At 66.5% G+C, this 49,770-nt stretch carries 41 protein-coding genes and 2 pseudogenes (1 of these 43 running past the window's edge); 5 read left to right on the top strand and 38 right to left on the bottom strand.

Going from position 1 to position 49,770, the window contains the following annotated elements:
• From L880_RS31605 to L880_RS0104570, 11 genes and pseudogenes are all read right to left on the bottom strand, one after another.
• Positions 1–357, bottom strand: partial view of a sensor histidine kinase gene (locus L880_RS31605; RefSeq protein WP_051443054.1) — the 5' portion only. It extends 1,092 nt beyond the left edge of the window; 357 of the gene's 1,449 nt are visible here — the first part of the coding sequence; the start codon lies at positions 355–357; its stop codon lies off the left edge, out of view.
• Between the two features lie 175 nt (positions 358–532).
• Positions 533–1,213, bottom strand: coding sequence for a DUF2894 domain-containing protein (locus L880_RS0104525; protein WP_084461018.1), 681 nt, complete (start codon positions 1,211–1,213; stop codon positions 533–535).
• A 20-nt stretch (positions 1,214–1,233) separates the two neighbouring features.
• A complete protein-coding gene (locus L880_RS0104530; RefSeq protein WP_027474660.1) occupies positions 1,234–1,893 on the bottom strand; it encodes an OmpA family protein in 660 nt (219 codons plus the stop codon).
• Positions 1,893–4,886, bottom strand: coding sequence for a DUF802 domain-containing protein (locus L880_RS0104535; protein WP_027474661.1), 2,994 nt, complete (start codon positions 4,884–4,886; stop codon positions 1,893–1,895). Before L880_RS0104535 ends, L880_RS0104530 begins: the two co-directional genes overlap by 1 nt.
• A complete protein-coding gene (locus L880_RS34205) occupies positions 4,883–5,713 on the bottom strand; it encodes a DUF3348 family protein (RefSeq protein ID WP_051443056.1) in 831 nt (276 codons plus the stop codon). The genes L880_RS0104535 and L880_RS34205 overlap by 4 nt, the downstream gene beginning before the upstream one ends.
• Before the next feature lie 168 nt (positions 5,714–5,881).
• Positions 5,882–7,447 carry a methyl-accepting chemotaxis protein gene (locus L880_RS31615; RefSeq protein WP_043328532.1) on the bottom strand — a complete coding sequence of 522 codons (1,566 nt, stop codon included), beginning with the start codon at positions 7,445–7,447 and terminating at the stop codon, positions 5,882–5,884.
• Positions 7,448–7,643: 196 nt separating this feature from the next.
• A complete protein-coding gene (locus tag L880_RS31620; RefSeq protein WP_043328534.1) occupies positions 7,644–7,868 on the bottom strand; it encodes an HNH endonuclease in 225 nt (74 codons plus the stop codon).
• A gap of 83 nt (positions 7,869–7,951) precedes the next feature.
• Positions 7,952–9,683 (bottom strand): annotated as a pseudogene (locus L880_RS31625) (dihydroxy-acid dehydratase).
• Positions 9,684–9,801: 118 nt separating this feature from the next.
• On the bottom strand, positions 9,802–11,538 hold the full coding sequence (locus L880_RS0104560) for an ABC transporter ATP-binding protein (RefSeq protein WP_027474662.1): 1,737 nt from the start codon (positions 11,536–11,538) through the stop codon (positions 9,802–9,804).
• 38 nt (positions 11,539–11,576) lie between these two features.
• Entirely contained in the window at positions 11,577–12,404 is an 828-nt protein-coding gene (locus L880_RS0104565) for an ABC transporter permease (RefSeq protein ID WP_027474663.1), read from the bottom strand.
• A 185-nt stretch (positions 12,405–12,589) separates the two neighbouring features.
• A complete protein-coding gene (locus tag L880_RS0104570; RefSeq protein ID WP_051443058.1) occupies positions 12,590–13,588 on the bottom strand; it encodes an ABC transporter permease in 999 nt (332 codons plus the stop codon).
• A gap of 267 nt (positions 13,589–13,855) precedes the next feature.
• Here L880_RS0104570 and L880_RS0104575 point away from each other — a divergent pair, with 267 nt between their 5' ends.
• Positions 13,856–15,493 carry an ABC transporter substrate-binding protein gene (locus L880_RS0104575; protein ID WP_245614937.1) on the top strand — a complete coding sequence of 546 codons (1,638 nt, stop codon included), beginning with the start codon at positions 13,856–13,858 and terminating at the stop codon, positions 15,491–15,493.
• A 124-nt stretch (positions 15,494–15,617) separates the two neighbouring features.
• Positions 15,618–16,745, top strand: coding sequence for an FMNH2-dependent alkanesulfonate monooxygenase (gene ssuD / locus L880_RS0104580; protein WP_027474666.1), 1,128 nt, complete (start codon positions 15,618–15,620; stop codon positions 16,743–16,745).
• A 33-nt stretch (positions 16,746–16,778) separates the two neighbouring features.
• On the opposite strand, the gene L880_RS0104585 is transcribed toward ssuD, so the two are convergent.
• The 18 genes from L880_RS0104585 to L880_RS0104670 all read right to left on the bottom strand — a co-directional run bounded on the left by L880_RS0104585 (position 16,779) and on the right by L880_RS0104670 (position 30,993).
• Entirely contained in the window at positions 16,779–17,306 is a 528-nt protein-coding gene (locus tag L880_RS0104585) for a DUF6036 family nucleotidyltransferase (protein ID WP_027474667.1), read from the bottom strand.
• 3 nt (positions 17,307–17,309) lie between these two features.
• Positions 17,310–18,005: a helix-turn-helix transcriptional regulator gene (locus L880_RS31630; RefSeq protein ID WP_051443059.1), complete on the bottom strand. Its 696-nt coding sequence runs from the start codon at positions 18,003–18,005 to the stop codon at positions 17,310–17,312.
• A gap of 95 nt (positions 18,006–18,100) precedes the next feature.
• A complete protein-coding gene (locus tag L880_RS0104595; RefSeq protein WP_157462579.1) occupies positions 18,101–18,508 on the bottom strand; it encodes a hypothetical protein in 408 nt (135 codons plus the stop codon).
• 193 nt (positions 18,509–18,701) lie between these two features.
• A complete protein-coding gene (locus L880_RS0104600; RefSeq protein WP_027474669.1) occupies positions 18,702–19,586 on the bottom strand; it encodes a F0F1 ATP synthase subunit gamma in 885 nt (294 codons plus the stop codon).
• Entirely contained in the window at positions 19,583–21,124 is a 1,542-nt protein-coding gene (locus L880_RS0104605) for a F0F1 ATP synthase subunit alpha (RefSeq protein WP_027474670.1), read from the bottom strand. Before L880_RS0104605 ends, L880_RS0104600 begins: the two co-directional genes overlap by 4 nt.
• Positions 21,121–21,912, bottom strand: coding sequence for a F0F1 ATP synthase subunit B family protein (locus tag L880_RS0104610; RefSeq protein WP_027474671.1), 792 nt, complete (start codon positions 21,910–21,912; stop codon positions 21,121–21,123). The genes L880_RS0104605 and L880_RS0104610 overlap by 4 nt, the downstream gene beginning before the upstream one ends.
• Before the next feature lie 36 nt (positions 21,913–21,948).
• On the bottom strand, positions 21,949–22,200 hold the full coding sequence (locus tag L880_RS0104615) for a F0F1 ATP synthase subunit C (protein WP_027474672.1): 252 nt from the start codon (positions 22,198–22,200) through the stop codon (positions 21,949–21,951).
• Positions 22,201–22,224: 24 nt separating this feature from the next.
• Entirely contained in the window at positions 22,225–22,896 is a 672-nt protein-coding gene (locus L880_RS0104620; RefSeq protein ID WP_027474673.1) for a F0F1 ATP synthase subunit A, read from the bottom strand.
• A complete protein-coding gene (locus L880_RS0104625) occupies positions 22,893–23,189 on the bottom strand; it encodes an ATP synthase subunit I (RefSeq protein ID WP_027474674.1) in 297 nt (98 codons plus the stop codon). The genes L880_RS0104620 and L880_RS0104625 overlap by 4 nt, the downstream gene beginning before the upstream one ends.
• A 13-nt stretch (positions 23,190–23,202) precedes the next feature.
• Complete coding sequence (locus L880_RS0104630; RefSeq protein ID WP_027474675.1) at positions 23,203–23,505, bottom strand: AtpZ/AtpI family protein; 303 nt, start codon at positions 23,503–23,505, stop codon at positions 23,203–23,205.
• Entirely contained in the window at positions 23,502–23,978 is a 477-nt protein-coding gene (locus L880_RS0104635; RefSeq protein ID WP_051443060.1) for a hypothetical protein, read from the bottom strand. Before L880_RS0104635 ends, L880_RS0104630 begins: the two co-directional genes overlap by 4 nt.
• Positions 23,975–25,396, bottom strand: coding sequence for a F0F1 ATP synthase subunit beta (atpD, locus tag L880_RS0104640; protein ID WP_051443074.1), 1,422 nt, complete (start codon positions 25,394–25,396; stop codon positions 23,975–23,977). The genes L880_RS0104635 and atpD overlap by 4 nt, the downstream gene beginning before the upstream one ends.
• A 271-nt stretch (positions 25,397–25,667) precedes the next feature.
• Complete coding sequence (locus L880_RS0104645) at positions 25,668–26,498, bottom strand: hypothetical protein (RefSeq protein WP_027474678.1); 831 nt, start codon at positions 26,496–26,498, stop codon at positions 25,668–25,670.
• A 2-nt stretch (positions 26,499–26,500) separates the two neighbouring features.
• Positions 26,501–27,568, bottom strand: a complete 1,068-nt coding sequence (locus L880_RS35470; RefSeq protein ID WP_157462581.1) for a hypothetical protein — start codon at positions 27,566–27,568, stop codon at positions 26,501–26,503.
• Positions 27,569–27,947: 379 nt separating this feature from the next.
• Positions 27,948–28,544 carry a 1,2-dihydroxy-3-keto-5-methylthiopentene dioxygenase gene (locus tag L880_RS34210; RefSeq protein ID WP_051443061.1) on the bottom strand — a complete coding sequence of 199 codons (597 nt, stop codon included), beginning with the start codon at positions 28,542–28,544 and terminating at the stop codon, positions 27,948–27,950.
• Positions 28,545–28,574: 30 nt separating this feature from the next.
• The gene (locus L880_RS0104660; RefSeq protein ID WP_043328447.1) at positions 28,575–29,432 is read right to left on the bottom strand and encodes a MetQ/NlpA family ABC transporter substrate-binding protein; all 858 of its coding nucleotides are present in this window, start codon (positions 29,430–29,432) and stop codon (positions 28,575–28,577) included.
• Between the two features lie 30 nt (positions 29,433–29,462).
• Complete coding sequence (locus tag L880_RS0104665; protein WP_019576665.1) at positions 29,463–30,125, bottom strand: methionine ABC transporter permease; 663 nt, start codon at positions 30,123–30,125, stop codon at positions 29,463–29,465.
• Complete coding sequence (locus tag L880_RS0104670; protein ID WP_027474681.1) at positions 30,118–30,993, bottom strand: methionine ABC transporter ATP-binding protein; 876 nt, start codon at positions 30,991–30,993, stop codon at positions 30,118–30,120. The genes L880_RS0104665 and L880_RS0104670 overlap by 8 nt, the downstream gene beginning before the upstream one ends.
• A gap of 229 nt (positions 30,994–31,222) precedes the next feature.
• Between L880_RS0104670 and L880_RS0104675 the strand changes: the two genes are divergently transcribed.
• On the top strand, positions 31,223–32,050 hold the full coding sequence (locus L880_RS0104675) for a MetQ/NlpA family ABC transporter substrate-binding protein (RefSeq protein ID WP_051443062.1): 828 nt from the start codon (positions 31,223–31,225) through the stop codon (positions 32,048–32,050).
• 10 nt (positions 32,051–32,060) lie between these two features.
• Positions 32,061–33,305: an acyl-CoA dehydrogenase family protein gene (locus L880_RS0104680; RefSeq protein WP_211245273.1), complete on the top strand. Its 1,245-nt coding sequence runs from the start codon at positions 32,061–32,063 to the stop codon at positions 33,303–33,305.
• Between the two features lie 379 nt (positions 33,306–33,684).
• Here L880_RS0104680 and L880_RS0104685 read toward each other — a convergent pair whose 3' ends face one another.
• The 8 genes and pseudogenes from L880_RS0104685 to L880_RS0104715 form a co-directional block, all read right to left on the bottom strand.
• The gene (locus L880_RS0104685; protein ID WP_157462583.1) at positions 33,685–34,086 is read right to left on the bottom strand and encodes a hypothetical protein; all 402 of its coding nucleotides are present in this window, start codon (positions 34,084–34,086) and stop codon (positions 33,685–33,687) included.
• An 806-nt stretch (positions 34,087–34,892) separates the two neighbouring features.
• A complete protein-coding gene (locus L880_RS31640) occupies positions 34,893–35,423 on the bottom strand; it encodes a hypothetical protein (protein WP_157462585.1) in 531 nt (176 codons plus the stop codon).
• A gap of 366 nt (positions 35,424–35,789) precedes the next feature.
• The gene (locus L880_RS0104695) at positions 35,790–37,457 is read right to left on the bottom strand and encodes an ABC transporter substrate-binding protein (protein ID WP_051443064.1); all 1,668 of its coding nucleotides are present in this window, start codon (positions 37,455–37,457) and stop codon (positions 35,790–35,792) included.
• 107 nt (positions 37,458–37,564) lie between these two features.
• Positions 37,565–38,920, bottom strand: a complete 1,356-nt coding sequence (locus tag L880_RS0104700; protein ID WP_027474686.1) for an LLM class flavin-dependent oxidoreductase — start codon at positions 38,918–38,920, stop codon at positions 37,565–37,567.
• A gap of 125 nt (positions 38,921–39,045) precedes the next feature.
• Positions 39,046–40,122 carry an HD-GYP domain-containing protein gene (locus tag L880_RS36275; RefSeq protein ID WP_245614952.1) on the bottom strand — a complete coding sequence of 359 codons (1,077 nt, stop codon included), beginning with the start codon at positions 40,120–40,122 and terminating at the stop codon, positions 39,046–39,048.
• Positions 40,123–40,269: 147 nt separating this feature from the next.
• A pseudogene (locus tag L880_RS34215) lies at positions 40,270–43,683 on the bottom strand (response regulator); the annotation flags it as partial.
• Positions 43,684–43,766: 83 nt separating this feature from the next.
• The gene (locus tag L880_RS31650; protein WP_084461004.1) at positions 43,767–47,267 is read right to left on the bottom strand and encodes a response regulator; all 3,501 of its coding nucleotides are present in this window, start codon (positions 47,265–47,267) and stop codon (positions 43,767–43,769) included.
• Positions 47,267–48,412: an FIST signal transduction protein gene (locus L880_RS0104715; protein ID WP_027474687.1), complete on the bottom strand. Its 1,146-nt coding sequence runs from the start codon at positions 48,410–48,412 to the stop codon at positions 47,267–47,269. The genes L880_RS31650 and L880_RS0104715 overlap by 1 nt, the downstream gene beginning before the upstream one ends.
• Positions 48,413–48,796: 384 nt before the next feature.
• Here L880_RS0104715 and L880_RS31655 point away from each other — a divergent pair, with 384 nt between their 5' ends.
• Entirely contained in the window at positions 48,797–49,108 is a 312-nt protein-coding gene (locus L880_RS31655; protein ID WP_043328452.1) for a hypothetical protein, read from the top strand.
• A gap of 81 nt (positions 49,109–49,189) precedes the next feature.
• Here the strand turns inward: L880_RS31655 and L880_RS0104725 are convergent.
• Positions 49,190–49,770: branched-chain amino acid ABC transporter substrate-binding protein (locus L880_RS0104725; protein WP_027474688.1), on the bottom strand; the 581-nt coding region annotated here is incomplete at its 5' end.

The raw sequence follows: 49,770 nt of genomic DNA on the forward strand, positions 1-49,770 counted from the left end.
GTCGTTCTCCTCGGTCATGGCGGTCACGAAGATCACCGGGATCTCGCAGGTCGCAGGCTCGGCCCGCAAGCGGCGCAGCACCTCATAGCCATCCATGTCGGGCATCATGATGTCGAGCAGGATCAGGTCGGGCCGAGGGCCTGCCGCGGCCATCGCCAGGGCCTCGGCGCCGGACTCCGCCTCCAGCACCTGGTAGGCCGGGCTCAGCAGCCCGCGCAGCAGCAGCAGGTTGGTGCGTTGATCGTCCACCAGCAGAACCACCGGGGCAGCGGTTCGCGTTGCGGGCGCACAGTTGATCGTGGTCATCAAGGTCTCCATGGGCTGGCGCCCCAGGGCCAGCGAATGCGCAGGATCCATTGAGCCCTCCGTCCGGACCGGCCTGGCGGGCTCAAATGATCAAATCAATACGCCCTGTCAGGCACGCGTTGATCAGGCCCAGTTTATACCTTGGAAATACTTTTTTGCCACATTAAAACCGCATAAATAATTTTGAAATATCATTTATGCCGTTTTAAATTGAGACTCACCCGAGTCAGTGAGACGAACGCTTCGCTTTGCGCGCCCCCGCGCCGGGCTTGCCTTTGCCCTTGGCCGGGGCGGGCTTCTGGCTGGCCTGGTCCAGCCACAGCAAGGCGTCCACATGCGTCACGAAGCGCCTCAGGTAGTCGGGCGACAGGCCCCGCATCAGATCGAGCGAGCGCACCAGCAAGGCATGCGAATTGAGCGGGCCGGCGTTCTCAGGCTTGCGCCCCAGGGCTTCGGTGACGCGGGTTTCGGCCCGCAGGCGGGACCAGCCTTCGCGAAAACGGGTCACGCTCTTCATCTCGGGCCGGCCCGCCGGGCTGCGCACGGGGGCGGACACGGCCTCCTCGCCATCGAGCACCGGCGCGGGCGCGCTGGCCTCGCGCAGCAGGCGGTTCAGCTCGGCCAGCATCGCCGCGGCTGCGGGGCGCGCCGGGGCATGGCCGGCGTCGGGCGCGCTTGCCGCCGTCAGGGACGGGGCCCGGGCCTGCTCAAAACGGTCCAGCGCCTGCGCCAGGCGCAGCTGCAGGCGCGACTGCAAGGGCCCATAGTGGCCCGCAGCCTGTTGTGCCAGGCGCTCCAGATAGGCCAGCCCGATCGGGTCGGCCTCGGCCGCGCCGGCCTCGCGCAAGGCCTGCAGACGGGCTTGGGCCTGGGCCAGCTCATCGACGGATGCCGAAGCGGGAACCATGGGCGGCGTCATCGGCAACGTCATGAACGAGGGTCGCGGGTGTCCGCCGCCGGGGCCGACTTGGGCACCGGTGCCATCTCGACGCGCCGGTTCAGCACCCGGCCCGCCTCGCTGGCGTTCGAGGCCACCGGCTGCTCGGCGCCGAAAGCGGCGGCAAAGGTCAGCGATGAGGGCATGCCCTCGTCCACCAGTGCACGGGTGACGGTCAGGGCGCGCTGGGCCGACAGCTCCAGGTTGTCGGCAAAGCGGCGGTTGCCCTCCTGGATCGGGCGGTCGTCGGTGAAGCCGCTGACCATCAGCATCTCATCGCGCTCGGCCAGGTACACCTTGAGCGGCTGCACCAGGCTCTTGAGCAGGGCCCGGCCTTCGGGGCGCAGCTGGTCCGAATTGAACGGAAACAGCACGCTGCCGCTGATACCGATGCGCCCGTTGTTCAGCGTCACCCGCCCCGAGGCCAGGGGGCCGGCCAGGGCTTTTTCGAGCGTCATGCGGCGTTGCTCCTCGGCCTGGCGCTTCTGCACCTCGAGCTGCAGGTGGTCCACCAGGTCCATCTGCACCACCAGCACGCCCAGCAGCACCAGCACAAAAGCCCCGAGCAGGCCCGTCATCAGGTCGCCGAACACGGCCCACACCGGAGCGGTCTGCTCCAGGCCTTCGTCCATCTCCTCGAGGCGGCTCATCAGGCGCTCCCGAGCGCCGCGGCCTGGGCCTGAGCGCCCGCCTGCAGGCGCCGCAGGTCATCGACGATGCCGCGCTGCGCGCTGATGCTCAGATCGATCACCTCGCGCGCCTGGGCCACGTAGTAGGCCAGTTGCTCGTCGCTGCGCGCCATCGACTGGGTGATGGCGCTCTCGACCCGTTGCAGGCCTTCGGCCAGCTTCTCGTTGCTGCTGCTGAACAACTGCACCCCCTGGTGGAAGGCCTCGCCCAGGCTGGACAGCTCGATCGCCCCGCCGCGCAGGTGCACGGCCAGGTCTTCGGCCCGCAGGGCATGGCTGCTCAGGGTCTCGGTGAACTGCTGGCCGGCCTGGCCCAGCGTGCCCAGGGCCTGGCCCAGCAGGGCCTGCACGCTGTCGCGCTGCTCGGCCGAGGCCTGCTCCAGGCTCAGCAGCAGCTGGTTCAGGCGCTCCATCAGGCTGCTGCGCTCCTGCAGGGCCTGTTGATCGCGCTGGTCCAGGGCGCCCATCTGCTCGCGCACCTGGGCCAGCAGCGCGGTGGCGGCCTGCGGCACCTCGGCGGCGCTTTGCATCAGGCGCGCCATCGGGGCCTCCAGGGTCTGGCCCAGGGTGGCCAGCTGGCTGGCCAGGGCCGCCTGCAGATCGCCCAGGCGCTGCACTGCGGCGTCGCCGCGGCGCGCTTCGTCGTCGCGCAGGGCGCCCAGCTCCTGGCGCCACAGCGCCGCCAGTTGGTCCATGCGTTCGCCCTGCTGCTGCAGCCAGCGCTCTTCAGCGGCGCTGCGGGCCAGGCTCAATTCGTCCTGGCGGGCCACCAGGGCCGCCATGTCGGCCAGGGTGCGGCGTGCCTGCTCAGCACTGCGCTCGCCCAGCTCGCCCGCGGTCTTCTCCAGGGTCTGGCACAGCTGCTGCTGGCCGGCCAAGGCCTGCTCGCCCACGCGCTGCCACTCGGCCTGCAAGGTACCGGCCATGCTGCCCAGGGCCTGCGACCAGGCGGCCAGGCGCTGCCGGTCGGCCGCCTCCTGCTCGGCCTGGGAGCGGATCTCGGCCTCGGAGCGGGCCTGGGCCAGCGCATCGAGCCGGCTCAGCAGGCGGCTGGTCTCGGCCAGGGTCTGGCGGGCTTGCTCGGCACTGCGTTCGGCGATGGTGGCCGCCGTCTTTTCCAGGGTCTGGCTCAGGGCCTGTTGTTGCGCCAGGGCCTGTTCGCCCACACGCTGCCACTCGCCTTGCAGGCTTTGCGCCACCGAGCCCAGGGCCTGGCCCCAGGCCTCCAGCCGCTGCCGGTCGGCCGCCACCTGCTCGGCCTGGGCCTGCGCTTCGGCATCGAGGCGCGACTGGGCCAGCTGTTCAAAACGGGCCACCAATTGCTCCAGGTCGGCCCGGGTGCGGGCGGACTGCTCGGCACTGCGCTCGCCGATGGCGGCCGCCGTCTGCTCCAGCGTGTGGCTCAAGGCTTGTTGCTGCGCCAGGGCCTGTTCGCCCACACGCTGCCACTCGCCCTGCAGGCTTTGCGCCACCGAGCCCAGGGCCTGGCCCCAGGCCTCCAGCCGCTGCCGGTCGGCCGCCACCTGCTCGGCCTGCGCCTGGGCCTCGGCATCGAGCCGGGCCTGGGCCAGCTGTTCGAAGCGGGCCACCACCTGGTCCAGATCGCTGCGGATGCGGCCGGCCTGCTCGGCATGGCGCTCATCCAGGCGGATGGCGGTGGTCTCGAGGGTGCTGCAGACCGCTTGCTGCTGGGCCAGTTGCTGGGCCCCCAGTTGCCGCCACTCGGCCTGCAAGGCCTGGGTCATGCCGTCCAGGCCCTGGGCCCAGGCCTGCAGACGCTGCTGATCGGCCTGGGCCTGTTCGCCGCGCGACTGGCGCAGGGCCTCGTGCACGCCGTCGACCAGGCTCAGCGAGCGCTGCTCGAAGCCGGCCGTGAAGGCGTTCAGGCTCTGGTCCAGCCCCTGCATCAATTGGGCGCCGGTCTGGGCCTGCTGCTGCAAGGCCTGCTGCCAGTGGGCCGCCACCTGGCCCACGGTGGCACTGAACTGCGCCGACAGGCCCTCGGCCTGCTGCTGCGCCACCTCGCCCAGGCGCTGGTGCAGTTGCCCGGCCTGCTGCGCGATGTCGGCCATGGCGGCCTGCACCACGGGCTGGATGCTTTCGCCCGCCGCCCGGGCGCCGGCGCTCAGGCTGTCCTGCAGCGAGCGGCCCACGGCCTGGGCCAGATCGGTGTAGGCCGTGCCGGCCTGGCGGTGGAACTGCTCCTGGCGGGCCAGCAGTTGCTCATTCAGGCGCTCGCTGCGCTGCTCCAGCTGCTCCATCAAGGCCTCCAGGCGCTCGGCCACCACCGGCAGGGCCTGGGATTGGCCTTGCAGCGCCTTGTAGGTCTGCTCGCGCTGGTGGCCCAGCGAGAAGGGGCGCAGCACATCGGCCACGCGGCTGTCCAGCAGGCGCGACACCTGCAGGCGCTCGCGCCGGCTCAGTGCCGACAGCAGGCCCAGCATGGCCGAGGCTGCCACACCGGCCACCGAGGTGCCAAACGACAGGCCCAGGCCCTTGATGGGCGCGGCCAGGGCGCTGCGGATGGCCTGCAGATCGGTCGAGCCCTCCAGCGCGAACACGGCCCCCTTGAAGGTGATCACCATGCCCAAGAAGGTGCCCAGCATGCCCAGCATCACCAGCAAACCCACCAGGTAGGGCGTGAGGGCCAGGCCCGGCAAAGCGGCGCGTTCGCCCTCCACCCGCAGGCGCACGGCATGGCGCAGCGCCAGCGGCACCTGCTGCAGCCAGCCGGCCAGCTCGGCCGGGGCCTGGGTCAGGCCCTCCAACGCCTCTTGCAAGGCCTGCGTGGCAGCCCTGAAGCGGCGGACCTCCAAGGCCCCCAACAGGTACACCGCGGCGATCACGCCGGTCATCGACAAAGCCACCCAGCTCGACCCGACAAAACCCCAGGCCACCCAGCCCACGCTCAACAGCCCCGTGACAAAGGCCAACGCAAAAACAAACCTGTTCATTGAATTCTTTTCTCGATTTCGTTGCCGAAAGCTTCCATCAAGCCCACCACCGGCTGCAGCCGGACCTCCAACTCGGCCACCAGGGCCTCCTGCCACTCGCGGCTGAAGCCGTGCAGCCAGCCGCCCGGCCGCCATTCAGCGCCCGGCGCAGTGGCCGCATCCGGCGGCTGCGCTGCCCGGCTGGCCTCATGGGCCTGGCGCAACTGGTCGAAGCGGCGCTCCAGCAGTGGGCTCACCCGACCCAGCAGTTGCTGCCGCCGGGCGTCAATCATCTTGTCCATCGCAGCGTCCAGCGCAGCCAGCTGCTGCAGCCGCGGCGTGGAGGCGCTCAGCACCTGGCGCACATGGGCCCGCAGGGAGGCGATTTTCGTCTCCATCTGGCGCTGTTGATCGAGGTAACGCTGCTGAAATGCGGCATAAGTCCCCTCCCCGCCCGGCAAGTCGGTCTGGTCAACGTACTTGCTCATGCCCGCCGGCAGGCGCATGCCCGGCAGCGAGGCGGGCCCCTGGCCGGCCGCCGCCGACGCCACGGCCGCTGCATTCACATCGGCCAGCCCCCGCATCAGGCTGCCACGCACCCGCTCCAGCAGCTTCTTCAGGGCGGCCAGCTGGGCTTCGGTGGGCGGGGTCGCGGGGGCACCGGTCCCGTCGGCCAGGGCCTGGAGCTGCTGCTGCACACCGCGCAGGGTGATGGCGTCGAACGCGCTGAGCCACTGGCTCAGGCGCTCGGCAAAATCGCGCTCTGCCCCCCCGGAAACAGGCCCTGGCACGCCGGCACGCTCGGCCAGCAGGCGGACCAGCGCAGAGCTGGTGAAATTCGTTTGCAACTGAAAAAGTCTCGTCTTCTTGTGTGGCCTGCACCCGGCAAGCCCCTTGGGGACGCAGGCCGAACCGGGCCCTTGCCCTGCCCCGCACCCGGGCGGCAAAAAGGTGAGATTGTCTTACAGACTGCGCCCCTGCCCGCCAAGCCGGGTTCGGGCAGGCGCGAGCCCGGCTCAGACAGCGGCCAGACGGAAGCGGTCCACCGCCTCGGCCAGGTGGTGGGCCTCGTGCTGCAAGGCCTGGGCGGCGGCCGTGCTGTCCTGCACGCGGCGGGTGTTTTCACGGGTCACCTCGTCGAGTTGGCCGATGGCCCCATTGACGCTCTCGATGCCCTGGCTTTGCGAGGCGGTGGAATCGCTGATCTGCCGGATCGCCTCGGACACCTGGGCCACGCCGGCCACGATCTCGCGCATGGTCTGGCCGGCATCGGTCACCAGGCGCGAGCCGGCCTCCACCCGTTCCACACTGCCGCCGATCAGGCTCTTGATCTCGCGCGCGGCGGCGGCCGAGCGCTGGGCCAGGGTGCGCACCTCGCCCGCCACCACGGCAAAACCGCGCCCGTCCTCGCCCGCACGGGCCGCTTCGACGGCGGCATTGAGGGCCAGGATGTTGGTCTGGAAGGCGATCCCGTCGATCACACCCACGATGTCGGTGATGCGGCGGCTGGCCTGCGAGATCTGGTCCATGGTGCTGACCACCTCGCCCACCACCGCACCGCCCCGGTTGGCCACCTCGGAGGTCTGCTCGGCCAGGTGGCGCGCCGTGACGGCGGCATTGGCGGCCTGCTGCATGCCCTGGTGGATCTCGTACATCGCATCGGCCGTGGTCTTGAGCTCATCGGCCGCTTGCTCGCTGCGCTGGTGCAGGTCCTGGTTGCCGCTGGCGATCTCGCGGGTGGCGGTGGCCATCTGGCCCACTGAATGCTGGATGTCGCGCAAGGTGCCGCCCAGGCCCTGGCGCATGCGCTCCAGCGCACGAACCAGGTCACCCAGCTCGTCTCGCCGCTGCGATTGCACCGCCTGGCCGAGGTCGCCCGAGGCAATGGCCTCGGCGGTGCGCAAGCCGGCCTCGATGTCGCGCGCGATCTGGCGGCTGATGCGCAGGCTCAAGCCCAGGCCCAGGGCCACCGCCACGGCAGCACCGGCCAGGGCCAGCCAGAGCACGTTGCGGCGTTGGGTTTCATAGGCCTTGGCCTGATCGGCCGTGGCCTGGGCCACCTGGGCGCTGTAGCCCTGCAGCGATTTCAGTTGCGCTTCGACCAGGGGTTTGAGCTCGCGGTTCACGCCCAGCACCGCCCGGGCCAGCTCGCCCGCGGCCTTGGTCTGCTGCAGCCGCGCAATGGCGGCCGCCACCTGGGCGCCCTGCTGTTGGACCTGGTCCATGGCCTGTTTTTCGGCCTCACTGGCCTGGGCCCGGCCCAACTGGGCGCTGAGTTCGGCGATGGCCGCCGCACCCGCCTGCACCCGTTGGTCGAGCACGCCTTGCGACACCGGGTTGGTGTTCATCACGGCCGACAGGGCCGCATCGTTGGTGATGCGGATCTCGGCCTGCCAGCGCAGCACCAGCTGGTGGCGCTCGGCCAGGGCCTGCTGGGCCTGCAGGGCTTCGCCATCGATCCAGGTCACAGCGGCCAGGGCCAGGCCGCCCACGGTCATGCAGCCCAGGACCAGGGCGCCCATGAGGGCAGACAAGGTATGACCGAGCTTGCGGCTCGAAGAGGCGGAGGCGGAGTGGTTCATGAGGTTCGTGCAGAGCGTGATCTGAGCAAGGACGAGGTCGAGACACCTTCACCGACCCTGCGCATACTAGTTTCTGAATGTAACCAAATTGCGCAAACCGCCGCCGCACCGACCACAGCCGGCTTGACGAAGATCAAAAAGCAGCCACTCCGCCCCGACAGAGGGCCCGCAGCCGCCCGGGAGCCGGCGTGGCACCTCAAGCTGCGGCCGCTTTGGCGTGGCGTTGGCTGTTGCAATGCCCATGGCTGATGGCCAGGTTCTCCAGGTGGCTGTTGCCGCCTTCGCTCAGGGGCTGGATGTGCTCCAGCGTGGCCTGCTCATGGGGCACATGCTGGCCGCACACCCAGCACGGCACCTGGCCGTGCAGCTGGCGGGCCACAGTCTTGTAGATTTTTTCGCGGGTCAGGCCCAGTTTGCTCATGTCAGATTCCGTCGAGGCGCCGGCACCTGCCGGGCCCGGGGATCATACGAAAAGCCAGGCGGCTCCAGCCGCTGCGCCGGCCCTCAGCTTTCGTCGCGCAACCACACCACGCCGCCCGAATGGGTGACCGCCCCTTGGTGGGCCGGGCGCACGGTGGCGGCGTATTTCTCCAGCACGCCGCCCAGCGGCGGGCGCGGGTGGCGGGCGGCGGCGGCCGCGCGATGGGCCAGTTCGGCCTCGCTGAGGTCCACGCTGATGCTGCGCGCCTCGGGCCGGGCGTCGATGCGCACGATGTCGCCGTCCTGCAGCAGCCCGATCGGGCCCCCGGCCACGGCCTCGGGCCCGGCGTAGCCGATGCACAGGCCTCGTGTGGCCCCCGAAAAGCGCCCATCGGTCAGCAAAGCCACCTTGTCGCCCACGCCCTGGCCGTACAGCAGCGCGGTGATGCCCAGCATCTCGCGCATGCCGGGGCTGCCCTGCGGGCCTTCATTGCGGATCACGATCACGTCGCCCACCTGGTAGCGCAGGGCCTGCACCGCGGCCTGGGCCTCTTCCTCGCTCTCGAACACCCGCGCGGGGCCGGTGTGCACCAGGGTCTTGAGGCCTGCGGTTTTGAGCAAGGCCCCGTCGGGGCACAGATTGCCCTTGAGCACGGCCACACCGCCATCGCGGCTCAGGGCCTGGTCGATGGGCCGCACCACGCGCCCATCGGGTGCGCCGGCCGTGGCCAGTTCTTCGGCCAGGGTGCGCCCGGTGTAGGTCAGGGCCTGACCATGCAGGTAGCCGCCCGCCAGCAGCTCACGCAGGATCACCGCGGCGCCGCCGATGTAGTGCACATCGCGCGCCAGGTAGCGCCCGCCGGGGCGCAGGTCGGCGATCAGCGGGGTGCGGGCAAAGACCTCGGCCACGTCGTCCAGATGGAAGCGGATGCCGGCCTCGTGCGCGATGGCCGGGATGTGCAGGGCCGCATTGGTCGAGCCCCCGGTGGCCGAGACCACGGCACAGGCGTTCTCCAGCGCCTGGCGCGTGATCACCTCGCGCGGCAGCGGCCCGCCGCCAGTGAGCGAGGCCTGCACCGCCGCCATCAGCTGGCGCGCGGTGCGCCGCATCAGCGGTGCGCGCTCGCTGAACACCGCGGGCAGCATGCTGGAGCCGATGGGGGCCAGGCCCAGGGCCTCGCTGACCATGCCCATGGTGTTGGCCGTGAACTGACCGGCACAAGCCCCCGCCGTGGGCAGGCAGGCGTGGCTGACCTGGGCCAGTTCTTCGGTGCTGGCCGATGGTCTCGTAGGTGTCGACCACGTTCAGGTCGCGGCCGTCGGGCCCGGGCATCTGCCCCGGCAGGGCCGAGCCGCCATGCACGAACACGCCGGGCACGTTGCAGCGCACGATGCCCGTCATCAGCCCCGGCAGGTTCTTGTCGCAGGCCCCGATGGCAAAGATGCCGTCCCACTGGTGGCCGCGCACCGAGGCCTCGACGCTGTCGGCGATCAGTTCGCGCGAGACCAGCGAGAAGCGCATGCCCGAGTGGGCCATGGTGAGCCCGTCGCTCACCGACACCACGGGGCACTCGTGGGGCGTGCCGCCGGCGGCATAGATGCCGGTCTTGGCGTGCTGGGCCTGCTCGCGCAGGTTGAGGTTGCAGGGGCTCATCTCGCCGCCGGTGTGGAACACACCGATGTGGGGCCGGGCGATGTCCTCATCGTCCTGCCCCAGGGCGTACAGAAAGCTGCGCGTGGTGGCGCGGATGGTGCCTTCGACCAGAGTGGCCGAACGGTAGCGGGGCGGCTTGGCCGCAGAGTGGTCGTCGCTCATGGGGTGCAGGTCTCCTGGCCCCGTTCTGGGGGCGGCGCCCTGCGGGGTGGCTGGCACTTTAGCACCGGACCGCCCGGGCTGCAGGGCGACCAGGCGCAGCCCTCTCGCCGCGCTGCGCTCAGGCCGCGCGGCGCCGGTCCGCGTGCGGCGCGGCCTGGATCAGGCTGCGCGTGTAGGGGTGCTGCGGGTGTTCCCAGATCTCGCGGTGGTGGCCGGCCTCGACGATGCGGCCCTGGTTCATCACCATCACCCGGTCGGCGATGTGGCGCACCACCGACAGGTCGTGCGAGATGAACAGGTAGGACAGGCCGAAGTCCTGCTTCAGTTCCACCAGCAGGTTCAGGATCTGCGCCTGGATGGACACATCCAGCGCCGACACCGGCTCGTCCAGCACCACCAGGGCGGGCCGCACCACCAGGGCCCGGGCGATGCCGATGCGCTGGCGCTGGCCGCCCGAAAACTCATTGGGGTAGCGGCTGGCCGCCGAGGCCGGCAGGCCCACACGCTCCAGGATCTCGCCGATGCGGCGGCGGCGCTCATCGCGCGAGGCCACGTCGTGCACCTTGAGCACGGTGTCCAGGATGTCCTGCACGCTGCGCCGTGGGTTGAGCGAGGCATACGGGTCCTGGAACACCATCTGGATGCGGCGCCGCCAGGGCTTGAGGGCGCGCTCGGGCAGGCGGGCGATGTCGGTGCCGTCGAGCACGATGCGACCCTCGGCCGGATCGACCAGGCGCAGCAGGGTTTTGGACAAGGTGGACTTGCCGCAGCCCGATTCGCCCACCAGGCCCAGGGTCTCACCGGCGCGCAACTCGAAGGACACGCCATCCACCGCGTTCACCAGGGCGCCATCGCGCCCCTTGTAGGCGGTGCGCAGCGCCTGCACCTGCAGCAGCGGCTGGCCGGTGGGCAGCACCACGGGCTGCGGGGCCCGGGGCGCGGGCTGCACCAGCTCGAAACGGCGCTGGCCCGTGACGGGGTCGAGCGCGGTGTTGATCTCGGGCAGGCGGCGCTCGCTGCTGTGGGGCACCTGGCCGGCATGCAGCGAGGCCCCCAACAGGCCCCGGGTGTAGGCGTGGCCGGGTTGGGCAAACAGGGTGGCGGTGTCGGCCTCTTCGACCTTTTCGCCGCCGAACATCACGGCCACGCGATCGGCCCATTGCGAGACCACCCCCAGGTCGTGGGTGATCAGCAGCAGGGCCATGTCCAGCTCGCGGCGCAGGCCGTCCAGCAACTCCAGGATCTGGGCCTGGATGGTGACGTCGAGCGCGGTGGTGGGTTCGTCGGCCACCAGGAGGCGCGGGCGGCAGGCCACGGCCATGGCGATCATCACGCGCTGGCGCTGCCCGCCCGAGAGCTTGTGCGGGTGGTCGTCGATGCGGCGCTGCGGCTCGGGGATGCGCACCAAGTCCAGCAGCTCGATGGCACGGCGGCGTGCGGCCAGGGCCGACAGGCCCTCATGCAGGCGCAAGGTCTCGGCAATCTGGGCCCCTATGGTGTGCACCGGGTTGAGCGAGGTCATGGGCTCCTGGAAGATCATCGAGATCTCGCGCCCACGCAGGGCCCGCAACTCGGGCGGGCGCAGTTGCAGGATGTCGCGCCCCTCGAACAGCAGCCGCCCCGTCACCTCGGCCCCGGGGGCCAACAGGCGCAGCAGCGACAAGGCCGTGGTCGACTTGCCGCAACCCGATTCGCCCACCAGGGCCAGGGTTTCGCCGCGCTGCAGGCTGAGGTTCAGGTGGCTGACCGCACTGACCCGGCCCTGCGAGCCGCGAAACGCGATGCTCAGGTCCTGGATGTCGAGCAAGGGGGGCTCGGGCTGGGTGGCCCGCTGGGATGGAATGGAAGTGGTCATGGTCAACAAAGGGGTGGGGGTCGGGCTCAGCGTCAGGCTCAGCGGCCGCGCAGGCGCGGGTTGAAGGCGTCGTTCAGGCCGTCGCCCAGCAGGTTCAGCGCCAGCACGGTCAGCACGATGGCGGCGCCCGGCAAGGCGGTCAGGAACCAGGCGGTGCGCAGCAGTTCGCGCCCCTCGCCGATCATGCTGCCCCACGACACGGCATTCGGGTCGCCCATGCCCAGGAAGGACAGCGCCGACTCGATCAGGATGGCACTGGCCACCAGCACCGAGGTGGTGACGATCACCGGCGGCAGCGCATTGGGCAGCATCTCCTGCGCCATGATGCGCAGGTGGCTGAAGCCCTGGCTGCGCGCGGCCAGCACGAATTCGGCCTCGCGCAGGGTGCGGAACTCGGCCCGCACCAGGCGCGCGATCACAGGCCACGAGGCCAGCCCGATGGCCAGCACGATCACGCCCACCGAGGGACGGCCGATGGCCACCACCACGATCACCAACAAAAAGGTGGGCACGGTCTGCACCAGTTCGGTCAGGCGCACCAGCACATCATCGACCACGCCGCCCAGGTAGCCAGCGGTGGCGCCCACCACAATGCCGATGGCCAGGCTGAGCACGGCCGCCACCACGCCCACGGCCAGCGACACGCGGGCGCCGTGCGCGATGCCGGCCAGCACGTCGCGGCCCAGCGAGTCGCTGCCCAGGGGGTAGGCCGCGTCCTGCCCCGGCCACAGCAGGGGCTGGGCCACCATGTCGAGCGGGTCGCCCGGGAACAGCCAGGGCGCCAGCAGGGCCAGGGCCGTCATGCCCAGCAGGATGAACGCGCCCAGCACGGCGGCCGGGTTGCGCAGCAGCGCCTTCAGCGCCACGAAGCGACGCGGGCCGGGCTCTGGCGCGGCCTGGGCGGGCGCAGACGCGGCTTCAAGGGCGAGGTCAGCCGCATGGGCAGCATCAGCCACGTGAGCCGTCACGCCGGTGCTGACAGAAAGAGGAACAGAAGACACGGTGGGGGTTCTCCGGAATGAAGTTCAGGACCTGAGCAGGCAGGCGGGGATCAGCGCACGCGGATGCGCGGGTCCAGCGCCGCGTGCAGCAGATCCACCAGCAGGTTGGCCAGGATCACCAGCAGCGACGACATCAGCAAGATGCCCAGCAGCACGGTGTAGTCGCGTGCCATCACCGACTCGAAGGCCAGCCGCCCCAGGCCGGGCCAGCTGAACACGGTCTCGACCACCACGGCGCCGCCCAGCAAGGTGCCGAAATGCATGCCGGCCACGGTGGTGACGGGGATCAATGCGTTGCGCAGCACATGGCGCAGCGTGACCGCCAGCGGGTGCAGGCCCTTGGCGATGGCGGTGCGCACAAAGTCCTGCTGGCTGACCTCGAGCATGGCGGCCCGGGTCAGGCGCGAGAAGATCGCCACATAGAAGCCCGCCATGGCCAGCGCCGGCAGCACCAGGTGGCGCAAGGTGTCGAGCACGCGGTCCAGCCCGCTCAGGCCGGCACCGATGCTGCCGCTGCCCCCGGTGGGCAGCCAGCCCAGCTTGACCGAGAACAGCACGATGGCCATCAGCCCCAGCCAGAAGCCGGGGGTGGAGTACAGCAGCAGGGCCAGCACCGACAGCACCCGGTCGGGCCAGCGCCCGACGCGGCTGGCCATCACGGTGCCCAGCGCGATCCCCAGTGCCAAGGCCAGGCTGAGTGCGGCCAGCATCAGCAGCAAGGTGTTGCCCAGGCGCGCGCCGATCAGCTCGGTCACCGGCAGGTTGTAGCGCGGCGAGGTGCCCAGGCTGAAGTGGGCCAGGTGGCTGAGGTAGTTGGCCAACTGGTGCAGCACCGGCAGGTCGAGCCCGAAATGGCGGCGCAGCTGCTCCATGGTCTCGGCCGTGGCCGAGCCCGATTCGGCAGCCACCACATCGGCGGCATCGCCCGGCACCAGCTGCATCAGAAAGAAGTTCAGCACCACCACGCCCAGCACGGTCGGAATGGCCTGCCAGGCCGTGCGTCTCAGGGAGCGCGCGAGCTCGCGCCAACGCTCGTTCGACACGCTCATGGCGCGGTCTCCGGGTGGGGGGCTTGAAAGGCTTGGGGCAACATGCGGCAGCTCTCGAAAGGTCAGAAAGCTGGCGATGCTAGTCAGCCCCACCGGGCCGGACAACGAACAAATCGTTCTATGCATGCACGTTTTCCGGCAGGCCCGAGGGGTGGCGCCGCTGCACCGGAAAAGTACTTAGCAAGCGCCGAAAGATTCGTTGTCAGGCGCCCCGGCGGCAGCGGACCATTCGCCGGTCCAAGACTTTTGCACCGAGAGAACACGCGCATGTCCGCACGCAAGCAAACCAACACGCCCCTCCTTCAAACCGCCCTGAACGGCATCGCCCTCCAGCGCCGCCTGCTGTTGGCCCTGTCCACCGCCGGCCTGCTGACCCTGGGCGGCCCGGCGGCCCTGGCCCAGGCCAAGGCGGGCGGCACCCTGAACTGGGCCGTGAACCCGGTGCCCTCCTCCATCGTGCCGCTGACCACCACGGCCGGCGGCAACACCGAGATCGGCCCCAAGATCGTGGAAGGCCTGCTGACCTACGACGAAGAGCTGCGCCCCAAGCCCCTGCTGGCCACGGCCTGGACCGTCAGCAAGGACGGCCTGCAGTACAAGTTCGAGCTGCGCCGCGGCGTGAAGTGGCATGACGGCAAGGATTTCAGCTCGGCCGACGTGGCCTTCTCGATCAACACCCTGAAGCAGGTGCACCCGCGCGGCCGGGCCACCTTTGCCAACGTGACCGAGGTGCGCACCCCGGACGCCCACACCGCCGTGATCGTGCTGAGCAAGCCCTCGCCCTTCCTGCTGACCGCCCTGGCTGCGGCCGAGTCGCCCATCGTGCCCAAGCACCTGTACGAGGGCAGCGACGTGGCCGCCAGCAAGTACAACAGCGCGCCCGTGGGCACCGGCCCCTTCGTGTTCAAGGAATGGGTGCAGGGCAGCCACATCATCCTGGAGCGCAACCCCAACTACTGGGACAAGCCCAAGCCCTACCTCGACCGCGTGGTGGTGCGCTTCGTCACCGACTCGGCGGCCCGCGCCGCCGCGCTGGAATCCGGCAGCCTGGACCTGGGCGCCGGTGGTGGCGGCATTCCGATCACCGATGTGGAGCGCTTCAAGAAGCTGCCCAATGTGAATGTCGAATCGCGCAACTGGGCCTATGTGGGCGACCACCAGCAGATCTACTTCAACCTGGACACCCCGGCGCTCCAGAAGATCGAGGTGCGCCGCGCCCTGGCGCAGTCCATCGACCTGAATGCCTTCAACCGCACGGTGTGGCTGGGCCTGGGCAAGCTGTCGGCCTCGCCCATCGGCACCCTGCAAAGCCGCTACCACGACAAGAGCATCCAGCCCTACCCCTTCAACCCCAAGCAGGCCGAGGCCGACCTGGACGCCGCCGGCTACAAGCGCGATGCCCAGGGCACCCGCCTGAAGCTGCGCCTGCTGTTCAACCCCTTTGTGGACCGCCGAGCAGTCGACTTTGTGCGCCAATCGCTGGGCCGCATCGGCGTGGACGCCAACATCGAGGCCTACGACTTTGCCACCTACGTGACCAAGGCCTACACCGAGCGCGCCTTTGACATCACCTTCGAATCGCTGACCAACATCTTCGACCCCTCGGTGGGCGTGCAGCGCATCTTCTGGTCGAAGAACTTCAAGGTGGGTCTGCCGTTCTCGAACGCACCGCACTACGTGAACCCCGAGGTGGACCGCCTGCTGGAGGCTGCCGCCGTCGAGGTGGACGAGGCCAAGCGCCGCGACCTGTTTGTGGCCTTCCAGCAGCAGGTGCACAAGGACATCCCCTCGATCGAGGTGGGGGCCAACCCGAACGTGACCGTGAGCAGCAAGCGCGTGCACCAGTACGCGCCCACCGGCGAAGGCATCCGCGGCAGCTTCTCCGAGCTGTACCTGGCACCCTGATGCCCAGGTAGCCACGGCGGCCAAGGGCCGCCCTCTTCCGCTCCAAAAAATCAAGCACCCACACACCACACAGCGGCATCACCCCTTTCCATCATTTTTCAGACACAAGGAAAAAGAGAAAACCATGAGCCTCGACATCTTCTGGTTCCTGCCCACCTCGGGCGACACCCGCTACCTGGGCAAGTCCGACTTCGGCCGCCCCGCCACCAACGCCTACATGCGCCAGATCGCGGTGACGGCCGAGAACCTGGGTTATGACGGCCTGCTGATCCCCACCGGCAGCTCCTGCCTGGACCCCTGGGTCACCGCGTCCAGCCTGGTGGGCGCCACCCAGCGCATCAAGCTGCTGGTGGCATTGCGCACCTCGCTGTCGGGCCCCACCGCCTCGGCCCGCCAGGCGGCGACGCTGGACCAGGCCCTGGGTGGCCGCCTGCTGCTCAACGTGGTGCCCGGCGGCGACGCCACCGAGCTGGCCGCCGACGGCGTGTTCCTGGACCACGACGCCCGCTACGACGCGGCCGACGAGTTCCTGACCGTGTGGAAGCGCCTGCTGCAGGGTGAAACCGTGGACTTCAAGGGCCAGCACCTGCAGGTGCAAGGCGCCAAGAATCACTTCACGCCCGTCAGCCAGCCCTACCCGCCCCTGTACTTCGGGGGCTCATCGCCGGCGGCCCACGAACTGGCGGCCAAGCATGTCGACGCCTACCTGAGCTGGGGCGAGCCGCCGGCCCAGGTGGCCGAAAAGATCGCCGACGTGCGCGCCCGCGCCGCCAAGCATGGCCGCACCGTGCGCTTTGGCGTGCGCCTGCATGTGATCGTGCGCGAAACCCGGGCCGAGGCCTGGGCCGAAGCCGACCGCCTGATCAGCCGCCTGACCGATGCCGACATCACCGCCGCCCAGCAGAACTTCAACCGCATGGACTCGGTCGGCCAACGCCGCATGGCCGAACTGCACGGCGGGCAACGCGACAAGCTCGAAATCAGCCCCGATCTGTGGGCCGGCGTGGGCCTGGTGCGCGGCGGCGCCGGCACCGCCCTGGTGGGCGACCCCGAAACCGTCGCCAAGCGCCTGCAGGAGTACGCCGACCTGGGCGTGGACAGCTTTGTGCTGTCGGGCTACCCCCACCTCGAAGAGGCCATCCGCTTTGCCGAGCTGGTCTTCCCCCTGCTGCCCGGCAAGAAACCGGTCACCCTGCGCGATCAGGTGCTGACGGGTGGGGCGTTTGATGGGCGGGCTGTGGCGGCGTCGTAACAAAGACCTTGAACAGCCGACCCTGGCGCTTCCTCAGATGGAGGCCCAGCGCCTGATCCGCGAGCGCAGCGTGCGCTGCTGCGAGGCGTCCAAGGCCATGGTGCTCACCAGGGCCAGTGCGGCTGGGGCACTGACGTAACAATGGGTCAGCAAGGCGGTGCAAAACACCCTGTCTTTCTCGCGACCGGCGGTGGCTTTGGCAAGAAACAGGTCCAGCACATCGAGGCAATACCCCACCCGGCCATCGGTGTTCGGATTTTGAAGCCGATGGACGCGGCTCATCCAGTCCCGAGGCAGCACCGCTGTTTCTGGCCCCACGGCCTGAGCGTAATAACCAAAATGGTCGTGAAATTGAGAGCCTTCACCGATGGCCCCTTCAATCAGGTCGGCCAGCTCCGGCGCTGCGAGCGGGTAGATATCGGCCTCCATCGAGACGGTGAAGGTCGCTTCAGGGTCCGGTATGGATCCAAGTATCGACTGGCTGCCCAGGATCACGAACTCATACTGGTCTGTGATCTGGGCACTGGCCCGGATGATGTGCTCCAATTCTTCCCGGGTCATGCACTAACCAACGAGGGCCCCGGGTGTGGCGGAGGGCTCCAGGTGACTGCTGAGTTCAACCCCCTCTTTGAGGGATCTCATCTGCTGAAGAACCTGCTGACGACTGGCTTCCGAGAGAATCGTGACGAGTGGCGAGGCCTGCCGGAGCTGCTGGGCGCGGCGATGGCGGCCCAAGACCTTTCGCCAGGCTCCAGCGTCGAGAATCTCCAGCCATTCACGCCAAAGACCTGTGGACCTTGAATCGCCTTGAGACAGCCAACGCTCGACCGTCTGGCGCGCCTGTGCCACCAGAACAGGGTCGGCCTTGGCCTGCCTGACAGCTTCTTCATGCAAGGCCAAGCTTTGGAGATCCTGGAGTTGGTGCCTCGCAGGATCCACAGATACCCGGACCTGCACGGTAGGCGCGGCTCGCCTGGAATGCCCGGCAGCTGACCCCGCTGCGACGGGATGCAACGCATCGCCACATAGCAAAGCCAGTTCACCTGCGACACCCAAAACCGACATGACACGCAAGTAATTGCCGATCGCTGGCCCAGGATCACCGGCTTCAATGGCCCTCAGCGTGTTCCGGGAAAGGCCGGCAAGTGCCGCCATTTCGACGGTTCCCAGCCGCCGCTCCTTGCGCAAACGAGCCAAACGATCCCCCAATTGCAAAAGCAATTGACGCTCAAGAACTGCGGTCAGACAGGCATCGCTCATTTGATCAACATTTAAATCAAATGATTGATTTTTGATCATTTTATTGACCAATTCAAGCATCCGATATGGCTCCGGCTTTCTGCGGCCGCGCATTCTCAAAAGCCTTGCGACAGCTCCCCATACCGCTGCCGAACAAAAAAGCCATTGATCCGGTGCGGTGCCTCCGCCTCGACGCTCAGGTCAAGGGCCTGGATGCCGCGCTCGCAGCGCAGCAGCACGCTGGCCGACGACGGGGTGCTGCCGGGGGCCTGGGCCAGGGGGCGGCAAGGGCCCAGGCGGGTGCGCAGATCGGCCAGCAGGGCCTCCAATGACGAGGCGCTGACCTGTTCGCGGAATACCGGCGCAAAGGGGGCCATCAGCTCGGGTTGGGGCTGGTTGATGCGGCTGACCAGCTCGGTCAACCTCTGCTGCAGGTGGGCCTGCAGGCCTTGGGCCTGGGCGGGTGAAAGGCCGAAACAGCAGGCGGCCAGACCGAGGAAGGGCAAGGGTTTAAACAAACGCATGGGCATCTCCGCCTCTGATGAACGCCAAAGTCTAGCCACAGGGCCCCCAACGTCAGAGGTCACCCATCCAACCCAGGTGACCGCTGCGGGGCCAATGGCCGAGTCGATCCTCGGGCAGCCCGGGTGCGGGTCTTGTCCTCATCCCATGCCCGAAAGCAGCCCGAGCCCGCAGCGCGCAGGCCGGTGGCCACGCTCAAGCCTGGGCCCGCAGGCTGCGCAGCCCTGCTGCCAGTTCGACCACCTCGGCCGTGATGGCCTCCTGGCGCAGACGGCGTTCGTCGGCCTGCAGGGTCTCTTTCATGTGCCCGATGTTGTCTTGCGCGGCCACCATGGCCTGCAGGCGCGACAGGTTCTCGCTGGCATGGCTGTGCAGCACGGCCTGGGCCAGGCGGGCGGCCACGTACTCGCCGGCCAGGCCTTGCAGCAGCCGCTCGGGCCGCTCATGCACCACCGGGGTGGCGCGCACCGTGTCGGGCATGGCCTGCCAGTCCAGCGGCAGCAGGCGGCGGCACACCACGTGGAAATGCTGGCCCGGCCCCAGTTCGGCATAGACCATGTCGACCGCATTGGCCGGTTGGCGGTGCAGTGCCTGCAGCAGCAGGGCATGGATGCGTTCGCCGGCCGCCAGAGCGGACTCGGCATGGGCCACCAGGGGGGCACCGGCTTCAACCGGCAGGCCACGCGTGGCCGCCAGCCGCTGCGTCTGCGAACCCAGCACCAGGCAGCGAGGGTCAGTTGCTCCTTGGGCCGGCCGGGGGACGGCGGCCAGCACCTGCTCGGAAAACCCGCCATTGAAGCCCTGCTCCGCCCCAAACACCAGGCACAGGCCCTGCGCCCGAGCGGCAGCGCTGCCCGGCAGGCCGGCCCGCGCATCGGGCAGCTGGTTGGCCGGCAGCAGGCTCAGCACCTGGGCCATGGCCTGGGCCACGGTGTCGGCATAGGTGTTCACCCCGGCAATCAGGGTGCGGGCCTGTTGCGCCCGGGCCGCCGCCATGCCCCGCATGGCGTTGACCAGGCCACCAAAGCCCGTCACCGTGGCCAGGCGGGCCTGCACCTCGGCCGGGCCCGCCTGACTCATGCCGGGCCTCCGGCGGGCACGCCGGCGATGGGATGGAACCAGCGCGCGAGATCCTGACGCAGCCCCTTCAAGGCCGCCTCATCGAGGGCGCTGCGAGAGGCCAGCCGCGCCGCCAGTTCAGGCGCGCCGGGCAAGCCACTGCGCAGCCGCTCCATCAAGGCGGGCAAGCCCGCCGGGTTCAGGCCGTCGAGCAAGCCGTCCTGCAGCGCCATCAGCAAGGCCACCTGCAAGGCCGCCGGCTGGGGCGCCAGCCGGGGCTGGGCCAGCACGGCCCGGATGCAGCGGCCCCGCGCCATCTGCTGCTGCACGCGGGCATCGAGCTCGGTGCCGAAGCGGGTGAACATCTCCAGCTCCTGGAACACCGCGTAGTCCAGGCGCAGCGAGTTCACCGCCTCGCGCATCAGGGGCGCCTGGGTCTTGCCGCCCACGCGGCTCACACTGAGGCCGGTGTCCACGGCCGGCAACTGGCCCAGGTCGAACAGGCGGCTGTCCAGCACGATCTGCCCGTCGGTGATGGAGATCAGGTTGGTGGGGATGTAGGCCGACAGGTTGCCGGCCTCGGTCTGGGCAATCGGCAAGGCGGTCAGCGAGCCGCCGCCGCGCGCCGCCGAGAGCTTGGCGGCCCGCTCCAGCAGGCGGGCATGCACATAGAAGATGTCGCCCGGGTAGGCCTCGCGGCCGGGGGGTTGCTGCATCAGCAAGGCCAGTTCGCGGTGGGTGGCCGCGTGCTGGCTGAGGTCGTCCACCACCACCAGGGCGTGGCCGCCGCGGTCGCGAAAGTACTCGGCCATCGAAAAGCCCGCAAACGGCGCCAGCCACTGCAGGCCGGGCGCATCGGTGCCACGCGCCACCACCACGATGCAGCGCTCGAAGGCGCCATGGCGCTTCAAGGCCTCGACCACGGCCGCCGCCGACTCGCTTTTCTGGCCCACCGAGATGTAGACACCGACCAGCTCGGTGTCGCGTTGCGCCAGCAGCGCGTCCAGCGCCAGGGCGGTCTTGCCGGTGCCCCGGTCGCCGATGATGAGCTCACGCTGGCCACGGCCCAGGGGGAACAGCGCATCCACGGCCAGGGTGCCGGTGTGCACCGGTTCGTGCACCAGGTCGCGATCGAGAATGCCCGGGGCCGGGCGCTCGGCGGGCAGCCATTCGCTGGCTTCAATCGGCCCACCACCGTCCAGCGGCCGGCCCAGCGGGTCGACCACCCGGCCCAGCAGCGCGGGGCCCACCGGCACGCGCACCACATCGCCGCTGCGCAGCACCGCCTCGCCGGCGCGCAGGCGGCGGCTGTCGTCCAGCAGCACACAGGCCAGGCTGTCGGCCTGAAGACCGGCGGCGTAGCCCAGGCGCCCGTCGTCAAAATGCAGCAACTCGTTGAGCCGCGCCCCGCGCAGGCCCGTGACCCGGGCAATGCCATCGGCGGCACTGAGCACGCGGCCCCGCTCCTCAAAGCGCGTCTGCGGCTGCAGTTGGCCGAGTTGCGCGCTGGCGCGCTCACGCCAGCCGGCCAGGCCCTGGGCCAGTTCAGGGGACGTCATGTGCCCTGCTCCCGCATGGGCTGGGCCGCCAGTTGCTGCAAGCCGGCCTGTGCCGCCTGCAACTCGGCCGCCCAGTTCAGGCCCAGCACACCGTGGGCAAAGCGCAACTCCAGGCCGCACAGCAGGGCCGGGTCGGGCTCAAACACGCAGCTCAGTGTGGCGGCGCTCAGTGCCTCACCGGTGGGGCTCAACACGCTCTGCAGCTCAAGGGTCAGCCGCGCCTGCACCGGCTGCGGCAAGGGGTGGGCGCTGGCCACGGTGAGGGTGGGCGCGCTGTCGCCCGGGGCCAGCCACTGCGCCCGCTCGGCCGCCGGGGTGGCCTGCAGGCGGGCCCGCAAGGCCGGCCAGAAGGCCTCGTCGGGCACAGGGGTCAGGCTCAGCAGGCGTTGTGCCAGCTCGGTGGCCAGCGTGGCCGAGGCCTGGTACAGGGCCGTGCCGGCCTGCAGCCGCTCGCGCTCGATCTGGGCCTGGGCCTCTTGCAGGCACTGGCGCACGGCGACACGGGCCGCCTCGAGGCGGGCCGCGCTGTCCTGCTCGGCCTGCTCGCGGGCCGTCTGCAGCGTGGCCTGGGCTGCGCTGTCGGCGGCCTGGCGCTGCTGGGCCAGGGCATTGAGCTGGGTCTGAGCCTGGTCACGCGTGGCTTGGGCCTCGCTCAGGGTTTGCTGCACGGCCTGGCGCCGCGCCTCGATCACGGCCAGCAAGGGGCGGTAGAACAGCCAGCGCAACAACAGCAGCAGCACCACCAGGTTGCAGGCCTGGAGCAACAGGGTCCAGAGGTCGATGTGCATGGGCGGGCTTCAGTGCATTCAGTGCATTCAGTGCATTCAACGCACAAAAGGGTTGGCAAACAGCAGCAGCAAGGCGATCACCAGGCAGTAGATGGCCATGGTCTCGATCATGGCCAGGCCCACGAACAAGGTGCGCGAGATGGTGCTGGCGGCCTCGGGCTGGCGGGCCAGCGCGTCCATGGCCGCGGCCACGGCCCGGCCCTCGGCCAGCGCGGGCCCGATGGCCCCGAAGGCCACCGCCAGGGCGGCGCAGATGATGCTCACGATTTGAATCCAGCCAGTGTCCATGTGAATGCTCCAGTAGAAAGACGATCAGTCGCCGTGGTCGCCCGCCGCGGCAGCGATGAAGACCATGGCGAGCACGGTGAAGATGTAGGCCTGGATCAGCCCGGTGAGCAGCTCCAGCGCCATGAAAGGCACGGGCACCAGCAGCCCGGCCAGGCCCAGCACCACGGCCGAAATGAACATGCCACTCATGATGTTGCCGAACAGGCGCACGGTCATGGACACCACGCGGGTCAGGGCCTCGATCAGGTTCAGGGGCAGCATCAGCAGGTTGGGCTCGGTGTAGGTCTTGAGGTAGCCCCACAGCCCATGGCGCCGCACGCCCCAGCCCAGCACGGCCACAAAGACAGCCAATGCCAGGGCCAGATCGGTCTCCAGCGCGCCGGTGGGCGGCTCCAGGCCCGGCACCAGGGAGCACAGGTTGGCGCTCAGGATGAAGATGAACAGCGTGGCGATCAGCGGCAGAAAAGGCGCCGGGTCGGCCCGCATGGTGGAGCGCATCTCGGCCTGCAGGGTGTCCAGGGCCATTTCCGCCAGCAGTTGCACCCGCCCGGGGCTGTGCACCGACAGGCGCCGGCGCAGCCAGGCCGCCAGCACGGCCAACACGGCGATCAGCCCCCAGGTGGTGATCACCGGGGCGGTGATGCCGACCGGGCCCAGCTGCCAGACCACCTCGTGCAAAAAAGGCTGGGCCTTCATGGCTGCCCTTCCTGCGGTGCCGCGAGGCCCCGCCGCACCCGGCTGAGCAGCCACTGGCGCGCGAGCAGCAGGCCCAGGCCCAGGGCCAGCAAGGCCGCTGCCCCCTGGCGCGCCGTGGCCCAACACGCAATTCCCAGCAGGCCCAGGCGCAGCAGGTGCAGGCCGGCCAAGCGGCCCCAGCGTGGCACCCGGTCGGCTTCGACCAGTTGCCGGCTGAGCCAGCGCAGTGAGCCGAAGTGCCAGGCCCCCAGGGCCAGGCCCAGGGCAAAGTACAAGAGCAGGATCGGGTTCATGCAGCAGGGGTCCTCATTTTTGGTGCATCCAGCGCCAGGCGGCCACCGCGCCCACCGCCACCCCCAGCAGCAGCAAGGCCGCACTGAAGGTGATGCCGGTGCCCAGGCGGTGGTCCAGCCAGCGGCCAGCCGCCAGGCCCAGCAGCATGGGCAACACGATCACCCAGCCCAGCACACCCAGGGTGGAGAGCTGGCGCAGCAGCGTGGGCTCACCCTCGCGCAGGCTGCGCTGGCGCAGGCCGGCCTGGCGCTGCACCTCTTCCAACAAGGCGGGCGTGTCGGTGTCTCGTGGGGCGCTCGGCCGTGCGTCCTTCATGCGGTGCTCCAGGGCACTTGGGGGTGCCGTTGCAGCGGCCGGATCAGCTCGCGCAGCACCTGCACCTCCAGGTGCCGGCTGTTGCGGCGCGCGGCCTGCTCGCGTTGCTCTCGCTCACGCAGACGGGCCAGCACCTGGTGCTCCAGTTGGTCCAGGTCGTCGCCCAGCACGGCCTCACGGGCGGCCACATGCAAGTCGCAGCCGCGCTGCAGCGTCAACACGCCGCCGCTCACGGCGCAGTAGTGCCAATGTTGCTGCGCATCGCGCCAGCTCAGCACCCCCACCCCCAGCAGCGACAGCAGATCCGCATGGCCCGGCCACAGGCCGAAGCCACCGCTGGCATCCTGGGCCCGCACCGAGCGCACGCCGGCCTCGTCCACCAGTACCGAGCCCAGGCTGCTCAGCACCAGGTGCAGGCCGGCCACCTGGGGCCAGGCGGGCCGTCGCGCTTCGGGTGGGCTGGGCTCGCTCATGCGGCCCCCTTCTGCTGGGCTTCTTCCAACGTGCCCACCATGTAGAAGGCGCTTTCGGGCCAAGCGTCGCCCACCCCATCCAGGATGGCGCGGCAGCCCTGGAGCGTGTCGGCCAGGCGCACCTGGCGACCGGGCTTGCCCGTGAAGGCCTGGGTGACGGCGAAAGGCTGGGTCAGAAAGCGCTGCAGGCGCCGCGCCCGCGCCACGCGCTGCTGGTCTTCGGGGCTGAGCTCGGCCACGCCCAGCAGGGCGATGATGTCCTGCAGCTCGCGGTAGCGGGCCAGGGTCTCGCGCACCTCGCGGGCCAGCGCACAGTGCTCGGCCCCGACCACGGCCGGGTCGAGCAGGCGCGACTGCGAGGCCAGCGGGTCGACCGCCGGGTACATGCCCTCGGCGGCCAGGCTGCGCGAGAGCACGATGCGGCTGTCCAGGTGGGTGGCGATGGCGGCCACGGCCGGGTCGGTGAAATCGTCGGCCGGCACGTACACCGCCTCGATGGCGGTGATGGCCGCGTGCTCGCCACAAGCGATGCGCTCCTGCACCGCCGCCACCTCGGTGGCCAGCGTGGGCTGGTAGCCCACGCGTGAGGGCAGCCGCCCCAGCAGGCCCGACACCTCGGCACCCGCCTGCACAAAGCGGAACACGTTGTCCATCAAAAGCAGCACGTTGCGCTGTTGCTCGTCGCGAAAATACTCGGCCAGGGTGAGCGCGGCCAGCGGGGTGCGCCAGCGCGCGCCCGAGGGCTCGTTCATCTGGCCGAACACCAGCACGCTTTTGGCCAGCATGCCCGAGTCGCGCATGTCCATCAGCAGCTCATGCCCTTCGCGGCTGCGCTCGCCCACACCGGCAAACACCGACAGGCCCTGGTAGCTGTCGGCCATGGCATGGATCAGCTCCATCACCAGCACGGTCTTGCCCACACCGGCGCCCCCGAACATGGCCGCCTTGCTGCCCAGGGCCAGCGGAGCCAGCAGGTCGATGACCTTGATGCCGGTCTCGAACACCTCGGCCACGGCACGTCGGCGTGACAGCGGCAGCGGCTCGGCATGGATGGGGCGGCGCGGCACCTGCGGCCCCAAGGCGGGGCCCCCGTCACCGGGCTCGCCCAGCACATTGATCAGGCGGCCCAGCAGGGCCTCGCCCACCGGCACCATCACGGGCGCGCCCGTGTCGAGCACCGCCGTGTCGCGGGCCAGGCCCTGGGTGTCTTGCAGGGCCACGGTGCGCACCGTGTCGGCATCAAGCTGGGCCTCGACCTCCAGCGTCAAGGCATGGGGCTGATCCCACAGTACCCGCAGGGCATGGGCCGGGGCCGGCAACAGACCGCCGTCGAATCGCACGTCGACCACCCCGCCCTGCACGGCAAGCACGCGCCCCCGGGCCAGGGCTGGGGTGTCAGAAGCATTAACGTTGGGCATGGGTGACTGAAACGAGACAAGCCCGAGGGCCCCATCGTCACCCGGCACCATGGCGCAGCGATGACAAAGGGCGGTCGATCAGGCTTGATCGGTCTGGTCATTGAAGCCCAGCGGGGCTCAGAAGCAATTGACCCAGGTCAACCATGACACAGACCCTGGGTCTCGTCTGAGCTAAGAAATTCAAATGCCTCGTGAACAACTGACTTGCGGCCTCACAGGCCGCGTGATGCTAGCGAAGCCACGCCGATCAAGAAGACCCCTTGGCTGGTGATCACCGCTGGCCCCCTTGAAGCCCAGAGAAGTCTTTCATTAACCACCGCGCCATCAAAAAACCTCGGCGCAGTTCTTGTATATGCACCAGGTCTGCGTTGATGAACCGACGACCCAGACACTTTTCCAATCGACGCAGCAGGATGATTCGCAACAGGCCCGGCCCCAGTGAGCTGATATTCAGGTATGAAAAAAGGCCAGCCAAGAGGGGCACGACCCAAAACACCGCGCTGACCCGCCCCCCCGCAAAGACTTCAAATAAAAATGGGATATTCGTACTCCCCACAGCTGCGATCCAGACTGGTGACCGTACCACCCGCCCCCTGCCCATCAGCGGAAAATCAGTAATTAACAGCGGGTCGACCTGATGGCGGGAGCAATCGATGTATCTCGAGATATTTTTTTTCCAACGACCCGATGGCCCCGAAAAAAAATCAAGACTAATGGCCTCCCGCCACATTCCAGCCAATACGGTGAGTAGAAGGATCAAAGCATTGGCACAGACTGCAAACCAAACGATATTCAACCGGCCTGCAGATGAGAACACCAATGCAAAGCCTCCACCCGACAACATCAGTTCCAACACAACAATCAGATAAAGGTACCCCCATAATCCGCAGGTGGAGTCAAAACTCGAACGATACTTGAGATATGCACCCACAAAAAAGCCGATAGCGGAAAAAGAAGCCACTGCGATGAAAATTTCTCGCACATGTGCGGCCCCAGGAAACAATACAAACAAAAAAATCGCCAAAGCCAGCATGTTATTGCCGCCCAATACCATCGGCAATTGGGCCAAACCGGTACGAGCAGCATGGATGGATAGCAACATGGTCAATGCTTCATTGCGCGTTCTGCTGCCGCACCGGCCCAGTCAGCGCCGCCGCTCCAGCCCCAAACCGCTTGCACCAATACGCCACCAAACAGGGCAATTAAAATCACGGGTGTTGCCGACAAGCCAGCGATCGCAAAACCCGCTCCAACCAAGCTGCTGCCAGCCAAGCCAAGCAGGTTTCCACTCTGACTTTTCGCAGAGGCAATCATGAATTTCTGGCGGTTAAAGCGCAGATCCCCCGCCATATCTCGTTCTATGCTTTGATAGGCATCAAGCGCGGCACTGGGCGCAAATGTCAAAACACCGCCACCCATCTTGCCATTCAAAAATGCAGCCTGACCTGTCCAATGACTACTCGCCGCCAACCCGGCCAGCCTTTGCACTTTGGCCATTTCCGTACTTCTCATGACGGCACTGGCCCCCATCCCCATCGCGGCTGCACGCATGCCTTGATTAAGTGCAGGCGTGATCACTTGCATGGGCAAACCCCGAATTCGTACACGGGGACGAGGGCGACCTTTACCTGATTTATTGGCATTGTAGAGCGTCATATACCCGTTGATCTTGACGCTTTGTACCGCGCCCGACTCCACCTGAAGGGCAGCAGCTCGCAAGGCGTCGGCAGTGATTTTCTCCAAGCGGGCATTGGCAGCCTGTTTCAAAGCACCCGTATTACCCAAAATATTCCCCGGCCCTGAAATCGCATTATTCAACTCAGATTGAAAGCGCTCTACGGAACCAACATGACCGCTGGTTTCACCTCCCAAATACTGCCCCATCCAAGAGCCCGAAAATGCATTTTGGTTACTTCCTTGCAAACTGGCAATGACACTTCTTGCCAAGCCCTCGTCCAAATCAAAATCACCATCCAATTGCTGAACAAACAAATTCCAACCATCTGCGCGGCAAACGCCAGCACTACCAACGGAACTCGCCTGCCACGGAAAGGTATTTTGATAATTGATTAACTCTCGCTCCACCTGCAGTGTCACGCGAATTTTTTCACTCTGTGCGAATGCGTTCAATTTTGACATCTTCAGCCCCAATAACTGAAAAGATGCTAGCATCACACGAATTTATCAGGGGCACCATGCATGTAACATGCTCAATTCCATGTAAATCGATGAATGGATGATTGATTGAAATACCATTCACTCATTAGATTATTCAACTCACCCAACAGATTCCGCCAGCATTGCAAATGCCGAATCACTCCCAGCAAGCAATTGATTGGCGGGCCTCCCCCACAAAGCAGGTCGCTGGCGAAGGTAAGTGCACGGCAGCGCGTCCTCAGCGACCGAACCGTCTGAAGAGCAGCCTCGGCAAGGACAAAGTGGTGTGGCCCCAGGCAGCAAAGGTCTACTCGCGAGCCGTCAACCGCCCAAGGTACTTTGGACAACACCTGCCTTTCGCCCCCGGCCGAGAGGTTCACGCGCAAGTCGGCGTTCAGCAGACCAGATCGTCGGGGCTGGCGTAGCCAGTCTGCTCCAGCAACTGGCTGACAAAGGTGTCAAAGTCTGGGAGTTCGGGGCGCGGCAGGCCGCTGGGCTGGGCCACCCAGCCTTCGGCCTGGCCCAGCAGGCGCAGCGCGTCAAAGTGGGGCTCGGCCCCGGCATCAAAGCTGTGGGCCAGACCGGCCGGCAGGGCCACCCAGTCACCCGCCTCGCACAGCAGGCCCACAAAGCCCTCGGGGTGGCGCACGGTGAACAGGCCGGCGCCGGCCAGGAACACGCGCAGCTCGGCCTCGCTGTGGCGGTGCTCCTGGGTGAATTGCTGGCGCAGTGCAGGCCAGCCGGGCTGGCCGGGGTTCACCCGCACCCGGTCGATGTGGTGCAGGCCCAGCCCCTGGCCCAGGCTGGCCAACGGCACCTGCTGAGCCTGCAGCCAGGCCTGGGCGCCTGGCGCGTCGGGCTCGGGTGCAGGGCCCAGATGCAACACGCCCCAACTCACCCCCAGGCCTTGCAGCCAGGGGGCGATGCGGTGCTCGCACACCAGGGTGTCTTGCCACTGCCCGGCGGCATCAAAGAGTGCCAATGCAGCCATGCCCTGCCCTCCTCTGCCCTGGATGGACGCTTATTGCAAAAAGGCGGGCTTGGCGTAGCCAGCGAAGCGGCTGTCCACCACGGCCTTGAACTCTTTGGAGCGGTAGGCCTCGGCGATGTCGCGCGCCCAGGGCGTGTCCTGATCGGCGCGCTTGACGGCCACCACGTTCAGGTAGTGGTCGGGCGTCTTTTCCAGGGCCACGGCTTCGGTCAGCTTGAGGCCCGAGGAGATGGCAAAGTTGCCGTTGACGATGGCGTACTCGGCATCGCCCAGCGAGCGCGGCAGCTGGGCGGCCTCCAGCGGGATCAGCTTGAGCTTCAAGGGGTTGGCCTCCAGGTCTTTTTCGCTGGCGCGCAGCGGGTCGATGCCCGCCTTGAGCTTGACCAGGTGGTTCTGCTCCAGCAGCACCAGGGCACGGGCCAGGTTGCTGGGGTCGTTGGGCAGGGTCACGCGGTCACCCTCACGGGCTTCGGCCAGGGTCTTGCGGCGGGTGGAGTACACGCCTAGCGGGGCGATGGGGCCCTGCACCAGTTCGACCAGGTCGAGCTTCTGATCCGCCGCAAACTTGCGCAGGTACACGCGGTGCTGGAAGAAGTTGGCATCGAGCGAACCCTGGGCCAGGGCCAGGTTGGGCTGCACGTAGTCGTTGAACTCGACCAGCTTGACCTGGTAGCCCTTCTTTTCGAGCAGCGGCACGATGCCGGCCTTGAGCTGGTCGATGTTGGAGCCGGCGGTGCCGCCGATCACCAGTTCTTTCTTGCTGGCGCTCTGGGCCAGCGCGGCGCCCGGGCCCATCAAGGCCAGGGCGGTGGTGGCGGCCAGGGCCGACAGCCAGGCACGGCGGGGAAGAAGGGGAAGAAGGCGCAGAGGGCGTTGGAATGCGGTCATGGGAAGGCTTTCAAAAATGGGGGAAAGGTCTCAGCGCTTGTCGAGGCGGCGCGCCACGGTGTTGCCGGTGAACTGCACGGCCTGCACCAGCAGCACCAGCAGGGCCACGGTGAGCACCATCACATCGGTCTGGAAGCGGTAGTAGCCGTAGCGGATGGCCAGGTCGCCAATGCCGCCGCCGCCCACCACACCGGCAATCGCCGAGTACGACAGAAAGCTCACGGCCAGCACGGTCAGGGCCAGCACCAGGCCCGAGCGGGCCTCGACCAGCAGCACGCGCCAGACGATCTGCAGCTCACTGGCGCCCATGGCGTGGGCCGCCTCGATCACGCCGCGCGGCACGTCGCGCAGGCACTGGTCCACCAGGCGGGCCAGGTAGGGGATGGCGGCAAACGACAGCGGCACGGCCGCCGCCAAGGGCCCGATCGAGGTGCCGACGATGGAGCGCGTGAACGGCACCAGGGCCACCAGCAGGATGATGAAGGGGAAGGAGCGCACGGTGTTGACCAGCCAGTTCAGCACCAGAAAGGCCGGCTTGTTGTCCAGCGACTGGCCCGGCCCCAGCAGAAACAGCAGCACCCCCAGCGGGCCGCCGATCAGCACAGCGGCCGACAGGCCGATGGCCAGCATCAGAAAGGTCTGGGCGGTGGCCACCCACAGCTCGGGCAGGATGGCGGCGATGTTCTCAGGCATAGGCCAACTCCTTGGCGGGGACAGAATTCAGGGAAGCGCGGGAGGCATCACGGGAGGTGTCTCGTGCCGCATCGCGGGCCGGGCGGCTGCGCACCAGCTCGGCCAGTTCGCGGCCCAGCACGGTCTGGCGTTCCACGCCCAACTCGTCCACCGCAAACTGCTCCACCAGGCGGCCCTGCTCCAGGATGGCGACATGGCGGCACAACAGCTCGACCACCGACAGCTCATGGGTGACGATGACGATGGTCACACCCACCTTCTGGTTGATGTCACGCAGGGTCTCCAGCAGCGAGCGGGTGGTCTCGCTGTCGAGCGCCGAGGTGGGCTCGTCGCACAGCAGCACCTGGGGGCGCGGCGCCAGGGCGCGGGCAATCGCCACACGCTGCTTCTGGCCGCCCGAGAGCTGGGCCGGGTAGCTTTGCGCCTTTTCGGGCAGGCCCACCAGGGCCAGGCATTCGTGCACACGCTCGGCGATCTCGGCACGGCTGTGGCGACCGTGGATCTTCAGCGCAAAGGCCACGTTGTCGAACACAGTGGCGTTCTGCAGCAGGTTGAACTGCTGAAAAATCATGCCGATGTTCTGGCGCGTGTCGCGCAGCTCGCGGCGCGTCAGGGCGGTCAGGTCGCGCCCGGCCACCAGCACGCGGCCGCCGTCGGGCTTTTCGAGCAGGTTGATCAGGCGCAGCAAGGTGGATTTGCCGGCGCCGCTCTTGCCGATCAGGCCGAACACGTCGCCGGCCTGGATGCTCAGCGACACCTCGCGCACCGCATCGAAGGCGGCGCCGCCGGGCAGGGCAAACGATTTGCGCACCGCCTCCAGCCGGATCACGGGGGCCGCCTCGGCGGCCGGAGAAGTTAAACCAGTCATGGGTTGGGGGTGATGAAGAAAGGCCGCAGTATCTGCAAGCCCCCGCCGAAGCGGAACGAATGAAACAGCCGACGCTTATCCGGTTTGCGCATAAGCCGGCCCAACAGCCATCGCGTCGCGCCCACCCGATAAGCACATGCGAATTGCTTCCTTGGCAGCACGCGCCAAGCCTTGCACAGTGGGCCGCCTGTCTGAACTGAAACGGCGGCCCGCGCCGCCCGCATTTGCCATGTCCCTGTTTTCTGCACGCCCCACCCGTCGCCACCTCGCCCTGGGCCTGAGCGCCCTGGCCCTGTCGCTGGCCGCGCTGAGCCCCGCCCTGGCCCAGGACAAGAAGACCCTCAAGGTGGGCATCTCGGTCGGCCACGCCGAAGAGATCTTTGCCGTGGTCAAGAAGGTGGCGGCCCGTGACGGCCTGAACATCGAGGTGATCACCTTCAACGACTACCAGTTGCCCAATGCAGCCCTGGCCGCCGGTGACCTGGACGCCAACGCCTTCCAGCACAAGCCCTTTCTCGACAACCAGATCAAGGCCCGCGGCTTTGACCTGGTGCCGGTGGGCCTGACCATCACCGCGCCGCTGGGCTTTTACTCGCGCAAGATCAAGTCCATCGCCGATCTGCCCGAGGGCGCTTCGGTCGGCATCCAGAACGACCCGAGCAACGGCAACCGGGCGCTGCTGCTGCTGCAGTCGGCCGGCCTGATCACCCTCAAGCCCGAGGCCGTGAAGAACAACAACGCCACCCCGCTGGACGTGGTGAGCAACCCGCGCAAGCTCAAGCTGGTGGCGCTGGACGCGGCCCAGCTGCCGCGCTCACTGGACGATCTGGTGATCGCCTCGATCAACAACGATTACGCCTCGCAGGCCGGCCTCTCGCTGCAGCGCGACGCCGTGATCAAGGAAGCCCCCCAGGGCCCCTATGCCAACCTGATCGCCGTGCGCCGCGCTGATCAGAACCAGCCCTGGGTGAAGCGCCTGGTGGCGGCCTACCAGTCGCCCGAGGTGAAGCAGTTCATCGAAAGCAAGTTCAACGGCGCCCTGGTGCCGGCCTTCTGAAGGAGTCCCCATGAGCACCGCCACCGCTGATCACAGCGAAACCCAGATCAACCCCCACCCGGCCCCGCTGGGCCACGCCCTGCCCCCGGCAGCCGATGCCGCCATCCTGCATGCCCGCGCCCAGGCCCTGCTGCCCGAGATCGCGGCCGGCGCCGCCGAGCGCGAACGCAAGCGCGAGCTGCCCTATGCCCTGGTGCGCCGCATCGCCGAGGCCGGCCTGCTGACCTGGCGCATCCCCAAGGCCCAGGGCGGCCCAGGCGCCTCGGTGCACGATGTGATCCGCTTCGTGATCGACCTGGCGGCGGCGGACTCGAACGTGGCCCAGGCCCTGCGGCCCAATTTCGGCACCGTCGACAGCCTGCTGTACGGCGGCACCGAGGCGGAGCAGCGGCGCTGGTTCCCCCGCCTGCTGGCCGGCGAGATCTTCGGCAATGCCGGGCTGGAGCGCGGGGGCGCCCACGGCGCCAACACCGCCCAGTTGCGCCGCGAAGGCGAGCACTACCGCATCAGCGGCAGCAAGTACTACAGCACCGGCGCCCTGTATGCCGACTGGATCGGCTCGCTGGCCCTCAACGAGGAAGGCCGTGAGGTCGCCTTCACCGTGCCACGGCACCGCCCGGGGCTGGAGCTGGTGGACGATTTCGACACCACCGGCCAGCGCCTGACGGCCAGCGGCAGCACGCACTTTCAAAACGTGCTGGTGCGGGCCGAAGAGGTGCGGGTGAACTCCTTCCCGCGTGACCGCCGCAGCCCGATTGCACCGCTGTTCCAGCTCTTCCTGGCCGCTGTGCAGGCCGGCATTGCGCGCAACGCCCTGAACGACGCCGTGGCCTTTGCCCGCCACAAGGCACGCCCCATCCGCCACAGCACGGCCACCCGTTCGGTGGACGACCCCTATGTGCAGGAGACCGTGGGCCAGATCGCCGCCCAGGCCTACGCCGCCGAGGCCACCGTGCTGCGCGCCGCCGACGCGATCGATGCCGCCTGGGCCGACCAGCTCAGCGAAAGCACCCTGACCCAGGCCTCGATCGAAGTGGCCCAGGCCCAGTATTTCGCAGCCGAGGCGGCCCTGAAGGCCTCGGAGCTGGCCTTTGACGTGGGCGGCGCCTCGGCCACCGATCGCAACATCAACCTCGACCGCCACTGGCGCAACGCCCGCACCGTGGCCAACCACAACCCGCGCCAGTGGAAGGCCGCCGCCAGCGGGGCCTGGCACCTGAGTGGGACTGCGCCGCCGACGACGGGGTTGTTCTGAGGTTGCCTTGAAAAGGGCAAGCGCCAGGCTCATGGGCCCGGCCTTGCCCTGTATTGCCATGTCTGCGGGCGCTCGTGCAGCTCCTTTTCCATGGTCGGGTCGCTCAGGTTCCACCGCCGTTGCAGGCAATGGATGCGCAGCATGGTCTGCACTGCAAACCACCCAAAGTCTGATGTTCGCCACACGCGTGCGGTTGGATCAACGCCAAAAGCACCGACCAGGGCACCACCTGGCTCATCTCATCGAGGAAGACTTCTTTGCGGGCCTACTTGGGTAGTGGGTCAAGGCCGAGCGTGATCTGGTTCATTTGGGTTATCTCGTGCGATCTTCAGCCTCGCCCTGCTGGCGAGATGGTATTTACAGATAATTCTTAGAGTGACTATAGGCCGTACCCATCAACCCTCATTATTTCCTTGCAAGCCTTCAATTTAAGGCTATCACTCGATTGTGATTCAATATGTTTCAAAAACGCCCTCAAACCTTCCGCATAGAAATACACATATTCATCACTTGACTTGATAGCATCCATGTCTTTTTGACTAATGTTCCCGAGTTCATTTTTCATTTCTACCTGCCCGCGGATCACAATGTCTTTGTCAACCTTTATACATGCATCAACTGAAGCCTGATAAATTGCAACCTTAAATTCCAAAGAATAATCCCAAACCGCAAGCACGTCACTTGACAGAAAAAATATCTTAATAGCAACCAAAGATCTTAGGTGACTCATTAGAAATCGAACAAGGATAAAGATGCGAACTTTTTCAATGATTTTTTTCATAAATTTATAATTCACAAAGGCTAGAATTCAGCCAAACAAACATGCAACCCACTGGGCTTTTATATAAAAATTCAAAATCAAATTAGCTCAACCAGAAAAAACCAAGAGTCTGGCAGCACGAGAAAATAATATTCAAGATTTCGCAAAAACAAACCACTACCGCAAAGTAAATCCACGCAACAATCCAAAATATCTTTACTTCAAAAACAACAATCCTCAGTTTTATTATGCAAATGTATCCACCCACATCACCAAATTTACAAGGACATTGCAAATCCGGTCCACACCGACATGCCCGAAATATTTTACCTCCATGGTAAATATAATAATTTTTCTCAAAATCAAAAACCTTGGCAAACCAAATAAAAACCCCCAAGAGAAAAATCCAAATTAACGTAGCAGAGTAATAAAATCAAAACCCAGGCACCAACACAGAAATATGAACACCACCCTATAATTGATCGATCTCAATTCCAAGCAACATGAAATATATTTGAGCATTCCTCTTAATAATAAATCAAGAGATTTCTTTAAAATATTCATAACCTGCCCAACATTTACTATTGCCATCAGCTCATTTACTCCCTCAAAACGAAACCATACCTCCCAATTTGCGAAGATGGAGCAAATCAAAAAATTTGATAAGCCATATTACAAAATAAATCGCAGCGGTGGCGCCAAGCATTAACCCAGGCGCCACGAGCAAGTCGCGGAAGAAATTTATGATGTTGTCGGAGATCGTTTTAAAAGGTGCCGCACCTGAATTTTTAATGGTGAGCGCAGACGACCACGGTTACTTGAAACCCTCACCGTAGTGGCCCCAAAAATAACTCGACCACACTGTTTTCACCCAACTCGTATTTTCCAATATCAATGAGCCTGATTAAAAAGTGGTGAACCAGGTCTTTCTCATCGTGCTCATACAACGCCTTGATAGTGACATATGCAAATCCGCCCTTTTTCTCACAAGTGGCAGTCTGAATCAAGTATTGCGCATGATCGTTATTCAACTCAGAAAACGCCAACGTCTTGATCAACTTTGATTTCTGCTCTAGCGTCGAATGCGTGATCCACTGCACATAGACCTCACTGCCTGCCCCATCATCAACATCAGCAACGACAAGGCGGTAATAGCCACGCGTGTCTTTTACCCTCCAATCTCCGCATGTTTTTATGATTCTGTAATTGAGCGGCAAAGCTTGAACACTCTCCAGCAGCATGGATTCGAGTGAGGCCGCGTAACCGGAGATTGAAATCAATGTGAAAAATATTATTTTTCTCATGGTTAACGACCATTCAGCGACTCTGCGCTGCCTCGCTCGCTCTTTTGCTTGCAAGAGACATCAGAGTGCCTGAATATTTCTGCGTGACTAACACGCTATTCCATTGATTGCAGTCACGATTGACTGGCTGGCCATGCGTTCGCCGTCGAGACGGGAACAAGAATAGGAATAAAGCATTGATCGCCTCCGCAATTTAGAAATCGATGAACCAAGCAAGCCCAAAAATCCAACATGCCTCTAAATAGGCGTGCGTTTTGATTTATGCGTGATTTCAAATTCTAAAATTCAACAAAGGCGATTCGAGCCAATCAAGGATGGGCGGCCGCTCCTAAATGCTGAGCGCAGAGGTCGATGGCGGGAAGCCATTGGCCAGGGGCTTGTCCGGAAAAGCCCCTGGCTGGTTTGGGCTGTGCAGTCGCCTTACTTGCCCGCCGCCGGCTGCAGCCAGGCATCGGCATACGAGGCAAACAAGCCGTCGCCCTGCGCCACGGTCTTGTGGAAGCGCGCGGTGGAGACGGTGACCCAGGTCTGCTCGATCAGGTCCAGCACGGGCAGGTCCTCTTGCACGATCTGTTGCCACTGGGTGATCAAGGCCTTGCGGCGGGCCGGGTTGGCCTCGTCGGCGGCGGCTTCCATGATCTTGTCCAGGGCCGGGTTGGAATAGCCCGAGCCATTGGTCCAGGGCGCGCCCTTGATGATGTTGCGGGTCCAGAACAGGCGCTGCACGCCCAGGGTGGGATCGGGCAGGCGGTGCAGGCTGGAGATCATCAGGTCGTAGTCCTGGTCGGTGAAGATGCGGCGCAGGTAGCTGACCGTGTCGCCGCCGCGCAGCACCACCTCGACCCCAATGCGGCCCAACGACTGGCGGATGAATTCGGCCTCACGGCTGCCGCCGCCACCGCCGTCGTAGTCCAGTGTGACCTTGAGGCGTTTGCCGTCAGCCCCCTTGCGGAAGCCCGCCTCATCGAGCAGAGCCTCGGCCTTCTTGAGGTCATAGGGGTATTGGCGGGTGTCGGGTGAGTAATAGTTGACCACCGACGAGGGCACAGGGCCGGTGGCGGGCTTGCCATACCCCCAAAACACCACCTTGAGCAGCGCATTCTTGTCGATCGCATGGGCAAAGGCCTGGCGCACGCGCTTGTCGCTCAAGTAGGGGCGGCGCACATTGAACTGGGTCAGGAAGATGGTCGACAGGTAGCGGCCGTCATCGAGGTTGATGGTCCATTTGGCCGGGTCGCTGAAGCGCTCGAGGTTGGACAGCGGGATGCTCGAGCCCAGGGCCACATCGATCTCGCCCACCTCCAGGGCCACGGCGCGGGCTGCGGCGTCGGGGTTGAACTTGAACACGATGCCCTGCAGGTAGGGCTGGCCCTTCTGCCAGTAGTGGGGGTTGCGCTCCAGCCGCACATGGCTGCCCTTGACCCATTCCTTGAACACAAAGGGACCCGTGCCCACGGGCGCGAGGTTGGCCGGGTTGTTCAACACGTCGGTGCCGGCATACAGGTGCTTGGGCAGGATCTGGGCGCCGTAGCTGTTGATGTAGTTGAGCAGGTAGGGCGCGGGCGAGGACAGGTGGATCACCACGGTGTACCGGTCGGGGGTGTCCACCTTCTCGACGTTGGCAAAGGCAGCACGGCCGAAGGGGTGCAGCTTCTTCCAGACGTTGAGCAGTGTGTATTCGACGTCGGCCGAGGTGAAATCCTTGCCGTCGTGCCATTTCACGTTCTCGCGCAGCTTGAAGCGCAGGGTCAGGCCGTCTTCCGATTGCTGCCACGAGGTGGCCAGCGCCGGCACGGGCTGCAGGTTCAGGTCAAAGCTGACCAGGCCTTCGAGCACCTTGCTGGAGACCTGGCCGATGTTCATGGTGGTGATGAAGGCCGAGGTCAGCAGCGTGGGCTCGGGTGACACGGCCACGTTGAGCACGCCGCCGCTGACGGGAGTCAGATCCGCCGCTTTCGCTGCATTCACGGGTTTGGCGGTCTGGGCCTGGACGGGCCCCTGGGTGACGCCCATCAAGGCCAGGGAGGCGGCCAGGGGCATGGCCAGGCGGGTCAGTGCGCCGCGGGCAAGAAGGGTTCTGCGCTTCATGTTGTGGGGAGGGGTGGGTTGAAAAAACGTGACAAAGCCAACAGCGGGGCCCCAAGGCTCCGCTGCGGTCAAAAAATGCAGGGGGCAAGGCCCCGCCGCTCGGGGTCTCAGGCGGCCTGCAGGCGCGGGCGGCGCTCCACCGCCGGCCGGGCCAGGCCCAGGTGCTCGCGCAGGGTGCTGCCTTCGTAGGCGTGACGGAAGATGCCGCGCTGGCGCAGCAGCGGCACCACACCATCGACAAAGTCCTGCAGGCCGCCGGGCAGCACATCGGGCATCAGGTTGAAACCATCGGCGGCCCCGGCGCGGAACCAATGCTCGATGTCGTCGGCGATCTGCTCGGGCGTGCCCACGATCACGCGGTGGCCACCGCCGCCGGCCAGGGCCCGGATCAGCTCGCGCACCGTGTAGTTGTGGCGGGTGGCCAGGGCACGCACAAAGTTGAAGAAGGTGTGGTTGCCGTTGCCGCCACCGGGCAGGGGCAGGTTCTCGGGCAGGCGCTCGTCGAGCTTCAGGCGGTCGGCGCTGATGCCCAGGGTGCCGGCCAGGCGGTTCAGGCTGTAGCGCCAGGGGATCAGGTCGACCAGTTCGTCGCGGCGGCGCAGGGCCTCGGCCTCGGTGCTGCCGATGATGGTGGTCAGGCCTGCCAGCACCTTCACGGCATCGGGGCCGCGGCCCAGCGCCTCGGCCCGGCTCTTGAGCTCACGCCCATAGGCCAGGGATTCTTCGAAGGATTGCGAGGCCGAGAACACCGCCTCGGCATGGCGGGCCGCCAGCTCACGCCCATCGGCCGAGCCGCCGGCCTGCACCAGCACCGGGCGGCCTTGCGGGCTGCGCGGCAGGTTCAGGGCGCCTTGCACCGAGTAGAACTCGCCCTGGTGGTGGATGGGGTGCACCTTGTCGGTGTCGACAAAGCGGCCCGAGTCCTTGTCGCCCACGAAGGCGTCATCGTCCCAGCTGTCCCACAAGGCCTTGACGACCTCGGTGAACTCAGCAGCCCGGCGGTAGCGCTGGGCATGCTCGGGCACGGCATCGCGCCCGAAGTTGCGCGCCGAGGGCAGATCGGCCGTGGTGACGATGTTCCAGCCGGCGCGCCCGCCGCTCACGTGGTCGAGCGTGGCAAAGCGGCGTGCGATGTTGTAGGGCTCGTTGTAGCTGGTGGAGGCCGTGCCGATCACGCCGATGCGGCGCGTGGCCGCGGCCACACTGGCCAGCAGCACGGTGGGCTCGAGTGCGGTGATGGGGCGGAAGTCAATCTGGTCGACGATGGCCGCGTTGTCGGCCAGGAAGATGGCGTCAAACGTGCCCAGCTCGGCCAGCTGGGCCGCCCGGATGTAATGCTGCACATCGATGAAGGCCTTGGGATCGGCCTCGGCCACGCGCCAGGCCGAGGGCAGAAAGCCCGAGTGCAAGGCATTGAGGTTGATGTGCAGTTGACGGGGCGGGCGGGCAGCAGGTGCGGTCATGGTGGGTGCTATGCAGGTGGCGGCCAGCGGCCGAGGCCCTGATTGCACCGGAGGCCCGCCCTCAGGCCAACAAAGCTTTCCGAATTTGCATCCTCAGAAAACGCACCCGCCCTGCCCCGCCGCCGTCAATGGTCCCCATCCGACAGGCTGATCGCGATGCGCCGGAAGTCGGCCTCGACCTCCAGGAAGACATCGAACACCTCGGGGTCGAAGTGCGTGCCGCGGCCCTGGCGCAGGATGATCATGGCCTCTTCGTGGCTCATGGCGCCCTTGTAGACGCGCCGGCTGATCAGCGCGTCGTACACATCGGCAATCGCCATCAGGCGTGCCGACAGCGGAATCGCCTCGCCCACCAGGCCTTCGGGGTAGCCTGAGCCGTCCCATTTCTCCTGGTGGTAAAGCGCAATCTCCTTGGCTGGCTGCAGAAAGGGCAGGTGCATGTCCATGGATTTTTCGGCGCGTTCGATGGCCTGGTAACCCAGCGTGGTGTGGGTCTTCATGATCTCGAACTCTTCGGGCGTGAGCTTGCCGGGCTTGAGCAGGATGCGGTCGGGGATGCCGACCTTGCCGATGTCGTGCAGCGGCGCCGACTTGTACAGCAGGTGGATGTAGGCATCGGTCAGCACCGGGGCGTACTTGGGCAGGGCCTGCAGCTTCTGCGCCAGGCAACGCACATAGCGCTGGGTGCGCAGGATGTGGTTGCCGGTCTCGTTGTCGCGGGTCTCGGCCATGGAGGACATGGCCAGGATGGTGACGTCCTGCATGGCCGAGAGTTCGCGTGTGCGCTTGCCCACCTCTTCTTCGAGAAAGCCGTTCTTGTCACGCAGGAAGTCGGCCATGCGCTTGAGCTGCAGCTGCGCCTGCACGCGGGCCAGCACCACCGGCGGGCTGATGGGCTTGGCGATGTAGTCCACGCCGCCCACCTTGAAGCCCGCCGACTCCGACTCGATGTCGGTCTTGGCCGTGAGGAACAGCACCGGGATGTGGGCGCTGCGCGGGTCTTGCTTGAGGCGGCGGCAGACTTCGTAGCCATCCATCTCGGGCATCATCACATCGAGCAGGATGATGTCGGGCGCCGGGCTGGCCTGGGCGATCTGCAAGGCGCGCTCGCCCTTGCTGGCCACGCGCACCTTGTAGTGGTCCTTGAGCACGGCGCTCATCAGCGACAGGTTCTCGGGTGTGTCGTCCACCACCAGCACCACCGGACGCTCGGTGCTGGCTTCGGGGCCTGCGGCCGAAGTCGGCGGGGTCGGCTGGGCCGCCGGGGCGGGGTTGGGCGCCACGGCGGCGACTGGCACGGCCTGGGGCTGCGGCGACAACTGGGCCTCGATGCCGGCGATCAGCTCGGCCAGTTGACGGGCCAGCACCTGCGCCAGGGCCGCCGCGTCAGGGCGGCGCGCGGGCTCGCGCACGGCCTCTTCAAGGCGGCCGGCCTGGCCCTGCAGGCCGTGGGCCCCGATGTTGCCGGCCACCCCCTTGAGGGTGTGGGCCACCATTTCGGCGGCACTCCAGTCCTGGGCCTGCACCAGCGCCAGGATCTCGTCGCCCATGCTGCGTTGCCCGGCCACGAAGCGGCGCAACAGCGACAGGTACAAGGGGATGTTGCCGATGGCGCGACGCAGGCCCTGCGCCACATCCAGGCCCGGGATCTGCAGCACGGCGCTGCCCACCAGGCCGCTGCGGCTCTCGCTGGCCTCGGGCGGGCGTGCCCCTTCGGCCTCGCCCCGGCTCGGAATCCAGCGCAGCAGGGCACGCCACAGATCATCGGGTTCGATCGGCTTGGTGATGAAGTCGACCATGCCGGCGGTGAGGCACAACTCGCGGTCGGTCTGGCGGGCGTTGGCCGTCATGGCCACGATGGGCACATGCTGGTACTCGTCGAGCTTGCGGATCTCCTGGGTGGCGGTCACACCATCCATGACCGGCATCTGCATGTCCATCAGCACGATGTCGTACTCGCTGCGCCGGATCTGGTCCAGGGCCTCCTGGCCGTTCTCGGCGATGTCCACCACCAGGCCTGACAGGCGCAGCATGCCGGCGGCCACCTCCTGGTTGATGTCGTTGTCCTCGACCAGCAGCACGCGCGCACCGCGCAGGCGCTCCAGGGCCTGCGGCTGCGGGCTCTGGCCCATCTCGCGCGAGGCGGCCACGGCCGAGGCCACCTTGCGCAGCGTGCGGCTGCCCAGCACCTGCATGACCGTGTCGAACAGCACCGAGGGGTTCACGGGCTTGAGCATCACGGCATTCACACCGGCGCCAAAGGCCTCCATGCGGATGTCGTCGTTGTTGTCGGCCGCCACCAGCACGCAGCGCGGGGCCTTGCGCAAGACCTGGCGCCGCAGTTGGTCGGCCACGGCCAGGCCGTTGAGGCCGGGCATCTTCCAGTCGAGGAAGACCAGTTCAAACGGGGTCTTGTCATCGTCGTGCTGCTGGATGAGCAGCAGCGCCTCTTCGCCCGAGGCGGCCTCGTGCACCACAAAGGTCTGCTGGCGCAGCATCTGGCTGAGGATCTCGCGGGCGCGGGCGTTGTCGTCCACCACCAGCATCTTCTTGCCGCGCAGATCGGGTTCGGGCTGGGGCAGGTTGCGTTGCTCGCTGCTCTTGCCCAGGCGGGCGGTGAACCAGAAGGTCGAGCCCTGACCCAGTTCACTCTCCACCCCCACCTCGCCGCCCATCAGCGCCGCCAGCCTCTTGCTGATCGCCAGCCCCAGCCCCGTGCCTCCGTACTTGCGCGTCGTCGACGAATCCGCCTGCTGGAAGCTCTCGAACAAGCGGTCCTTCTGCTCTTCGCTCAAGCCGATGCCCGTGTCCCGCACCGCCAGGTACAGCAGCACCTCCCCTTCGCTCTCCTCGCGCTTTCTCACCTGGATCGTCACCTCGCCACGCTCCGTGAACTTCACCGCGTTGTTGGCGTAGTTGATCAACACCTGCCCCAGCCGCAGCGGGTCGCCCACCAGCAGCGTGGGCACGTCGGGGGCCACATCGAACAGCAGCTCCAGCTCCTTGGCCTGGGCCTTCTCGACAACCAGGCTGCCCACCTTCTCCAGCACCTTCTCCAGGTCCATCTCGATGTGCTCCACATCGAGCTTGCCCGCTTCCACCTTCGAAAAATCCAGAATGTCGTTGATGATCCCCAGCAGGTGCTGCCCCGAGTGCTGGATCTTGCTCACATAGTCCGTCTGCTTGCGGTCCAGCGGCGTCTGCAGCAGCAGGTGCGACATCCCCAGCACCGCGTTCATCGGCGTTCGGATCTCGTGACTCATGTTCGCCAGGAACTCGCTCTTCGAGCGGTTGGCGGTCTCGGCCTCGGTGCGGGCCTGGATCAGGGCCTGCTCGTCACGCTTGCTCTCGGTGATATCGGTCTCGATGGCCATGAAGCCCTGCAACACGCCGGCGCTGTCACGCAGGTCGTTGCAGCTGATGTCGATCCAATAAGGAGCCCCCGACTTGGCGTAGTTGAGCAGGTCCACCCGAAAGCCCTGCCCGGCCCGCAGCGAGCGGCGCATGTGGGCCACCGTGCCCAGGTCGGTGTCAGGCCCTTGCAGAAAGTGGCCCGGACGCAGGCCGCGCACTTCTTCGAGGCGGTAGCCGGTGATGCGGGTGAAACCATCGTTGACCCAGTCGATCTCGCCGCGGACGTTGGTGATGATCACGCCGTTGGTGGTCTCGCTCGCCACCCGGGACAGCCGCGTCAGTTCGCGCTGGATGCGCGTGTTCTCGGTCTGGATGCGCGCCGCTTCGATGAGCTGGCCGATGGTGACCAGCAAGGGGCGCAGAAAGTCGGTCAGGCCTGGATCGTAGGTGTTGCGCAGCTTGCCCACGCCCAACAGGGCCACCAGGTCGCCGCCATGGTGGATGGGCACGGCCAGAAAGGCACTGAGCCGCGCATCGCCCCAGACCAGTTCGTCCCCCGTGGCAGGCCCCTGCTCTCTGAGCAGCGGCTGGCCGTCCGACAGCACGCTGGCAAACACGCGTTGCAGGCTTTTCAGGTCAGCACTGAAGGGGTCCGCCTCCAGGCCGATGTCCACCATCTGGGTGGAGGGCGCGTGGCTTTGCAGGCCGTGGATGGCCTGGATCTGCAGGCTGGGGAAATCATCGCCCAGCTTGTAGACCTCGCCCAGGAAGCCGACATCGCTCTCGGTCAGCTCCAGCAACTGGCTCAGCAGGTTCTCGAACACGCTGGAGCGATCGGCATCGCGGATGAACAAGGCCTGGGTATCGACCAGCACCTCGCCCAGGTAGCGGGCGCGCTGCAGGGCCTCGGTGCGCTCACGCAGGGCCTGCTGATTGATTTCCTGCTCCACCAGGTCCGCCAGGTCGCGCAGGGTGCGGCGCTGCCCCGGGTCGAGCTGCCGCGGCTCGTCGTGGATCACGCACAGCGAGCCCAGGCGCAGCCCTTCGGGGGAACGCAACGGGGCCCCCGCATAAAAGCGGATGTGGGGCGGCCCCAGCACCAGGGGGTTGTCGGCAAAGCGCGGGTCCAGCAAGGCATCGGGGACTTCAAAGATCTCGGGCTGGAGAATGGTGTGGCCGCAGAAGGACACATCGCGTGGGGTGGCCTCGGCATCCAGGCCATCACAGGATTTGAACCACTGGCGTTCGCTGTCGACCAGCGACACCACCGCAATCTTGACGCCCAACAGCAGGCGAGCCATCCGGGTGAGGCGGTCAAAGCGTTCTTCGCGCGGCGTGTCGAGCAGGCCCGTGCCGCGCAAGGCGGCCAAGCGCAGGGTCTCGTCAGGAGGTAATGCAGGAGCTTGCATGGGTACAACCAGTCATGTCGGGCGCGCGCGCCTGGCCACCAGGCTGCGCCGCAAATTCGTCAAAGTCGGGCCGGCGGGCTGGGTCATGGTGCCGCCGCGCCGCGCAGGGCCTGCAAGGCCGCCGGAAAGTCAAAGCCACGGATGCCGGCCTCCAGGGCCCGGTAGGCCGACCCGAGCTCACGCTTGAACAGGTCGCCATGCTGGGCCAGCAGTTCGGCGGCATCGGGGTCGTCGTCGGCCAGCAAGGCCTCCAGGCGTTGCCACAGCTGGCGCGCCTGCTGGCGGGCGGCCTCGTCCACGGCGGGTGTTGGCGCCGGCGCCGGGGCGGCCGGGACAGCAGGCGACAGCTGCGACTCGATGCCTTGCACCACCACGGTCAGCTGCGACTTGAGCCGCCCGGTCAGTTCAAGGGCCGCATCGGGATCGGCCCGTTCGCTCACCAGGGCATCGAGTTCGGTGGCCAGTTGCTGCAGGCCCGTGGCACCAATGTTGCCGGCCACGCCCTTGAGGGTGTGGGCCAGGATCTCGGCGCGCTCCCAGTCGCGCTGGTCCAGGGCCTGCAGGATCTGGTCGGGCACGTCGCGCTGGCCGCTGACGAACTTGCGCAGCAGCGACAGGTACAGCGGAATGCTGCCGATCACGCGGCGCAGGCCCTGGCCCACATCCAGCCCCGGGATCTGCAGCACGGCACGCTCCAGCAGCGAGGGCCCGGCAGAAGCCTCTGCCTGACCCGCAGCCCCAGCAGGTGCAGGGGCGGGGGCGGCCACGCCCTCGTCCGAACCGGGGCCCGGTTCGGCACCAGCACCGGAACTGTCATGGGCACCGGATTTGTCCGGAATCCAACGCAGCAGCACACGCCCCAACTCCTCGGGCTCGATCGGTTTGGTGACGAAATCGACCATGCCGGCCTGCAGGCAGCGTTCGCGGTCGCTGTCGCGTGCGTTGGCCGTCATGGCCACGATGGGGAGGTGTTGCCACTCTTCACGCTGGCGGATGGCCAAGGTGGCCGTGATGCCATCCATGACCGGCATCTGCATGTCCATGAGCACCAGGTCGTAAGCGTTCTGAGCCACCTTGTCGAGGGCGATCTGGCCATTGCCCGCAATGTCGACCATCAGGCCGGCCAGCCGCAGAATGCCCGCGGCCACCTCCTGGTTGAGGTCGTTGTCCTCCACCAGCAAGACACGGGCCCCGCGCACCGGCAACAGGTCCTGGCTGGTGCCAGCCCAATGGGCCTGGGCCCGTCGCTGGCGACGGCGCGCCGCGCCCGGCGACCCCAGCAGGCTGATCAAGGTGTCGAACAACAGGGACGGATTGACCGGCTTGACGATGAGCGCATCGATGCCCGCCTCGCGTGCGGCGGGCCGCAGGTCTTCGCGGCCATGGCTGGCGACCAGCACCAGGCGGGGTGCCACGGTGCTGCCCAGCGCCCGGATCTGGCGTGCCAGGTCGATGCCCGCCACGTCCGGCATCTTCCAGTCCAGAAAGGCCAGGTCGATGGCGGCCTCCGGGCCGGTCTGGCGCAGCAGCGCCAGCGCCTCGGCGGCCGTGGCCGCCTGCAGCACCTGAAAACTCAGGGTGGTGAGCTGCTGGCTCAGCAGTTCGCGTGCGCGGGGGTTGTCGTCCACCACCAGCACGCGTTTGCCGCGCACGTCGGGCAGTGGTTCATGCAGCGCTGGCACCAGGGTCGATTTGCGCAGGCGGGCGGTGAACCAGAAGGTCGAGCCCTGACCCAGTTCACTCTCCACCCCCACCTCGCCGCCCATCAGCGCCGCCAGCCTCTTGCTGATCGCCAGCCCCAGCCCCGTGCCTCCGTACTTGCGCGTCGTCGACGAATCCGCCTGCTGGAAGCTCTCGAACAAGCGGTCCTTCTGCTCTTCGCTCAAGCCAATGCCCGTGTCCCGCACCGCCAGGTACAGCAGCACCTCCCCTTCGCTCTCCTCGCGCTTTCTCACCTGGATCGTCACCTCGCCACGCTCCGTGAACTTCACCGCGTTGTTGGCGTAGTTGATCAGCACCTGCCCCAGCCGCAGCGGGTCGCCCACCAGCAGCGTGGGCACGTCGGGTGCCACGTCGAACAGCAGCTCCAGCTCCTTGGCCTGGGCCTTCTCCCCCACCAGGCTGCCCACCTTCTCCAGCACCTTCTCCAGGTCCATCTCGATGTGCTCCACATCGAGCTTGCCCGCTTCCACCTTCGAAAAATCCAGAATGTCGTTGATGATCCCCAGCAGGTGCTGCCCCGAGTGCTGGATCTTGCTCACATAGTCCGTCTGCTTGCGGTCCAGCGGCGTCTGCAGCAGCAGGTGCGACATCCCCAGCACCGCGTTCATCGGCGTGCGGATCTCGTGGCTCATGTTCGCCAGGAACTCGCTCTTCGAGCGGTTGGCGGCCTCGGCCTGCTCCTTGGCCAGGCGCATTTCCAGCTCGGCCAGGCGCAGGCTGGTGATGTCGAAGTCGACCCCCACCATCTGCGACGGGCGCCCATCGCTGCCCCGCGTCAGGGTGGCGGCACAACGAAGATACCGTTCGGTCCCATCGGCCCAGACCACCCGGAACTCGGTGCGCAAACCCTTGCCGTTGCGCAAGGCCTGGTTGAACTCGTCCACCACCCGGTCTCGGTCGTCCGGGTGCAGGCGCCGTGCCAGCTCGAGGTACTCACCACTGAACTGGCTCAGATCGACCTGGAACAGCTTGGCCATCTGCTGATCGAGCCAAATCTTCTTGGTATTGACGTCCCAACCCCAGACGCCCACACCGGCCGAGCTGGTGGCCAACTCGAGGCGGCTGGCGGCCTCGGCCAGCGAGGCCTCAATCTGCTTGCGGCGGGTGATGTCGGTGCGGATCGCCACGTACTGGTAGGGCATGCCGTCGGCGTCCAGCGAAGGCACGATGGTGGCCGAAACCCAGTAGTTGGAGCCATCCTTGGCCCGGTTGCACAACTCGCCCTTCCAGACCTGGCCACTGGAGATGGTGTGCCACAGCGACTCATAAAGTGAGGCCGGATGCAGCCCTGACTTCACGATGCGGTGGTTGCGGCCCACCAGCTCGTCACGTCGGTAGCCACTGATCTCGCAGAACTTGTCGTTGGCGTGCAGGATCACGCCCTTGAGATCGGTGACGCTGACGATGGCATGCTGGTCGACGGCAAACTGCTGGTTGTCGCGCTCACGGCGGCTGGCTTCCCGCTGCGACACCAGGTCGGACAGCAGCAAGGACAAGGATTCCAGGCTCATGTCGACGTTGACCTGACCCGCCACATCGGGCAGCAGGTTGCTGACCGTGGTGTGCAGGGATTCGATGGCCCGGTCGCGACTGGACAACTCCTGGCGCAGGCGCAGGTTGGCCGCATCCATTTCGTCCGAACTCAGCATCAGGCTGCGGGTGCGCAGTTCCAGATCGCGTTCATACTGGTCATAAGACGCGTCGACTTGCTGGAGCAAGGGACCCAGGCCCCGCAGCACCTGGCCCAGGGGCGCGGGCAGGCCCGGCGCGAGCGCCTGCAACTGCGCCAGGCAGTCTTCCCAGGCCTGTTCGTCGTCGATTCCAAGTTGGCGCTTCAACTGGCGCCGGAGTCCACGGTGCATCAAATCTCCAATGCTTCACCCATCGTGGTGATGGTCATGGTCTGGTTGTGCAATTGGCAGGGTCCCGCTTCACCCACGGGACAGATCTCGCCATTGGAATAAAAGCCGGCCAGCACGGGTTGCGGCCCCAGCACATCGCCCACCGCCTCGACCTCGTCATCGACCCGGCTGCCCATGACCAGCTTGCGCCCCACGCAGCTGACCAGGATGGCCAGCACATCCGCCGGCGGGGCCAAGGCCAGGGCCGCTTCGGCGGCATGTTCGGCGCCATCGATCAGCCGGTCGGTGCTGGCCTGCATCAGCTTGAGCTGGGCACCTTGGGGGACATCGCCCGCCAGGGTCAGGCTGCCGTTGACTTCATCAATGCCCAGAATTGTCCGGATCAGGCCTTGAGCGCCCGACTGGGCATCTTCCATCAGAAAAGGAAAAAGCAGACCCGAGGCGGGCAAACCCTTGGCGTGCTCGCCCAGGTAACGCTTGTAGATGGTGAGCGCAGGCTCGCCATCGAGCTCTTGCAACACATTGCCTTCGGCACGCGTCACGCGACGCACCGGGCCGAACGGCAGCCACCCGCCATAGGACCCGTGCCCAAGTCGCAGGCTGGTCCCGTACAGGCCCAGGGCCACGGCGTTGCGATCGGAGACGCCCTCATCGCCCAGCACCCAGGTTCTCACAAAGGCCCCGTCGTCGCCGGCCAGGCCACCCGTGATCGGCACCGATCGCCCCAGACCCTGGCTCAAGCCCGCCACCAGGGCACTGCCATTGACCGCCACGCCCGGCCCATAGACCAGCACGGCCTGCAAATCAGGCGCTGCCAGCGCCTGACCCAAGCCTTGACCGGCCGCATGGGAATCCTGCATGCCGGGCACCGGCAAGGTGATGCTGCGCAGGCGGGTGCGTTCGAACTTCAAGGCGGTGACCACACAGGCACCTGTTGACACACCCTCGCGGGAGATTTCACCGGCTGTCGAACAACCCAACAGCCGCGCTCTCGGAAAACGTTCCCGCAGGGCCTGATGCAGCCCGCCCTGCTCGAACCAGGACACGGCACCAAACACCAGCACCCCATCCGGGTCCAACTCACGCAGAGCTTCCAGGGGCCCCCAATCCAGGGCAGTCGTCAGGATCACCTGCTGAACACGCATATGCCTACTCCTAGAAATTTCTCACCCGCGCCACACGGTAGCGGGCCTGCCAAGCCGCATCAACTGTAACCATAAGAACAAGGAAAAATGCCTTGTGCAAGCTGCGTCCAGACCTATTTCAACCACGGGCCGACAACGAAACTGGATGAACTTGATCCAAGGGCTGGACAGCCCGCGAAAAATCATTTATTTGATTTTTCAATGTTTTTTGAATCAATTTTACTGATTCATATGATAACCACTGCCGAACCGGGAAACCGCTTGAATCCACCCTGAGCGCCTTGCTTTTCAGGCGATCGGGCTTTACCGCCCAGCCACCAACAAGCCAACAAGGCGCGACATGGCCCACGCACCATCAAGCCTTCATCACGGAGGACATGCACCTTGAAACACTTCCCCTTCTGGCTCCCCATCGCCTGGGCACTGGGCACCGCCAGCCTGGCCCAGGCCCAGCCCTCTGACGGCGGGGGAGCCCCGCCGCGCGGTGGCCCGCCGGCCGAAGCCGTGGCGGCCTGCAAGGGCAAGACCTCGGGCGCCAGTTGCAGCTTCACCGGGCGCCAGAACGAAACCTTGAGCGGCACCTGCGACAGCCCGCCTGAAGGCCCCCCTGGCAGCAACAGCTCCAGCACATCCAGCACGACCGGCGTGCTGGCCTGCCGCCCGGCGCGCCCCTCGGGCCCACCACCGCAGCGTTGAACATCGCCCGCCCCAGCAGAAAAAAAGCCACCCGAAGGTGGCTTTTTGAGTGTGGCGAAAGCCGCTGAAGATCGTGGGCGATCAGTTCAGAGCGGTCTTCTTGCCATCCTTGTAGGTGTACAGGGTGATGGCCGGGTTCTTCAGTTCGCCGTTGGGCTCGAACGCGATCTTGGCGGTCACGCCCTGGAAGTTGGTTTCGATCAGCTTCGGGGTGTAGACCTTCGGGTCCACCGAGTTGGCACGCTTCATCGCGTCAACCAGCACGAAGGTCGCGTCGTAGGTGTACGGGCTGTACACCTGGAACTGGTTGGGGTACTTCGCGTCGTAGCGCTTCTTCCAGGCTTCGCCGCCAGGCATCTTCGACAGCGAGGCACCGCCTTCGGCGCACACCACGTTTTCCAGCGTCTTGGCACCGGCGGCCAGCTTGGCCAGCTCGGACGTGCAGATGCCGTCACCACCGAAGTACTTCACGTTGCCCAGACCCAGTTGCTCCATCTGGCGCAGCATCGGGCCGCCTTGCGGGTCCATGCCACCGAAGAAGATGCCGTCCGGGTTCTTGGCCTTGATCGAGGTCAGGATGGCCATGAAGTCGGTGGCCTTGTCGGTGGTGAACTGCTCGTCCACCACGGTGATGCCCTTGCTGGCAGCGATCTTCTTGAACA

The organism is Curvibacter gracilis ATCC BAA-807, from assembly GCF_000518645.1.
In the GTDB taxonomy this organism is placed as follows: domain Bacteria; phylum Pseudomonadota; class Gammaproteobacteria; order Burkholderiales; family Burkholderiaceae_C; genus Curvibacter; species Curvibacter gracilis.

Bases quoted from the DNA above. Each gene is read 5' to 3' on its own strand.
- L880_RS0104525 (WP_084461018.1), bottom strand. From the start codon at position 1,213: ATGGTTCCCGCTTCGGCATCCGTCGATGAGCTGGCCCAGGCCCAAGCC.
- L880_RS0104530 (WP_027474660.1), bottom strand. From the start codon at position 1,893: ATGAGCCGCCTCGAGGAGATGGACGAAGGCCTGGAGCAGACCGCTCCG.
- L880_RS0104535 (WP_027474661.1), bottom strand. From the start codon at position 4,886: ATGAACAGGTTTGTTTTTGCGTTGGCCTTTGTCACGGGGCTGTTGAGC.
- L880_RS31615 (WP_043328532.1), bottom strand. From the start codon at position 7,447: ATGAACCACTCCGCCTCCGCCTCTTCGAGCCGCAAGCTCGGTCATACC.
- L880_RS31620 (WP_043328534.1), bottom strand. From the start codon at position 7,868: ATGAGCAAACTGGGCCTGACCCGCGAAAAAATCTACAAGACTGTGGCC.
- L880_RS0104560 (WP_027474662.1), bottom strand. From the start codon at position 11,538: ATGACCACTTCCATTCCATCCCAGCGGGCCACCCAGCCCGAGCCCCCC.
- L880_RS0104570 (WP_051443058.1), bottom strand. From the start codon at position 13,588: ATGAGCGTGTCGAACGAGCGTTGGCGCGAGCTCGCGCGCTCCCTGAGA.
- L880_RS0104575 (WP_245614937.1), top strand. From the start codon at position 13,856: ATGTCCGCACGCAAGCAAACCAACACGCCCCTCCTTCAAACCGCCCTG.
- ssuD (WP_027474666.1), top strand. From the start codon at position 15,618: ATGAGCCTCGACATCTTCTGGTTCCTGCCCACCTCGGGCGACACCCGC.
- L880_RS0104585 (WP_027474667.1), bottom strand. From the start codon at position 17,306: ATGACCCGGGAAGAATTGGAGCACATCATCCGGGCCAGTGCCCAGATC.
- L880_RS31630 (WP_051443059.1), bottom strand. From the start codon at position 18,005: ATGAGCGATGCCTGTCTGACCGCAGTTCTTGAGCGTCAATTGCTTTTG.
- L880_RS0104595 (WP_157462579.1), bottom strand. From the start codon at position 18,508: ATGCGTTTGTTTAAACCCTTGCCCTTCCTCGGTCTGGCCGCCTGCTGT.
- L880_RS0104600 (WP_027474669.1), bottom strand. From the start codon at position 19,586: ATGAGTCAGGCGGGCCCGGCCGAGGTGCAGGCCCGCCTGGCCACGGTG.
- L880_RS0104605 (WP_027474670.1), bottom strand. From the start codon at position 21,124: ATGACGTCCCCTGAACTGGCCCAGGGCCTGGCCGGCTGGCGTGAGCGC.
- L880_RS0104610 (WP_027474671.1), bottom strand. From the start codon at position 21,912: ATGCACATCGACCTCTGGACCCTGTTGCTCCAGGCCTGCAACCTGGTG.
- L880_RS0104615 (WP_027474672.1), bottom strand. From the start codon at position 22,200: ATGGACACTGGCTGGATTCAAATCGTGAGCATCATCTGCGCCGCCCTG.
- L880_RS0104620 (WP_027474673.1), bottom strand. From the start codon at position 22,896: ATGAAGGCCCAGCCTTTTTTGCACGAGGTGGTCTGGCAGCTGGGCCCG.
- L880_RS0104625 (WP_027474674.1), bottom strand. From the start codon at position 23,189: ATGAACCCGATCCTGCTCTTGTACTTTGCCCTGGGCCTGGCCCTGGGG.
- L880_RS0104630 (WP_027474675.1), bottom strand. From the start codon at position 23,505: ATGAAGGACGCACGGCCGAGCGCCCCACGAGACACCGACACGCCCGCC.
- L880_RS0104635 (WP_051443060.1), bottom strand. From the start codon at position 23,978: ATGAGCGAGCCCAGCCCACCCGAAGCGCGACGGCCCGCCTGGCCCCAG.
- atpD (WP_051443074.1), bottom strand. From the start codon at position 25,396: ATGCCCAACGTTAATGCTTCTGACACCCCAGCCCTGGCCCGGGGGCGC.
- L880_RS0104645 (WP_027474678.1), bottom strand. From the start codon at position 26,498: ATGTTGCTATCCATCCATGCTGCTCGTACCGGTTTGGCCCAATTGCCG.
- L880_RS35470 (WP_157462581.1), bottom strand. From the start codon at position 27,568: ATGCTAGCATCTTTTCAGTTATTGGGGCTGAAGATGTCAAAATTGAAC.
- L880_RS34210 (WP_051443061.1), bottom strand. From the start codon at position 28,544: ATGGCTGCATTGGCACTCTTTGATGCCGCCGGGCAGTGGCAAGACACC.
- L880_RS0104660 (WP_043328447.1), bottom strand. From the start codon at position 29,432: ATGACCGCATTCCAACGCCCTCTGCGCCTTCTTCCCCTTCTTCCCCGC.
- L880_RS0104665 (WP_019576665.1), bottom strand. From the start codon at position 30,125: ATGCCTGAGAACATCGCCGCCATCCTGCCCGAGCTGTGGGTGGCCACC.
- L880_RS0104670 (WP_027474681.1), bottom strand. From the start codon at position 30,993: ATGACTGGTTTAACTTCTCCGGCCGCCGAGGCGGCCCCCGTGATCCGG.
- L880_RS0104675 (WP_051443062.1), top strand. From the start codon at position 31,223: ATGTCCCTGTTTTCTGCACGCCCCACCCGTCGCCACCTCGCCCTGGGC.
- L880_RS0104680 (WP_211245273.1), top strand. From the start codon at position 32,061: ATGAGCACCGCCACCGCTGATCACAGCGAAACCCAGATCAACCCCCAC.
- L880_RS0104685 (WP_157462583.1), bottom strand. From the start codon at position 34,086: ATGAAAAAAATCATTGAAAAAGTTCGCATCTTTATCCTTGTTCGATTT.
- L880_RS0104695 (WP_051443064.1), bottom strand. From the start codon at position 37,457: ATGAAGCGCAGAACCCTTCTTGCCCGCGGCGCACTGACCCGCCTGGCC.
- L880_RS0104700 (WP_027474686.1), bottom strand. From the start codon at position 38,920: ATGACCGCACCTGCTGCCCGCCCGCCCCGTCAACTGCACATCAACCTC.
- L880_RS31650 (WP_084461004.1), bottom strand. From the start codon at position 47,267: ATGCACCGTGGACTCCGGCGCCAGTTGAAGCGCCAACTTGGAATCGAC.
- L880_RS0104715 (WP_027474687.1), bottom strand. From the start codon at position 48,412: ATGCGTGTTCAGCAGGTGATCCTGACGACTGCCCTGGATTGGGGGCCC.